The sequence below is a fragment of the Pseudomonas nunensis genome (genome assembly GCF_024296925.1).
GTDB lineage: Bacteria > Pseudomonadota > Gammaproteobacteria > Pseudomonadales > Pseudomonadaceae > Aquipseudomonas > Aquipseudomonas nunensis.
Window position 1 is genome coordinate 344,445 of sequence record NZ_CP101125.1, and the last position, 56,643, is coordinate 401,087.

54 protein-coding genes (2 of these 54 running past the window's edge) are annotated in these 56,643 nt (G+C 59.1%); 24 read left to right on the forward strand and 30 right to left on the reverse strand.

Annotated elements, in window-relative coordinates:
- Positions 1–1,025 carry the 5' portion of an ABC transporter ATP-binding protein gene (locus NK667_RS01605; RefSeq protein WP_054613666.1) on the reverse strand. 85 nt of this gene lie to the left of the window's left edge, so the window shows 1,025 of its 1,110 coding nt (coding positions 1–1,025); it begins with the start codon at positions 1,023–1,025; the stop codon falls past the left edge of the window.
- Complete coding sequence (gene argF / locus NK667_RS01610) at positions 1,022–1,942, reverse strand: ornithine carbamoyltransferase (protein ID WP_054045210.1); 921 nt, start codon at positions 1,940–1,942, stop codon at positions 1,022–1,024. The genes NK667_RS01605 and argF overlap by 4 nt, the downstream gene beginning before the upstream one ends.
- Before the next feature lie 390 nt (positions 1,943–2,332).
- Here argF and NK667_RS01615 point away from each other — a divergent pair, with 390 nt between their 5' ends.
- From NK667_RS01615 to grxD, 5 genes are all read left to right on the forward strand, one after another.
- A complete protein-coding gene (locus NK667_RS01615; protein ID WP_054613667.1) occupies positions 2,333–2,539 on the forward strand; it encodes a hypothetical protein in 207 nt (68 codons plus the stop codon).
- A complete protein-coding gene (locus tag NK667_RS01620; protein ID WP_054045206.1) occupies positions 2,529–2,852 on the forward strand; it encodes a hypothetical protein in 324 nt (107 codons plus the stop codon). Before NK667_RS01615 ends, NK667_RS01620 begins: the two co-directional genes overlap by 11 nt.
- A 105-nt stretch (positions 2,853–2,957) precedes the next feature.
- Entirely contained in the window at positions 2,958–3,248 is a 291-nt protein-coding gene (locus tag NK667_RS01625; protein ID WP_054045204.1) for a hypothetical protein, read from the forward strand.
- Between the two features lie 134 nt (positions 3,249–3,382).
- On the forward strand, positions 3,383–5,488 hold the full coding sequence (locus tag NK667_RS01630; RefSeq protein WP_054613668.1) for a molybdopterin oxidoreductase family protein: 2,106 nt from the start codon (positions 3,383–3,385) through the stop codon (positions 5,486–5,488).
- A 97-nt stretch (positions 5,489–5,585) separates the two neighbouring features.
- The gene (grxD, locus tag NK667_RS01635) at positions 5,586–5,927 is read left to right on the forward strand and encodes a Grx4 family monothiol glutaredoxin (RefSeq protein WP_054045200.1); all 342 of its coding nucleotides are present in this window, start codon (positions 5,586–5,588) and stop codon (positions 5,925–5,927) included.
- Positions 5,928–6,132: 205 nt separating this feature from the next.
- Here grxD and bfr read toward each other — a convergent pair whose 3' ends face one another.
- Together bfr and NK667_RS01645 are read right to left on the reverse strand one after the other, a co-directional pair.
- Complete coding sequence (bfr, locus tag NK667_RS01640) at positions 6,133–6,606, reverse strand: bacterioferritin (protein ID WP_017340571.1); 474 nt, start codon at positions 6,604–6,606, stop codon at positions 6,133–6,135.
- A gap of 198 nt (positions 6,607–6,804) precedes the next feature.
- Positions 6,805–7,023, reverse strand: coding sequence for a bacterioferritin-associated ferredoxin (locus NK667_RS01645; protein WP_008057530.1), 219 nt, complete (start codon positions 7,021–7,023; stop codon positions 6,805–6,807).
- 313 nt (positions 7,024–7,336) lie between these two features.
- Here NK667_RS01645 and NK667_RS01650 point away from each other — a divergent pair, with 313 nt between their 5' ends.
- Positions 7,337–7,939, forward strand: coding sequence for a peroxiredoxin (locus tag NK667_RS01650; RefSeq protein WP_054045198.1), 603 nt, complete (start codon positions 7,337–7,339; stop codon positions 7,937–7,939).
- A gap of 75 nt (positions 7,940–8,014) precedes the next feature.
- Here the strand turns inward: NK667_RS01650 and rnt are convergent, their stop codons facing one another.
- Together rnt and pyrC are read right to left on the reverse strand one after the other, a co-directional pair.
- Positions 8,015–8,692: a ribonuclease T gene (rnt, locus tag NK667_RS01655; protein ID WP_054045196.1), complete on the reverse strand. Its 678-nt coding sequence runs from the start codon at positions 8,690–8,692 to the stop codon at positions 8,015–8,017.
- Positions 8,689–9,735 (reverse strand): dihydroorotase, encoded by a 1,047-nt coding sequence (pyrC, locus tag NK667_RS01660; protein WP_054045193.1) that lies wholly within the window; start codon positions 9,733–9,735, stop codon positions 8,689–8,691. The genes rnt and pyrC overlap by 4 nt, the downstream gene beginning before the upstream one ends.
- 157 nt (positions 9,736–9,892) lie before the next feature.
- On the opposite strand from pyrC, the gene NK667_RS01665 reads away from it, so the two are divergent.
- Both NK667_RS01665 and NK667_RS01670 read left to right on the forward strand, forming a co-directional pair.
- Positions 9,893–10,801, forward strand: a complete 909-nt coding sequence (locus NK667_RS01665; RefSeq protein ID WP_054045192.1) for a flagellar protein MotY — start codon at positions 9,893–9,895, stop codon at positions 10,799–10,801.
- 128 nt (positions 10,802–10,929) lie between these two features.
- Positions 10,930–12,147, forward strand: a complete 1,218-nt coding sequence (locus tag NK667_RS01670; protein ID WP_007898502.1) for an argininosuccinate synthase — start codon at positions 10,930–10,932, stop codon at positions 12,145–12,147.
- 85 nt (positions 12,148–12,232) lie between these two features.
- Here NK667_RS01670 and NK667_RS01675 read toward each other — a convergent pair whose 3' ends face one another.
- A complete protein-coding gene (locus NK667_RS01675) occupies positions 12,233–12,892 on the reverse strand; it encodes a hypothetical protein (RefSeq protein ID WP_054613669.1) in 660 nt (219 codons plus the stop codon).
- Between the two features lie 555 nt (positions 12,893–13,447).
- Between NK667_RS01675 and NK667_RS01680 the strand changes: the two genes are divergently transcribed.
- Positions 13,448–14,074 carry a response regulator transcription factor gene (locus tag NK667_RS01680; RefSeq protein WP_054045186.1) on the forward strand — a complete coding sequence of 209 codons (627 nt, stop codon included), beginning with the start codon at positions 13,448–13,450 and terminating at the stop codon, positions 14,072–14,074.
- A 43-nt stretch (positions 14,075–14,117) separates the two neighbouring features.
- On the opposite strand, the gene NK667_RS01685 is transcribed toward NK667_RS01680, so the two are convergent.
- From NK667_RS01685 to metG, 8 genes are all read right to left on the reverse strand, one after another.
- Positions 14,118–14,297 (reverse strand): PA3496 family putative envelope integrity protein, encoded by a 180-nt coding sequence (locus NK667_RS01685; protein ID WP_007898493.1) that lies wholly within the window; start codon positions 14,295–14,297, stop codon positions 14,118–14,120.
- A 106-nt stretch (positions 14,298–14,403) separates the two neighbouring features.
- Positions 14,404–15,042 (reverse strand): endonuclease III, encoded by a 639-nt coding sequence (gene nth / locus NK667_RS01690; protein ID WP_054613670.1) that lies wholly within the window; start codon positions 15,040–15,042, stop codon positions 14,404–14,406.
- A 25-nt stretch (positions 15,043–15,067) separates the two neighbouring features.
- A complete protein-coding gene (locus tag NK667_RS01695) occupies positions 15,068–15,640 on the reverse strand; it encodes an Rnf-Nqr domain containing protein (protein ID WP_054613671.1) in 573 nt (190 codons plus the stop codon).
- Entirely contained in the window at positions 15,633–16,244 is a 612-nt protein-coding gene (locus NK667_RS01700; protein WP_054613672.1) for an RnfABCDGE type electron transport complex subunit G, read from the reverse strand. Before NK667_RS01700 ends, NK667_RS01695 begins: the two co-directional genes overlap by 8 nt.
- Positions 16,241–17,233 carry an RnfABCDGE type electron transport complex subunit D gene (locus NK667_RS01705; RefSeq protein WP_054613673.1) on the reverse strand — a complete coding sequence of 331 codons (993 nt, stop codon included), beginning with the start codon at positions 17,231–17,233 and terminating at the stop codon, positions 16,241–16,243. The genes NK667_RS01700 and NK667_RS01705 overlap by 4 nt, the downstream gene beginning before the upstream one ends.
- Complete coding sequence (gene rsxB / locus NK667_RS01710) at positions 17,220–18,431, reverse strand: electron transport complex subunit RsxB (RefSeq protein WP_054613674.1); 1,212 nt, start codon at positions 18,429–18,431, stop codon at positions 17,220–17,222. The genes NK667_RS01705 and rsxB overlap by 14 nt, the downstream gene beginning before the upstream one ends.
- Positions 18,428–18,997 carry an Rnf-Nqr domain containing protein gene (locus NK667_RS01715; RefSeq protein WP_054613675.1) on the reverse strand — a complete coding sequence of 190 codons (570 nt, stop codon included), beginning with the start codon at positions 18,995–18,997 and terminating at the stop codon, positions 18,428–18,430. The genes rsxB and NK667_RS01715 overlap by 4 nt, the downstream gene beginning before the upstream one ends.
- Positions 18,998–19,245: 248 nt before the next feature.
- Positions 19,246–21,297 carry a methionine--tRNA ligase gene (metG, locus tag NK667_RS01720; RefSeq protein WP_054613676.1) on the reverse strand — a complete coding sequence of 684 codons (2,052 nt, stop codon included), beginning with the start codon at positions 21,295–21,297 and terminating at the stop codon, positions 19,246–19,248.
- Positions 21,298–21,628: 331 nt separating this feature from the next.
- On the opposite strand from metG, the gene apbC reads away from it, so the two are divergent.
- Positions 21,629–22,723 (forward strand): iron-sulfur cluster carrier protein ApbC, encoded by a 1,095-nt coding sequence (gene apbC, locus NK667_RS01725; protein WP_054613677.1) that lies wholly within the window; start codon positions 21,629–21,631, stop codon positions 22,721–22,723.
- 129 nt (positions 22,724–22,852) lie between these two features.
- On the opposite strand, the gene NK667_RS01730 is transcribed toward apbC, so the two are convergent.
- A complete protein-coding gene (locus NK667_RS01730; protein WP_054045171.1) occupies positions 22,853–23,611 on the reverse strand; it encodes an SDR family oxidoreductase in 759 nt (252 codons plus the stop codon).
- Positions 23,612–23,777: 166 nt separating this feature from the next.
- Here NK667_RS01730 and NK667_RS01735 point away from each other — a divergent pair, with 166 nt between their 5' ends.
- From NK667_RS01735 to groL, 4 genes are all read left to right on the forward strand, one after another.
- Positions 23,778–24,509, forward strand: coding sequence for a HugZ family pyridoxamine 5'-phosphate oxidase (locus tag NK667_RS01735; protein WP_054045170.1), 732 nt, complete (start codon positions 23,778–23,780; stop codon positions 24,507–24,509).
- Between the two features lie 66 nt (positions 24,510–24,575).
- Entirely contained in the window at positions 24,576–25,055 is a 480-nt protein-coding gene (locus NK667_RS01740; protein WP_054045168.1) for an FxsA family protein, read from the forward strand.
- 247 nt (positions 25,056–25,302) lie between these two features.
- Positions 25,303–25,596: a co-chaperone GroES gene (locus tag NK667_RS01745; RefSeq protein WP_054045166.1), complete on the forward strand. Its 294-nt coding sequence runs from the start codon at positions 25,303–25,305 to the stop codon at positions 25,594–25,596.
- A gap of 49 nt (positions 25,597–25,645) precedes the next feature.
- Positions 25,646–27,289 (forward strand): chaperonin GroEL, encoded by a 1,644-nt coding sequence (gene groL, locus NK667_RS01750; protein ID WP_054613678.1) that lies wholly within the window; start codon positions 25,646–25,648, stop codon positions 27,287–27,289.
- A 164-nt stretch (positions 27,290–27,453) separates the two neighbouring features.
- Here the strand turns inward: groL and NK667_RS01755 are convergent, their stop codons facing one another.
- Positions 27,454–28,197, reverse strand: a complete 744-nt coding sequence (locus NK667_RS01755) for a phosphatase PAP2 family protein (RefSeq protein ID WP_054613679.1) — start codon at positions 28,195–28,197, stop codon at positions 27,454–27,456.
- 54 nt (positions 28,198–28,251) lie between these two features.
- Complete coding sequence (locus tag NK667_RS01760; protein ID WP_054613680.1) at positions 28,252–30,201, reverse strand: LTA synthase family protein; 1,950 nt, start codon at positions 30,199–30,201, stop codon at positions 28,252–28,254.
- A gap of 202 nt (positions 30,202–30,403) precedes the next feature.
- Between NK667_RS01760 and colR the strand changes: the two genes are divergently transcribed.
- The 5 genes from colR (at position 30,404) to NK667_RS01785 (ending at position 34,163) form a co-directional block, all read left to right on the forward strand.
- Positions 30,404–31,087, forward strand: coding sequence for a two-component system response regulator ColR (gene colR, locus NK667_RS01765; protein ID WP_054045155.1), 684 nt, complete (start codon positions 30,404–30,406; stop codon positions 31,085–31,087).
- Positions 31,077–32,357, forward strand: a complete 1,281-nt coding sequence (locus NK667_RS01770) for a sensor histidine kinase (protein ID WP_054613681.1) — start codon at positions 31,077–31,079, stop codon at positions 32,355–32,357. The genes colR and NK667_RS01770 overlap by 11 nt, the downstream gene beginning before the upstream one ends.
- A gap of 189 nt (positions 32,358–32,546) precedes the next feature.
- Entirely contained in the window at positions 32,547–33,215 is a 669-nt protein-coding gene (locus NK667_RS01775) for a class I SAM-dependent methyltransferase (RefSeq protein WP_054614066.1), read from the forward strand.
- 4 nt (positions 33,216–33,219) lie between these two features.
- Complete coding sequence (locus NK667_RS01780; RefSeq protein WP_054613682.1) at positions 33,220–33,933, forward strand: lipopolysaccharide kinase InaA family protein; 714 nt, start codon at positions 33,220–33,222, stop codon at positions 33,931–33,933.
- Positions 33,934–33,935: 2 nt separating this feature from the next.
- A complete protein-coding gene (locus NK667_RS01785; RefSeq protein ID WP_083471270.1) occupies positions 33,936–34,163 on the forward strand; it encodes a hypothetical protein in 228 nt (75 codons plus the stop codon).
- A 186-nt stretch (positions 34,164–34,349) separates the two neighbouring features.
- Here the strand turns inward: NK667_RS01785 and NK667_RS01790 are convergent, their stop codons facing one another.
- The 7 genes from NK667_RS01790 to NK667_RS01820 all read right to left on the reverse strand — a co-directional run bounded on the left by NK667_RS01790 (position 34,350) and on the right by NK667_RS01820 (position 46,578).
- Positions 34,350–37,376: a multidrug efflux RND transporter permease subunit gene (locus tag NK667_RS01790; RefSeq protein WP_054613683.1), complete on the reverse strand. Its 3,027-nt coding sequence runs from the start codon at positions 37,374–37,376 to the stop codon at positions 34,350–34,352.
- A 13-nt stretch (positions 37,377–37,389) separates the two neighbouring features.
- Positions 37,390–38,538 carry an efflux RND transporter periplasmic adaptor subunit gene (locus NK667_RS01795; protein ID WP_054045147.1) on the reverse strand — a complete coding sequence of 383 codons (1,149 nt, stop codon included), beginning with the start codon at positions 38,536–38,538 and terminating at the stop codon, positions 37,390–37,392.
- A gap of 271 nt (positions 38,539–38,809) precedes the next feature.
- Complete coding sequence (locus NK667_RS01800; RefSeq protein WP_054613684.1) at positions 38,810–39,907, reverse strand: DUF1513 domain-containing protein; 1,098 nt, start codon at positions 39,905–39,907, stop codon at positions 38,810–38,812.
- 14 nt (positions 39,908–39,921) lie between these two features.
- Positions 39,922–40,986 carry an imelysin family protein gene (locus NK667_RS01805; RefSeq protein ID WP_054613685.1) on the reverse strand — a complete coding sequence of 355 codons (1,065 nt, stop codon included), beginning with the start codon at positions 40,984–40,986 and terminating at the stop codon, positions 39,922–39,924.
- 26 nt (positions 40,987–41,012) lie between these two features.
- Positions 41,013–42,440: a di-heme oxidoreductase family protein gene (locus NK667_RS01810; RefSeq protein WP_054613686.1), complete on the reverse strand. Its 1,428-nt coding sequence runs from the start codon at positions 42,438–42,440 to the stop codon at positions 41,013–41,015.
- A gap of 437 nt (positions 42,441–42,877) precedes the next feature.
- Positions 42,878–44,230, reverse strand: a complete 1,353-nt coding sequence (locus NK667_RS01815) for an imelysin family protein (protein ID WP_054614067.1) — start codon at positions 44,228–44,230, stop codon at positions 42,878–42,880.
- 296 nt (positions 44,231–44,526) lie between these two features.
- A complete protein-coding gene (locus NK667_RS01820) occupies positions 44,527–46,578 on the reverse strand; it encodes a putative bifunctional diguanylate cyclase/phosphodiesterase (RefSeq protein ID WP_054045139.1) in 2,052 nt (683 codons plus the stop codon).
- Positions 46,579–47,710: 1,132 nt separating this feature from the next.
- On the opposite strand from NK667_RS01820, the gene NK667_RS01825 reads away from it, so the two are divergent.
- On the forward strand, positions 47,711–47,959 hold the full coding sequence (locus NK667_RS01825; protein WP_054045773.1) for a DUF6124 family protein: 249 nt from the start codon (positions 47,711–47,713) through the stop codon (positions 47,957–47,959).
- Positions 47,960–48,161: 202 nt separating this feature from the next.
- Here NK667_RS01825 and NK667_RS01830 read toward each other — a convergent pair whose 3' ends face one another.
- The 3 genes from NK667_RS01830 to NK667_RS01840 all read right to left on the reverse strand — a co-directional run bounded on the left by NK667_RS01830 (position 48,162) and on the right by NK667_RS01840 (position 49,946).
- Positions 48,162–48,758 (reverse strand): superoxide dismutase, encoded by a 597-nt coding sequence (locus tag NK667_RS01830; protein WP_008034365.1) that lies wholly within the window; start codon positions 48,756–48,758, stop codon positions 48,162–48,164.
- Between the two features lie 177 nt (positions 48,759–48,935).
- Positions 48,936–49,538 (reverse strand): LysE/ArgO family amino acid transporter, encoded by a 603-nt coding sequence (locus tag NK667_RS01835; RefSeq protein ID WP_054613687.1) that lies wholly within the window; start codon positions 49,536–49,538, stop codon positions 48,936–48,938.
- Between the two features lie 6 nt (positions 49,539–49,544).
- Positions 49,545–49,946 (reverse strand): ACT domain-containing protein, encoded by a 402-nt coding sequence (locus tag NK667_RS01840; protein ID WP_054613688.1) that lies wholly within the window; start codon positions 49,944–49,946, stop codon positions 49,545–49,547.
- 96 nt (positions 49,947–50,042) lie between these two features.
- Here NK667_RS01840 and NK667_RS01845 point away from each other — a divergent pair, with 96 nt between their 5' ends.
- The 4 genes from NK667_RS01845 (at position 50,043) to NK667_RS01860 (ending at position 54,047) form a co-directional block, all read left to right on the forward strand.
- Positions 50,043–50,936, forward strand: coding sequence for a LysR family transcriptional regulator ArgP (locus tag NK667_RS01845; protein WP_054613689.1), 894 nt, complete (start codon positions 50,043–50,045; stop codon positions 50,934–50,936).
- Positions 50,937–50,990: 54 nt separating this feature from the next.
- On the forward strand, positions 50,991–51,983 hold the full coding sequence (locus NK667_RS01850; protein WP_054045126.1) for an NAD-dependent epimerase/dehydratase family protein: 993 nt from the start codon (positions 50,991–50,993) through the stop codon (positions 51,981–51,983).
- A gap of 119 nt (positions 51,984–52,102) precedes the next feature.
- The gene (locus NK667_RS01855) at positions 52,103–52,942 is read left to right on the forward strand and encodes a hypothetical protein (RefSeq protein ID WP_054045123.1); all 840 of its coding nucleotides are present in this window, start codon (positions 52,103–52,105) and stop codon (positions 52,940–52,942) included.
- 256 nt (positions 52,943–53,198) lie between these two features.
- Positions 53,199–54,047, forward strand: coding sequence for a cache domain-containing protein (locus NK667_RS01860; RefSeq protein WP_054613690.1), 849 nt, complete (start codon positions 53,199–53,201; stop codon positions 54,045–54,047).
- A gap of 135 nt (positions 54,048–54,182) precedes the next feature.
- On the opposite strand, the gene NK667_RS01865 is transcribed toward NK667_RS01860, so the two are convergent.
- Both NK667_RS01865 and pobA read right to left on the reverse strand, forming a co-directional pair.
- Complete coding sequence (locus tag NK667_RS01865) at positions 54,183–55,700, reverse strand: MDR family MFS transporter (RefSeq protein WP_054613691.1); 1,518 nt, start codon at positions 55,698–55,700, stop codon at positions 54,183–54,185.
- 80 nt (positions 55,701–55,780) lie between these two features.
- On the reverse strand, positions 55,781–56,643 hold the 3' portion of the coding sequence (gene pobA / locus NK667_RS01870; protein ID WP_413786138.1) for a 4-hydroxybenzoate 3-monooxygenase. The gene runs 322 nt beyond the window's last position; only the last 863 of its 1,185 coding nucleotides appear in the window; its start codon lies beyond the right edge, outside the window; the stop codon is at positions 55,781–55,783.

A 56,643-nucleotide genomic window follows, 5' to 3' on the forward strand; every position in this document is an offset into this window, starting at 1 on the left:
AGATGCTCCGCTGCCACCCGAATCCCCACCTGCGCACCGACCTGATGGTCTGCATGGCTCGGGAAGATCGATTCCAGCTGCGCACCCGTTGGCATCTGCAAGCGATACAGCGTCGAGGCGCCCAGGAACGTCTTGCCGACGATCCGGGCCTTCAAAGTACTGTCCGGCGCGTAAACGATGTCATCCGGGCGCAGCAACACATCCACCGCGCCGCCAATCGGCCACGTATAGGCACGATTGCCACGCAGTTCACCCAACTCGGTCTGCACCGATTCCGGCGTGTTCAATTGGCCGCGAATGAAATAGCCCTGGCCAATGAAACTGGCCACAAACGGTGTCAGCGGTTCGTGATACAGGTTGTAGGGCGTGTCCCACTGTTCCAGGCGACCTTCCTTGAAAACCCCTACGTGATCGCTGACGGCGAAGGCTTCTTCCTGATCGTGGGTCACCAGAATCGCACTGGTGCCACGGGCCTTGAGAATGTCGCGCACTTCATGGCTGAGCTTGCGTCGCAGCTCGCCATCGAGGTTGGAGAACGGTTCGTCGAGCAGCAGCAGTTGCGGTTCCGGCGCCAGGGCGCGGGCCAGGGCGACACGTTGTTGCTGACCGCCGGACAACTCGTGCGGGAAGCGCTTGCCGAGGTTCTTCAGGTTGACCAGTTCCAACAGCTCCTCGGTGACGCGCTCCTTTTGTGGATGCTTGCGAATCCCGAAAGCGATGTTCTCGGCCACGCTCAGGTGCGGAAACAATGCGTAGTCCTGAAAGACCATGCCGATCCGGCGTTTCTCTGGCGCGAGGGTGAAGCCGGCGCTGGAAATGGTCTCGCCGGCCAACTGGATTTCACCTTCGTGCACCGGTTCGAAACCGGCAATAGCACGCAAGGTGGTGGTCTTGCCGCAGCCCGAAGAGCCCAGCAGGCAGCCGATGTCGCCGGCATTCAAATGCAGGTTGAGGTTCTGCACGACTCGCTGGTCCTGATAGCCGCAGGCAAGGTTGCGCAGGTTGAGCAGTAATGGCTGGCTCATGCGTGGTGGTACGCCGGCATGACGAGAAACTCGAGCAGGGCCTTTTGCGCATGCAGACGGTTTTCCGCTTGATCCCAGGCCACGGAGCGCGGGTCGTCCAGCAGGTCGAGGCTGATTTCTTCGCCACGGTGGGCCGGCAGGCAATGCATGAACAGCACGTCCGGCGCCGCTTGGTCGAGCAGGGCGCGATTGACCTGGAACGGCGCGAACAACTTCAGGCGCTTGGCGGTTTCTTCTTCCTGGCCCATGGAGGTCCAGACGTCGGTGCTGACCAGATGGGCGCCGCGGACGGCATCCTGAGGATCGCGGACGATGGTCACACGATCGCCGGCCTTGGCCAGGAATTCAGGGTTTGGCTCGTAGCCTTCCGGGCACGCGATGCGCAATTGGAAGTCGAACTGGATCGCCGCTTCTATATAGCTGTTGCACATGTTGTTGCCGTCGCCGATCCAGGCCACAGTCTTGCCCTGGATCGAGCCGCGGTGTTCGAGGAAGGTTTGCATGTCGGCCAGCAACTGGCACGGGTGCAGGTCATCGGACAGGCCGTTGATCAGCGGGACGCGTGAGTTTGCGGCGAATTCGGTCAGCGTGCTGTGGGAAAACGTACGGATCATCACTGCATCGAGCATGCTCGACATGACAATGGCGGCGTCACCGATCGGCTCGCCACGACCCAGTTGGGTGTCGCGCGGCGACAGGAAGATCGCCTGGCCGCCGAGCTGGATCATGCCGGCTTCGAACGAGATGCGGGTGCGGGTCGAGGACTTCTCGAAAATCATCCCAAGGACGCGGTTTTTCAAAGGCTCGAACAGTACGCCGCGGTTACGCAGGTCCTTGAGCTCAACGCCTCGACGGATCACGCTGACCAGCTCTTCGGGCGTGCAATCCATCAGGGAGAGAAAGTGCCTTGCGCTCATCATTGACTACCTTTTTGCAACAGACCGCAGATACTCAAAGCCTTGTTTAACTGAAAAACGGGCGAGACCTGCGGCGTAAGCCGCACGGGGCGACGAAATAGGGGAAGGCGCGATCTTATAATTAAATGTCGCGTCTTACCAATAGGGGGCTTATTTTTCCGGCTGTTGACATGTTTCGAAATTCACAAGCGAGCCGCATTTGTACACGGTGGCGAAGCGGATTTGCAAATCAGGCGCAACGCGGAGCCCCGGTAACTGCATGGTTTCAAAGGGGCGCGTTGCTTGCTGTTACGGTTTTACCTGCCGGTAGTGAGACCGGTGTCCCGTATCATCCGCCCATTGCGGATTTTCGAATGAATCAAGTCAACAACCAAGGAGGGCGTGCCCCAGATGCCGATCAACAAAACTGGAAACATTGGTCTGACACGCCTGCGTCGCGTGTCTCCGGCGTTTGACATGGCCGTGCTGTCTACCGTCATGGGCTTCGCGATTATCGCGAATACGATCTACCCCGGCGTTCCGAGCGCAGTGGTGGGGGCCATTGTTGGCGCATTTATCGGTGTGAAGAATTTCAAGGATGATGCGATTGCAGATTGATTCGACCCAATTTTTGGTAATTGGCGGATTGATCGCTATTGGAATCTACCTGAGTGTTTCACTACTGGCCCGATCCACGCCTGACCTCAAACATGGAGCTGCATTGGTGGTCGCGTGGTTTACCGTAGTGAGCGTTATTGATATCGCGCTGCAGGTCTACCAAGCCGAACCTCATCAATTGGGAATCCTGGCAAACCAGAAAGCGATCATTCTGATCGGGTCCGGCGTCATGCTTTGGCTGGCCATCGGCGGTATATGGACGGCGCTTACCTCGCCGTTCAAAAAGAAAGCGTTGAAGGTTTCTCAAGCTTAGTGAGGTTTTCTTCGATCTTTCTGAATAGTGTGTCTGGTCTGAAACATTTGCTAATGCAAAGTGCTGGGTTATAACTACTTCACGACGATGCAGGAAGCCTCCGGAATGGAATCGAAAGAACAGCAGTTAATGGAATTACTCGGCCTCACGGCCCGCTCCCTGACCCATCTCACCGCATCCATGACCTCGATGTCCTTCGAGTTGATGCGCAGCGACGACGAAGTGACCAAAGCTGCCGGCCGACGCATGATCGACCGCATGGCCACTATCAGTGCAGGGCTTGATGAGCACTGGCGACTGATCGGCGAGCTCACTGGCGTGCATGTCGCCCACGAGCAGATCGAAACCATTCAGGAGATCCAGCTGCAGGCGCCGCCCCGGTTGCCGCCGAACTGAATCCGCACAGCCATCGGCTGGCCTGATGGTCGCCGATTCACAAGACGAACGTCGCTGGCGCAGCGACGGTTCGCGCGCCATAGTTTTGTTCCCGTGGCAGACATTGCCCGCCCAGAACAAGACAGAGACTGGCCATGACCAAGACTCTCCATCACCGTGCCTGCCACCTGTGCGAGGCCATTTGCGGCCTGACCATCGAAACCACCGAGGCCGAAGGTCGGGTGCAGATCACGTCGATCAAAGGTGATCCGCAGGATACGTTCAGTCGCGGGCATATCTGTCCCAAGGCTGTGGCCCTGCAAGACATTCAGAACGATCCGGATCGTCTGCATCAGCCGATGCAGCGTGTGGGCAGCGAATGGCAACCAATCGCGTGGGAAGACGCCTTTAATCTCGTAGCCGAACGCCTGGCGGGGATTCAGGAGCGTCACGGGCAGAATGCGGTGGCGGTCTATCAAGGCAATCCCAGCGTGCACAATTATGGGTTGATGACCCACAGCAATTACTTTCTCGGGCTGCTGAAAACCCGCAACCGGTTTTCCGCGACCTCGGTCGATCAGTTGCCCCATCACCTGACCAGCCATTTGATGTACGGCCACGGCTTGCTGTTGCCGATCCCGGACATCGATCACACCGATTTCATGCTGATCCTCGGCGGTAATCCGCTGGCGTCCAACGGCAGCATCATGACCGTGCCGGATGTCGAGAAACGCCTGAAAGCGATTCAGGCCCGTGGCGGCAAAGTGGTGGTTGTCGATCCGCGCCGCAGCGAAACGGCAGCGATTGCCGATCAACATTTGTTCGTGCGTCCCGGCGGCGATGCAGCGCTGTTGTTCGGGCTGCTCAATACCTTGTTCGCTGAAGGTCTGACTCGCGACAGTCATCTGCCGGTGGACGGTCTGGATGAGGTGCGTGAGGCGGTCGCGAACTTCACTGCTGAGGTGATGAGCCCGTTGTGTGCGGTGCCCGCCGAACAGATCCGGCAACTGGCCCGGGACTTTGCGGCGGCGCCGACAGCGGTGTGCTACGGGCGCATGGGCGTTTCGACCCAGGCCTTCGGCACGTTGTGTCATTGGGTCGTGCAGTTGATCAACCTGGTCACCGGCAACCTCGACCGCGTTGGCGGAGCGCTGTGCACGGAGCCGGCGGTGGATCTGGTGGCGTCCACCTCGGGCGGGCATTTCAATCGGTGGCAGAGCCGGGTGTCCGGGCGGCCGGAGTACAGCGGCGAACTACCGGTGTCGGCGCTGGCCGAAGAAATGCTCACCGGCGGGGAAGGGCAGGTGCGGGCGCTGATCACTGTGGCGGGCAATCCGGTGCTGTCCACACCCAATGGCCGGCAACTCGAGCAAGCGCTGGACGGGCTGGAGTTTATGGTTAGTATCGATTTGTACATTAATGAAACCACCCGATACGCCGACCTGATCCTGCCATCTACTTCTGCTCTGGAAAACGATCACTACGACACCACGTTCAACATGTTTGCAGTGCGCAACGTCTCGCGCTTCAACCGGGCGATCCTGGCCAAGCCGGAAGGCGCGTTGCACGACTGGGAAATCTTCGTCGGTTTGGCTCAAGCGTTTGCGGCGAAGACCGGCAAGGAACTCAAACCGACCATCGCTCCGGCGCAGATGATCGACCGTGGCTTGCGCATGGGGCTGTATGGCGATGCTTCCGAGCACAAATTGTCGCTGGCGACCCTGTTCGATCATCCCCACGGTGTTGATCTGGGCGCACTCAAATCCAACCTGGCGCCACGGCTCAAGACGCCGAATCAGCGTGTCCAGGCTGCGCCGTCGGAGATCCTCGCTGACCTGGCGCGTTTTGCCGCATTGCAGGCTCCGGCCGCCGATGAGTTGTTGATGATTGGCCGCCGGCATGTGCGCAGTAACAACTCGTGGATGCACAACTATCACCGTCTGGTGAAGGGCAAGCCACGGCATCAGTTGTTGATGCATCCGGACGATCTGGCCAGCCGTGGGCTCAACGACGGGCAGCGGGTGCGGGTCAGTTCCCGGGTCGGCGTGATCGAAGTTGAAGTGCTTGGCAGCCTGGATATGATGAAAGGCGTGGTCAGTCTTCCGCACGGTTGGGGGCATTCGCGACCGGGTGTGCAGATGACGATCGCCAGCAGCCAGCCGGGGTCCAGCGCCAATGACCTGACTGATGAATGTCAGCTCGACGAGTTGTCGGGGAATGCGGCGTTGAACGGCGTACCGGTAACTGTGGCGGCGGCTTGATCGAGTCTGTCGGGGAGACCGAGCATGGCGCTCGGGTTTCCGTTACAATGCGCCACCGTGCCGACCCTTGAGTCGGAAAGTTCAGCCGAGGTGCTCCATGGATATCATCGAAACGATTAAAGAGCAGATTGCTAACAACACCATTCTGCTTTACATGAAAGGCTCGCCGAATGCCCCACAGTGTGGCTTCTCCGCGAAAGCCGCGCAGTCCGTTATGGCGTGTGGCGAGAAGTTCGCGTACGTGGACATCCTGCAGAACCCGGAAATTCGCGCCAACCTGCCAAAATACGCCAACTGGCCAACCTTCCCGCAGCTGTGGGTTGGTGGTGAGCTGGTCGGCGGTAGCGACATCATGACTGAAATGGCTGCTGACGGTTCGTTGCAGGCCACGATCAAAGCGGCTGTTGAAAAAGCAGCTGCCGCCAAGACCGAAGCCTGATCCGGCGTTCCCTAAGGGGAGCGACCCGATCTGCCTCCTGTAGGAGCGAGGCTTGCCCGCGAAGAACGATGACACGGTTTATCAGAAATACCGCGTTATCGTTCTTCGCGAGCAAGCATCGCTCCTACAGACGCAGTCATAAAAAAGCCCCGCACCTCACAAGAGGGCGGGGCTTTTTAGTGGCTCGAGTTTAGCGAACGCTACTTTACTCTTCGCCCATCTGCGATTGCAGGTAGTTCTCAAGACCGACTTTATCGATCAGGCCCAGTTGGGTTTCCAACCAGTCGATATGTTCTTCTTCGGATTCAAGGATATCTTCAAGCAGTTCACGGCTGCCGAAGTCGCCGACGGTTTCGCAATGCGCGATCGCGACCTTGAGGTCAGCGTGGCCGGTGCGTTCGATACGCAGGTCGCACTCAAGCATTTCCTGGGTGTGTTCGCCGATCTGCAGCTTGCCCAAGTCCTGGACGTTCGGCAGGCCTTCAAGGAACAGGATGCGCTTGATCAGCTTGTCCGCGTGTTTCATCTCGTCGATGGATTCGTGGTATTCGTGCTTGCCGAGCTTGTTCAGACCCCAATCTTCGTACATGCGTGCATGCAGAAAGTATTGATTGATCGCGACCAGCTCATTGGCAAGGATCTTGTTGAGATGCTGGATGACTGTAATGTCGCCTTTCATGATGGGGTCCTGCCCTGTATTAACTGACTATAAGGCAGAGTTTGAGCCGCGTAATTAAGAGTGTCAAACCTAAGTTATTGAAAGTTATATGAAAATTAATCGGAATAAGAATGTTTGTGTTCCGCGTCTAGCGCCTAAGCGGTTGATTTTCGGGCATAAAAAAACCGGACATTAGTCCGGTTCTTTGAAATACGGTAATTATGCGGCAGTAAATTCAACAGGAAATGGAATCGCGGCCTGGGCGGTTTGCAGCTTGGTCAGGGTTTCGCGCACCACTTCCTTGGCAAGGCAGGCGCATTTACCGCATTGGCTAGCTACGCCGGTGGCCTGACGGACTTCTTTATAGCTGCAGCAACCTTCATAGATTGCATCGCGGATTTGACCGTCGGTGACGCCAGTGCAGAGGCAGACATACATAAGTGAGAACCGTCGCTGGTTGTGACTCAATTGCGATGGATCTTAATGTTAACGAGAATGATTGTCAAAGTGCTTTCTGAAAGCTTCGCGTTATAAGCGCCTATGGCTGACGAACGGTTTTCGACATGGCATTACGACAGTAACCGTAACAGTCCGAATTTAGCGCGCTGCTGAAAATCCGTTAAGGACAGCTCAAAAACGCCGTGTATGATGGTCGGTCCTTGCGAAGGGGATCGTGTCACAGGGCTGTCGCCTGAGGGTGGCAGGCTGATGCGAATCCAGTTCTTCACGTTAATAGACCAGGAGATATTCAATGAGCGTACTCGTAGGCAAACAAGCTCCAGACTTCACCGTACCGGCCGTACTCGGCAACGGCGAGATCGTAGACAGCTTCACCCTGTCGTCGGCTATCAAAGGCAAATACGGCCTGGTGTTCTTCTACCCACTGGACTTCACCTTCGTTTGCCCGTCCGAGCTGATCGCTCTGGACAACCGCATGGCTGACTTCAAGGCGCGCAACGTTGAAGTGGTTGCTGTGTCGATCGACTCGCATTTCACCCACAACGCATGGCGCAACACCCCGGTGAACAATGGCGGTATTGGCCAGGTTCGCTACACCATGGCTGCTGACATCAAGCAGGAAATCATGAAAGCCTACGACGTTCAGTCCGCTGACGGCGTTGCTTTCCGTGGCGCATTCCTGATCGACGACAAAGGCGTTGTCCGTTCGCAGATCATCAACGACCTGCCACTGGGCCGTAACATGGAAGAGCTGATCCGTCTGGTCGACGCACTGCAATTCCACGAAGAGCACGGCGAAGTTTGCCCTGCCAACTGGAAAAAAGGCGACAAAGGCATGACCGCTTCCACCGAAGGTGTTGCGGCTTACCTGACCGAGCACGCTGCGGCGCTGTAAGCCCAAGCGTCAGGCATAAAAAAACCGGCCGCGAGGCCGGTTTTTTTGTGGGCGGGATAAAACCCTTCGACCGGATCAGTCGTTGAAGTCTTCCCAGCCGCCCATTTGCTTCCAGCGATTGACGATGCCGCAGAACAGCTCGGCCGTCTTCTCGGTGTCGTAGCGAGCCGAGTGAGCCTCGCGACCGTCAAAGTCGATATCGGCTGCCTGGCAGGCCTTGGCCAGCACGGTTTGACCGTAAGCCAGGCCAGCGAGGGTTGCAGTGTCGAAGCTGGAGAACGGATGAAACGGGTTGCGTTTCATGTCCAGGCGCGCGACAGCGGCGTTGAGGAAGCCCAGGTCGAAGCTGCTGTTGTGCCCGACCAGGATCGCCCGCTTGCAACCGTTGGCTTTCAGGGCCTTGCGGATGCCGCGGAAGATATCGGTCAGGGCGGTTTCTTCACTCACGGCCATGCGCAGCGGGTGATCGAGCTTGATCCCGGTGAATTCCAGGGCGGCCGCTTCGATGTTCGCGCCTTCAAACGGTTCTACGCGAAAGAAGTAGGTGTGATCGGGGTAAACAAACCCTTTTTCATCCATGGCGATGGTGGTCGCGGCAATTTCCAGCAGGGCGTCGGTGGCCGAGTTGAAACCACCGGTTTCTACGTCGACGACAACCGGCAGGTAGCCACGGAATCTGGCAGCCATTGGATGACGAGGACCGCCTCCACCGCCTTGACCGTCCTGTTCGTCGTCGAAATGGTCTTCACTCACGCGTGTTCCTCCAGCAGGCGCCAGCGCAGTTTTTCACCGGCGCGCAGCGGGATTACGGTCAGCTCGCCAAATGGCAGGCTGGTTGGGGCGGTCCACTCTTCGCGGACCAGGGTAATGCGATCGGTGTTCACCGGCAGGCCATAGAAGCGCGGGCCATTGAGACTGGCGAAGGCTTCGAGCTTGTCCAGCGCATTGCGCTGTTCGAAGGCCTCGGCGTACATCTCGATCGCAGCATAAGCGGTGTAGCAACCGGCACAGCCGCAAGCGGCTTCTTTGGCATGCTGGGCATGCGGCGCCGAGTCGGTGCCGAGGAAGAACTTCTCGCTGCCGCTGGTGGCGGCGTCGAGCAGGGCTTCCTGGTGCGTGTTGCGCTTGAGAATCGGCAGGCAGTAGAAGTGCGGCCGAATCCCGCCAACCAGCATGTGGTTGCGGTTGTACAACAGGTGATGAGCAGTGATGGTTGCGCCGACGTTGGCCGGAGCCGCGTTGACGAACTGAACGGCATCGGCGGTGGTGATGTGTTCGAACACCACTTTGAGCGTCGGGAAACGCTCGACCACACGGCGCATGTGCTCATCGATGAAGATTTTTTCGCGATCGAACACGTCGACATCGCCACGGGTGACTTCACCGTGGATCAACAACGGCATCCCGACTTCGGCCATGGCCTCGATCGCCGGGAAAATCTTGTCGATGCTGGTGACGCCAGAATCCGAGTTGGTGGTGGCGCCGGCCGGGTACAGCTTGGCGGCGTGAACGAAACCGCTGGCCTTGGCTTCACGAATTTCTTCGGGCTGGGTGCGGTCGGTCAGGTACAGCACCATCAGCGGTTCGAAACGACTGCCGGCCGGGCGTGCAGCGAGAATCCGCTGGCGATAGCCGTCGGCTTCAGCGGCGTTGCGCACCGGAGGTACCAGGTTGGGCATGATGATGGCGCGACCAAAGGTGCGCGCGACATCCGCAACGGTATTGGACAAAACAGCACCATCGCGAAGATGAATATGCCAGTCGTCGGGACGCAGCAGGGTCAGGCGGTCGGACATGAGGGGATTCCAGGCGGGTCAAACTGAGGGGAATGCTACCGGAAAAGACTCTCTCAGGCACTCGCTATCAAGTTTTGCAGCAAGCTTCCGATATCCAATAGGTATGCCGTAAACGTATGTGTCGGTCTTTTTGTTGTAGAAGCCAGTGGAGCCTCCCGTGCGCCAGCGTTATTTAGCCTTGCTCAGTGTGTTTGCCAGCCTTCCCGCGATGGCGCTCACTTTCCAGACCCGTCTGGAGAGCATTGAGTGGACGGTCGAAGGGGATAAGTTCGAATGCCGACTGGCCCAGCCGATTACCGATTTCGGTTCCGGCGAGTTCGTGCGTCGTGCGGGTGAGCAGGCGATTTTTCGTCTCAAAGCCTACAACTCGGTGATTGGCGGTGGCTCCGCGACCTTGCTGGCGGCCGCTGCGCCATGGCAACCGGGACGTGGCGACATCAACCTGGGGTCGGTGAACATCGGCAGCGGCAACGTGCTGTTCAACAGTTCGCAAGTGCAGGCCGGGCGCCTGATCAGTGGCTTGATGGACGGTCGCAGCCCGGTGATCCGGCGCGCGTCCGGCGATGGCCGGGTGTCTGAAGTTCGCCTGCTGCCGGTCAAGTTCAGCAAGGCTTTCAATGATTATCAGGGTTGTGTGGCCAAGCTGTTGCCGCAGAATTTCGAGCAGGTGAAGCAATCCGAAGTCGGTTTCCCCGGCGAAGGTGTCGATCTGGATCCGCAGGCCAAGGCCAAGCTGCAGGTCATGCTGGAGTTCATGAAGGCCGATCCGACGGTTAATCACATCGAACTCGACGGTCACTCCGACAACAGCGGCAATCGCCTGACCAACCGCGAATTGTCACGCCGCCGCGCATTGGCGGTGATGGATTTCTTCAAGGCCAATGGCATCCAGGAATCGCAGATCACCATGCGTTTCCACGGCGAACGCTACCCGCTGGCGCCGAACACCAATGCGACCAACCGGGCCAAGAATCGCCGGGTCGCGGTGCGTCTTGAGCGGGTTGCTCCGACCGAGAAACCGACGGCGCCGGCCACTGCTTCGGCAGGCGCGGCGGCTACATCCTGACTCGGCGGTCATCGTCGCGCTCTCGTAAGAATCTGTCGCTTCGTCGTCATAAGCTGTCGCGGTACTGTAAATTATTCCGTATGAGCGGTAGACTTCACGGCTTTCCGTAAACCCCGTGGAGTGATGGCATGGCGGACGTAAACAAGGTCGTTCTGGCGTATTCCGGCGGCCTGGACACTTCGGTGATCCTCAAGTGGCTGCAGGATACTTATAACTGTGAAGTAGTGACCTTCACCGCTGACCTGGGTCAGGGCGAAGAGGTCGAACCGGCCCGCGCCAAGGCTCAGGCCATGGGCGTAAAAGAAATCTACATCGACGATCTGCGCGAAGAATTCGTGCGTGATTTCGTGTTCCCGATGTTCCGTGCCAACACCGTTTACGAAGGCGAGTACCTGCTGGGTACTTCCATCGCTCGTCCGTTGATTGCCAAACGCCTGATCGAAATCGCGAACGAAACCGGCGCTGACGCCATTTCCCACGGCGCGACCGGCAAGGGCAACGACCAGGTGCGTTTCGAACTGGGTGCCTACGCACTCAAGCCAGGCGTGAAAGTGATCGCCCCTTGGCGCGAGTGGGACCTGCTCTCCCGTGAAAAGCTGATGGATTACGCTGAAAAGCACAACATCCCGATCGAGCGCCACGGCAAGAAAAAATCCCCGTACTCGATGGATGCCAACCTGCTGCACATCTCCTATGAAGGCGGCGTGCTGGAAGACACCTGGACCGAGCACGAAGAAGACATGTGGAAATGGACCGTCTCCCCGGAGAAGGCTCCAGACAAGGCTCAGTACCTCGAACTGACCTACCGCAACGGCGACATCGTCGCGCTGGACGGCGTCGAAATGACTCCGGCCACCGTGCTGGCGACCCTGAACCGTATCGGTGGCGAACACGGCATCGGCCGTCTCGACATCGTCGAGAACCGTTACGTGGGCATGAAGTCCCGTGGCTGCTACGAAACCCCTGGCGGCACCATCATGCTGCGCGCTCACCGTGCGATCGAATCGATCACCCTGGACCGCGAAGTGGCTCACCTCAAAGACGAGCTGATGCCGAAATACGCCAGCCTGATCTACACCGGTTACTGGTGGAGCCCTGAGCGTCTGATGCTGCAACAGATGATCGACGCTTCCCAGGCTCACGTGAACGGTGTGGTTCGCCTGAAGCTGTACAAAGGCAACGTGATCGTCACCGGCCGCAAGTCCGACGAATCGTTGTTCGACGCCAACATCGCTACCTTCGAAGAAGACGGCGGCGCCTACAACCAGGCCGATGCGGCGGGCTTCATCAAGCTCAACGCCTTGCGCATGCGTATTGCTGCCAACAAAGGCCGCAAGCTGTTCTGAGACCTTTGCCGTAGTAAATGAAGCTGTGGCCCTGTCATTGACAGGGCCACAACTCTTTGCGATCTATTCAGCAATACTCTCCTGATCACTCATCAAGCATCTGATCCAGCACCGTCACGCCCTGTGAGCTCAAGTTGTAAACAATGCAGAAGGGTTCGCGTGTGCCTGTTCTTTTCAGCTTTGAACGCTTGAGTGCGCCTTCCTTCAGTAACTTCTCAGACTCGCTGCAAGCAAGAAACACGATCACCTTTATGGGGTGACTGTGTGGTTTGCGGATTTTCTGCATCAAGGTGGTGTAGCCCGCCTGAGTATCCATCCCGCGAGTATCGACGATGCTCAATCCTTTCAATCGCCCTGGCAGATAGACGCTGTGCTGCTCCCGGATGCCTGTGTGCAGATGGATCGGGGTCGGTGGGTCCTGGGCACTCCAGAACCAGTGACGAAACCTCTTTGCCCTGGTTGAAAAGCCGGGAGTGGCCGGGCGCCCGGCGTTATCACTGGCTTTTATAAAGGACTTGTCTTTATCAAAGTCAGAGGGGGCGTAAAGCGATCGATAGTTGAAGTTGAGCGTGAGGAAAAAAAGAAAGAGTAAGTAAAATGGAAAGCTGATTAAAAACCAGACATAGATTTCCCGTTCGTCGTTATCGAGAAACGGCAGGGAGACAGCGGCGGAGGTTTCAGAAATTGCTGCAAATATCGCAATAATGGTCATCGGATTCGAGATCCTTCTTTTGAGTCTTTTCATGTTTTACACTCGTGGAATAATGGCTTTTTCTCGTATGGATAAAGTAACTGGTAGTCGTCGGTTTCAGAGGGCTGGTTGTTGTAGGAGATTCGTCCAGCCTGATAAGAATGACTATATAGAGTAAATGTGGTTCTCATTGTTGTTATATGTTGGGTGTTCTTGTTTCAAAAGTTTATGTCATGAATTACACAAGGTCTTCTGCTGATAAGTCGGTATTTAACAGCTTGTGTTATGTGGCGGATTTTGAAGGTGACAATATCCGTTGCCTTTCAGCATTGGCCTGTAGGCAAAGAACGCTGGAGGTGTTACGGGGTTGTCGGTTCTGTACGGTGTGGTTGTAAGCCGATACAAAAAAATGAACCTGATGTCAGGGATTCTTAAGAGTTCACAGTTTCGGCCTCAATACATTCAAGGTTTTTTTGTAGGAATCATCCTTGTTGCTTGTAGGGAATGTCTCTCGGTGTGGATGCTCGGGGGGTACGCCATGCCACGGGTGAAACGACTAGGCTATTGTGCGGGCTCTAAAAATTCGAACAGCGAAAATTGGACTTGCCCATGAATAAAGTGCTGATCGTGGATGATCACCCTGTCATTCGTCTTGCGGTGCGTTTGCTAATGGAACGTCATGGCTACGAAGTCATCGCAGAAACAGACAATGGTGTGGATGCATTACAACTAGCCCGCGAACATATGCCGGATATTGTCATTCTGGATATTGGTATACCGAAACTGGACGGGCTGGAAGTCATCGCGCGTCTGACATCGGTGGCGCTGCCGTTGAAAGTGCTAGTGCTGACTTCCCAGGCGCCGGGACACTTTTCAATGCGTTGTATGCAATCGGGGGCCGCCGGTTATGTTTGCAAACAACAGGACCTGACTGAATTGCTGAGCGCTATCAAGGCGGTATTGTCGGGCTACAGTTACTTTCCCAATCAAGCCTTGCATACCGTTCGCTCCAGTCTTGGCAACGCCAGTGAAGCCGATATGGTGGATCGTTTGTCGGGGCGGGAAATGATGGTGTTGCAACAACTGGCCCGTGGAAAGACAAACAAGGAAATTGCCGATGGAATGTTCCTCAGCAACAAGACGGTCAGTACCTACAAGACTCGTTTGTTGTTGAAGCTCAATGCTCGCTCGCTGGTGGACTTGATCGAACTGGCCCAGCGCAATGGCCTGGTATGACGGCACACAGTAAAAAGCCTCCGTTTCGGGAGGCTTTCAGGTGTCATAGATCAAAATCGTAATCGGCCAATTGCTTCTGCAGTCGGCGCTCCTCCAGCAGATTGTCGATGGTGCGGCGCTTGCTCAGGTTGGTTTTTGCCACTTCAACCACCGGTTCAGCGTCATCGGCTTCAACGGGGGTGAAGTCGTCTTCTACGTCCAATTGCTCTTTGCCAGTGCTCATTTTGTTACTCCAGGCTAAGACTGCCTTTGGCGCTCCTTATATCGACATTCTCCCGGCGGGTAAAAAAGATTTTTTCAATCGGTGAATCAATAATTTTAATAGCGCCTCAATCGTCGGAGGTCTTTTGCTTGTATTCGCACAAGTCCTCGATTCGGCAACTGCCGCAGCGGGGCTTGCGGGCCAGGCAAACGTAGCGCCCGTGGAGGATCAGCCAGTGATGTGAATCGAGCAGAAACTCCTTGGGCACGAATTTCATCAGCTTGTTTTCCACCTCGACCACATTCTTGCCGGGAGCAATCCCGGTACGGTTGCTGACCCGGAAGATATGGGTGTCCACGGCCATGGTCAGTTGACGGAATGCCGTATTGAGCACCACGTTGGCGGTCTTGCGGCCGACGCCGGGCAAGGCCTCCAGCTCCTCACGGGTCTGAGGCACTTCGCCGCCGTGTTTTTCCACCAGCAGGCGACAGGTCTCGATCACGTTCTTGGCCTTGCTGTTGAACAGGCCAATAGTCTTGATGTACTCCGTCAGCCCTTCGACCCCCAAGGCATAAATCGCGGCGGGGGTGTTGGCCACCGGATACAGCTTCGCCGTGGCCTTGTTGACGCCGACATCGGTGGACTGCGCTGAAAGAATCACCGCGATCAGCAATTCAAACGCAGAGGAGTAGGCCAGTTCGGTCTTCGGTTCCGGGTTGTCTTCGTGCAGCCGGCGGAAGATTTCGTAACGTTTTGCGGCATTCATGGGTGATGCGTTTCCTCGAAAGCGGTCAATTTGAGAGGCGAAGCCAAGCCTGTTTCGCAGCGATCAGCAGCCCCAGCAGAATAAATCCGCCGGGGACCAGTGTGGCCAGGCGCAAGCCACCGTCAGCGGTCAGTATCCAGCCGGGCCAATCCAGCCCGCCGACCAGCCAGGACAGATGCGCGCCCACAGTGCCGTTGCCGACGAGTTCGCGCAGCAACCCCATGCTCATCATCAGCGCCCCGAACAGGCCACACAGGCGCAAGCGATCGCGCCAGGGGCTCTGGAAAAATTCATTGCTGTCCAACACGACGCATTGCAAGGCAATCAGTCCGGCATACAACCCCAGATGTTGCTGCCATTGCAGCGACCAGGCTTGCCCGACGAGTTCAGCGCAACTGGTCAGCGCGGCTGCCAGCAGAACGCCGGCCGGCACGCGTGTCCACGGGACAAGTCGGACGCGTAAGGGGGCCATTCCTGTGCCGTACGCAGCAATCACCACCACGAACATCAACCACACGCCCAGGGCGGTCATCAGGGAATTAGTGGCGCCGATCAGTGGCGCCAGCATCAACGAGTTCTGCACAGAGGCTTTATTCATGGACGACGCTCCCGACCAGCTGTTGCCGATGCTCATCAAAGTAGCGCAACGCATCATGAATAGCGTTGATCACCGCTCGCGAGGTGGTGGTCGCTCCGGCCATTTGATCGAATTGTCCCTGATCCTTTTTCAGCGCCCAGCCGTTGTCAGCGGGATCTGTGCGCGACTTGCCGGTGAAGAGGTGCAGCCAGGCGTTCGGCCAATCGGCGAGACGTCCGCCCAGGCCCGGGGTTTCCGCCTGCTTGAGGGTTTTGACGCCGAGCAGTTTGCCGTTGGCGTCGATGACAATCAGCAACTCGATGGTGCTGGTGTAGCCCACAGTCTGGCTACGCAACAATACGGCACTGGGTTGGCTAGCCTTGGTTGCCAAGTAACCCGTCAGCAATGTGCTGTTGCTCAGCGAGGTATTGTCGAGGACCAGTGGCTTTTCCAGCGGCTGATTGTCGTAACTCTCAGGCGGCAACATATCCAGCAGCGTGCGACTGTCGATCAGCCGTTGTTCGGTGGCAATGCGCTCGGCACTGGTGTGTTGCACAAGGTAGGTCGCGCCAATTCCCAGGCCGGCCAACAACACCAATGTCACAACGCTGGTCGCCCGGCTCATGGTGCGCCTCGCTCCTGGCGGCCGGCGACAAACCGCTCCAGCGCCGGTACACAGAGGTTCATCAGCAACACGGCAAAGGCCACGCCGTCCGGGTAACCGCCCCAGGTGCGAATCAGGTAAGTCAACAGTCCCACACCCGCGCCGAACATCATCCGGGCGCCAGGGCTTTTGGCGCCAGACACCGGCTCCGTGACGATAAAGAAAGCACCGAGCATGCTCGCGCCAGTCAGCAGGTGAAACAGCGGCGAACCGTGTGAGTCCGAGCCCGAGCCGTTCCAGCACAGCAGGCTGATGACGAACAGACTGGCGAGCATGCCCACCGGTGCATGCCAACTGAACACCCGCTGTTGCAGCAGGAAGGCACCGCCTGCCAGAAACGCCAGGTTGACCCATTCCACGCCGCGCCCGCCAAAGTGGCCGAACGCCGAATTGCCGGCGAACAGCTCATCCATGGTGAGGCTTTTGTTGATGCGCAGGCTGTCCAGTGCCGTGGCCTGGACCCAGGCATCCGGCGTCTGGCTGAAACTGAAGCCGAAGATCTGTTGCAGACCACCGAGCAGGTCCATGGCATGGGATGTCGGCCAATGGGTCATCGGCTGCGGAAAACTCACCAGCACCAGGGCGAAACCGAGCATGGCCGGGTTGAACGGGTTCTTGCCGACGCCGCCATACAGATGTTTCCCGAACAGCATCGCGGCGGCCGCCGCACTGACCGTCAGCCACCACGGGCAATAGGGCGGCAACGCCAACGCCAGCAACGTCGCGGTGACCAAGGCACTGCCGTCGCTCAAGGTCGGCTGGATGGCACGTTGGCGTAGCTTCAGCACGGCGGCTTCCACCGCCAGCGCCGGTATCGCGGTCAGAATCAGGTTGATCAATACGCCCCAGCCGTACAGCCAAAACAACGCCAGCGTCCCCGGCACGGTGGCCAGCAATACCAGCTTCATGGCCTGCTGAAGGCGTTCGTCTACCGACTCAAGGGGCGACATAAGCCTCCACTAGACGTTCGGCTTCCAGCAGTCGGGCGCGGGCCTTGTCCATCAACTCGGCAGGCGTATCAGGTTGTCGCTCCAGTTTGCTGACGTCGGCGCGGGCGTAGGCCAATTCGGTTTTGAGCTGTCGGAGCTGCTTGTCGATAGGACGTTTTTCGACACGCTGCAAATCAGGTAACGGTTGATCGCTGACGGCTTCCGCATCGTGCAAGGCCTGTTCGGCGTCTTTCAACGCTTGCTCCAATGCCTCGATCTGCTGCGCCGGAGCTTCGTTGGTTTGCGCTTTTTTCAATTCGGCGCGGCGCATGGCCAACTGGATTTTTGCGCGTTTCAGCTCTGCATCTTTTGCCGGGGCAACCGGTGCCGGAGCTGGCGGTGCGCTGCTTTCCAATTGCGCCAGTGCTCGTTCGGCCGCTTCGAATTGCTGTTGCAGCACGATCAATTGCGACTGCTGCTCGAAGGTCGGCGGATGCCCGAACGCCTTCAGTGATTTGTTCAATTGTGCGCGACTCATCGCCACGTCGATCTTGGCTTTTTTCAGCGCTGCATCAGCGGTCGCGGCTTTCTGCGCACGGACTCGATCAAGGGCGGCCTGCACCGGATTGAGCGTCACTTCGCTGGGTTGCGCTGCACGTTGGGCGCGGGCTTCGCGCTCGGCGACTTTCTGTTGTTCTTCACGTTGCAGTCGGGCGTTTCGTTGTTCGAACCGACGCCGTGCACGGTTGCGCTTGGTGGCCCGGGCTCGTTGTTCTTCAAGGCTGAACGCCAGGCCGCCGACAATCGGCAGCACCGTGGCCAGCGGCAACGGGTGCATTTCGATGCAGTCCACCGGGCACGGCGCCACGCACAGGTCGCAACCGGTGCATTCATCGACGATCACGGTGTGCATCAGTTTCGCCGCGCCAACGATGGCGTCCACCGGGCAAGCCTGGATGCACTTGGTGCAGCCAATGCATTCAGCTTCGCGAATATAGGCAATCTGCGCCGGTGCCGAACCGCGACTGATGTCCAGTTCCAGCACCGGCACTTTCAACAGTTCAGCGAGGGCGGCGATGGTTTCGCTACCGCCCGGCGGGCACTTGTTGATCGACTCGCCGCTGGCAATGCCTTCGGCGTAGGGCTTGCATCCGGGATGGCCGCACTTGCCGCATTGGGTCTGGGGCAGGAGGGCGTCGATGCGTTGAGTCAGACTCATGTTTTGATCAGTCCACTGAATCCGAGAAAGGCCACTGCGATCAGTCCGGCGCCGATCAATTGGATCGGCAAGCCACGAAAGGGCAGGGGAACATCGTTGTCACGTGTGCGCTGGTGCAGGTCATTAAACAGGCTCAATACCAGCCAGAAACCCAACCCCGCGCCAAGGCTCAAGGCCGTGGCGTGGAAAAATCCCTGGTCGTCCCCGGCGTTGAGCAAGGTCAGCCCGAGCACACCGGCGTTACCCAGCAGCAACGGCCAGAGGCCTTCGAACGGAAGTTTTGGCAGTAATCGCGACAGCAGCTGCAGCAGCGGGGCGATCAGCAAAACGCTCAATGGCAGGAACACGAACAGGCGCAGGCTCGTCAGCTCCAGTGGCACCAGTAACCAATGGTAGAGCGCGTAACCGAGCATACCGACGATCAGCATCAGGCTCGCCGTGGCAATGCCCAGTGCGTGGACCTGCCTTTGCTCCGAACCCAACAACGGATCGACGCCCAGCGGCCACTGCAACACGAGGTTGTTGATCAGGGCGGCGCTGATAAGCGTAAGGAGCAGTTCGGTCATGATCTGTCTACCTGAGCGTCCGTATCCACAAATCGTTGGGCTGATGTTGAACCTGTAGGAGCTGTCGAGTGAAACGAGGCTGCGATCTTTTGATCTTGATCTTTTTAAAAGCAAGATCAAAAGATCGCAGCCTCGTTTCACTCGACAGCTCCTGCAGGGAGGAGCCCAAGCTCAGAGATAGTATGGGCCAGACATGAAAATCCCACAGTCACGCCAGGCACGACTGTGGGATTTGTTCAGCAAAGTACTTACTTGATGCGCTGACCCGGCTTGGCGCCGCTGTCGGGGCTCAGCAGGTAGATTTCTTCACCGCCAGGACCGGCCGCCATCACCATGCCTTCGGAAATCCCGAACTTCATTTTGCGCGGCTTGAGGTTGGCGATCATCATCGTCAGGCGACCTTCGAGCTTGGACGGATCCGGGTAAGCGCTCTTGATCCCGGAAAGCACGTTGCGTTGCTCGTCACCGATGTCCAGGGTCAGGCGCAGCAGTTTATCCGCACCTTCCACGGCTTCGGCCTTGAGGATCAGCGCAACCCGCAGGTCAACAGCGGCAAACGCATCGAACTCGATTTCCGGCGACAGCGGTTCCTTGATTAGTTCACCGTTGCCGGCCGGTGCAGTTTCACCGGTGTCGGTAGCGCTGGCGGTCAGGTCTTCTTTCGAGGCGTCGGTCATGGCTTGGACTTTTACCGGGTCGATGCGGGTCATCAACGGTTTGAACTCGTTCAACTGATGATTGCTCAGCAGCGTGGCGTGGTCGTTCCAGGTCAGCGGCGCGACATTCAGGAATGCCTCGGCGTCGGCGGCCAGCAGCGGCAGTACCGGCTTGAGGAAGATCACCAGTTGGCGGAACAGGTTGATGCCCAGGGCGCAGATGGCCTGGACTTCGTCGTGCTTGCCTTCCTGTTTGTTCAGCGACCACGGCGCCTTGTCGGCGATCCAGGCGTTGGCGCGGTCGGCCAGGCCCATGATTTCGCGCATGGCGCGAGCGAAGTCGCGAGCCTCGTAGGCGTCGGCGATGCTTGGCGCAGCCGCGAGGAACGCGTCGGTCAGTTCCGGCGCGGCATTACCTGCCACCAGCACACCGGCGTTGCCTTTCTGGATGAAACCGGCGCAACGGCTGGCGATGTTGACGACTTTGCCCACCAGGTCGGAGTTGACCTTCTGCACGAAGTCTTCGAGGTTCAAGTCGAGGTCGTCGACACCACGGCCCAGCTTGGCCGCGTAGTAGTAACGCAGGTATTCCGGCGACAGATGATCAAGGTAAGTCCGCGCCTTGACGAAGGTGCCGCGGGACTTGGACATTTTCTGACCGTTGACGGTCAGGTAGCCGTGCACGTTGATGCCGGTCGGCTTGCGCAAACCCGCGCCTTCAAGCATTGCCGGCCAGAACAGCGCGTGGAAGTTGACGATGTCCTTGCCGATGAAGTGGTACAGCTCGGCGGTCGAATCCTTGGCCCAGAACGCGTCGAAATCCAGGTCCGGACGACGGGCGCAGAGGTTCTTGAAACTGGCCATGTAGCCAATCGGCGCGTCCAGCCACACGTAGAAATACTTGCCTGGCTCGCCTGGGATCTCGAAACCGAAGTACGGCGCATCGCGGGAGATGTCCCACTGTTGCAGGCCGGCGTCCAGCCACTCGGCGATCTTGTTCGCCACGGCGTCTTGCAGGGTGCCGCTGCGGGTCCAGGCCTGGAGCATTTCCTGGAAGTCCGGCAGTTTGAAGAAGAAGTGCTGGGAATCCTTGAGCACCGGGGTGGCGCCAGAGATTGCCGACTTCGGATCCTTCAGGTCGGTTGGGGCGTAGGTCGCACCGCATTTTTCGCAGTTGTCGCCGTACTGGTCTTCCGTGCCGCATTTCGGGCAGGTGCCCTTGATGAAGCGGTCGGCCAGGAACATTTTCTTTTCCGGGTCGAAGTACTGCGTGATCGAGCGCTGGGCAATGTGCCCGGCGTCGCGCAGCTTCAGGTAGATCTGGCTCGACAGCTCACGGTTTTCTTCGGCGTGAGTGGAGTGGAAATTGTCGAAGTCCACCAAGAAGTCGGCAAAGTCGGCGCTGTGTTCAGCCTGGACGTTGGCGATCAGTTGTTCCGGGGTGATGCCTTCCTTTTCCGCGCGCAGCATGATGGCCGAGCCGTGAGCGTCGTCGGCGCAGACATAAATGCATTGATTGCCGCGGTGCTTCTGGAAGCGCACCCACATGTCGGTCTGGATGTATTCCAGCATGTGGCCAAGATGGATCGAACCATTGGCATAGGGCAGGGCGCTGGTGACGAGGATCTTGCGTGGCTCGGACATGGGGCTCGGCTACTTGATGAAACGGAGGTCGGCCACTATAAAGCGCTGGCGCATATTTTTCACCCCCGGCACAGGCCATCACGGTCCCTTGTAGCAGCTGGCGAAGCCTGCGTTCGGCTGCGCAGCAGTCGTAAAATCGGACACGGAGGTGTTTCAGGCAGTGCGCGGTGTCCGGTTTGGCGACTGCTGCGCAGCCGAACGCAGGCTTCGCCAGCTGCTACAGAATGCGTGTGGTCACCGGATAATTGTCACATCCTGAAAGCATGCCGTCCGGCCTGTAGAACAGGTACGATACCCGCCTGATTTTCCAGTCTTGTTATCGGAGTTGCCCATGAGCGCCGTCAATCGCGCAGCGGTGGAAGCCGTCCTTCGCCAATACACCGACCCTTACCTGAACCAGGACCCGGTCAGCGCCGGGTGCGTGCGCAATATCGACATCCAGGGTGATCGCGTCAGCGTCCAGCTGGAACTCGGTTACGCCGCCGGCCTGTTCAAAAGTGGCTGGGCTCAGATGTTGGAAATGGCCATCCAGAACCTCGACGGCGTGAGCAGTGCTCGTGTCGACATCACCAGCGTCATCGCCGCGCACAAGGCCCAGGCACAGATTCCGGGCCTGGCCAACGTCAAGAACGTTGTCGCCGTGGCGTCCGGCAAGGGCGGCGTAGGCAAGTCCACCACCGCCGCCAACCTGGCGCTGGCGCTGGCCCGTGAAGGCGCCAAGGTCGGGATTCTCGACGCCGACATCTACGGTCCGAGCCAGGGCATCATGTTTGGCATTCCCGAAGGCACCCGACCGAAGGTCAAGGATCAGAAGTGGTTCGTGCCGATTGAGTCCCATGGCGTTGAAGTGATGTCCATGGCGTTCCTGACCGACGACAACACGCCGATGGTCTGGCGCGGCCCGATGGTCTCCGGTGCGCTGTTGCAACTGGTGACACAAACCGCGTGGGGCGATCTCGATTACCTGGTCATCGACATGCCGCCAGGCACCGGCGACATCCAGCTGACCCTGGCCCAGAAAGTCCCGGTGGCGGGTGCAGTGATCGTCACCACGCCGCAGGACCTGGCCCTGCTCGACGCACGCAAAGGCGTCGAAATGTTCCGTAAGGTCAACATTCCGGTGCTGGGCGTGGTGGAAAACATGGCCGTGCACATCTGCTCCAACTGCGGGCATGCCGAGCATCTGTTCGGTGAGGGCGGCGGCGTGAAACTGGCCACTCAATATGGCGTTGAATTGCTGGCGTCGCTGCCGCTGGCGATGGCCATTCGCGAACAGGCTGATGGCGGCAAGCCAACCGTGATCGCCGAACCGGACAGCCCGATTGCGCTGGTTTACCAGGAACTGGCCCGCCATGTCGGCGCGCGGATTGTGTTGCAAGAAGCGGCAACCCCGGCGATGCCGAATATCACCATTAGCGACGATTAATCACAGAAGAAACACAATCCCCTGTGGGAGCGGGCTTGCTCGCGAATGCGGTAGATCAGTCAACTTATCTGTTGAATGACACGCCGCATTCGCGAGCAAGCCCGCTCTCACATTGGTTATGCGGTGGACTTAAATCCGCAACCCGCCATCCATCTCCAGAATCCGGCCGGTGTAGTAGTCGTTCTCGAAAATGTAGGCTGCCGAATGGGCGATCTCATCCGGTTTGCCCATGCGCTTGAGCGGAATCCCGGCGGTCATTTTCTCCAGCGCTTCCGGCTTCATGCCCAGCGTCATCTCGGTTTCGATAAAGCCCGGCGCAATCCCCGCCACGCGAATACCGTAGCGCGCCAGTTCCTTGGCCCAGGTCACGGTGGCTGCTGCCACGCCGGCCTTGGCGGCGGAGTAGTTAGTCTGGCCGACGTTGCCAGCGCGCGAGATCGACGAGATATTGATGATCGCGCCGCTGTTTTTCAGCTCGACCATTTTCGCCGCGACTTCACGGGTGCACAGGAATACGCCGGTCAGGTTGACGTCGATCACCGCCTGCCACTGGGCCAGGCTCATCTTGGTCATTTCGCCGTCCTTGACCTTCAGCAACAGCCCGTCGCGCAAGATCCCGGCATTGTTAATCAAGCCATGGATCGCGCCGAAATCTTCGGCGACCTGGGCAACCATGTGCGTCACTTGCTCTTCATTGGCGACGTTGCACAGGTAGGCGCGGGCTTCGACGCCCTTGGCCTTGCACGCGGCGACGGTGTCATCGAGCTTTTCCTGGTTCAGATCGACCAGCGCCAGTTTCGCGCCCTTGCCGGCGAAATACTCGGCCATCGAACGGCCTAAACCCTGGCAACCGCCAGTGATAATGATTACTTTGTCAGTGAGTTGCATTCGCATGCCCCAATAGCAGGTCGCAGTGGTGATCCTTGTAGAGAGCCTCTCGATCTGCACCTGATGTGGCCTGGTTGCACATGAGAACTGCCCCGATGGCGTGCTGGATACTTATCTCCAGGCGCCTGTCCGTTTTTTCGACGGATTCTATATAAGGAGTCATAAATTGAGCGTTGAAGCGGCCAAGAATGCCCGAGAATTGCTTCTCAAGGAATACCGCGGAGTGCTTTCGACGCACTCCAAGGCGATGCCCGGTTTCCCTTTCGGTTCGGTGGTTCCGTATTGCCTGGACGAGCAGGGCCGGCCGCTGATCCTGATCAGCCGCATCGCCCAGCACACCCACAATCTGCAAAAAGATCCTAAGTGCTCACTGTTCGTGGGCGAGCGCGGTGCCGAAGACGTGCAAGCCGTCGGTCGCCTGACCTACCTGGCCGAAGCTGAAAAGATTGAAGACGCCGCCGCTGTCGATGCGGCCGCCGAGCGTTACTACCGCTACTTCCCGGATTCGCAGAACTACCACAAGGCGCATGATTTCGATTTCTGGGTGCTCAAGCCCGTGCGTCACCGCTACATCGGCGGTTTCGGTGCGATTCACTGGGTCGATCAACTGACCCTCGCCAACCCGTTTGCCGGCAAGGCCGAAGTGAGCATGGTTGAGCACATGAATGCCGACCACACCAAAGCCATCGCCCACTACGTCGAACTGGCCGGTCTGCCGAAAACCGAACCGGCGCAACTGGCCGGCATCGACACCGAAGGCATGCACCTGCGCATTGGCCAGACGCTGTACTGGCTGCCGTTTCAAGCCCCATGTAATACGCCGACACAAGTGCGCGAAGCCTTGGTTTTCCTGGCTCACGCCGAGCATTGGCCAAAAAATGAAGTGGCCGACGCTTGAATTCACGATATGGCGACGTCATCTAAAGAACACTGGCAAGGCATTCTTGCGTTGAGGAACCATTTGATGCGCCCTTTTTTATTGCTCTTTGTACTGTTTCCGGTGTTGGAGCTGTTCGTATTCGTCAAGGTCAGCGGGGCCATCGGGTTTTTCCCGGCCCTGCTGCTGATCATTCTCGGCTCGATGCTCGGCGTGTTCGTGCTGCGCATCGCCGGTCTGGCTACTGCACTGCGGGCCCGTGAAAGCCTGAACCGCGGCGAGCTGCCGGCCCAGACCATGCTCGAAGGCTTGATGCTGGCATTGGCGGGCGGTCTGTTGATTCTGCCGGGCTTCGTCACTGACGTGCTGGGCCTGATCATGCTGATGCCGATCTCTCGCCGTCTGCTGGCGAACAAAATGCGCCAGCGCGCCGAAGAACAGGCGATTCGTCAGCGTGCATTCGCCGACGACCTGCAATCGCGCGGCGGTCCTGCCCCACGCCAACAACCGTTGGGCCGCGAGCCCAACGTGATCGAAGGCGAGTTTGAACACCACGATCCCAAGTAAAGCGTTTCAGCTGCACGGCACCTTCGGGTGCCGTGTTCGTTTGCGGGCAGCAACATGAAAAAATTTGCTTGCTCGCCCTTGTAATAAGCTTATGCGCCCTTATGTAACGGTCACCGCAAGGTTTCTGGCGATCATGCCAGACAGACTTCCGCGGTTCGCTTGACGAACCGCACCCGGCACCGCCGGATTTGTTAAACCCGCCGGGAATACACCGGCCGATGAAAACCACAATTAGGAGAGATCGACAATGAAGCTTCGTCCTCTGCATGACCGCGTCGTCATCCGTCGCAGCGAAGAAGAAAAGAAAACCGCTGGCGGTATCGTCCTGCCAGGTTCGGCTGCTGAAAAAGCCAACAGCGGCGAGATCCTCGCTGTCGGTACCGGCCGTGTGCTGGAAAACGGTGAAGTGCGTGCACTGGCCGTAAAAGTGGGTGACAAGGTTGTGTTCGGCCCGTACTCCGGCAGCAACACTGTGAAAGTTGACGGCGAAGACCTGCTGGTAATGGCTGAGAACGAGATTCTCGCTGTTATCGAAGGCTGATTCCCCGCTCATTTTCCCGCTACTACAAAGTATTTAAGGAATATCGATCATGGCTGCTAAAGAAGTTAAATTCGGCGACTCCGCCCGCAAGAAAATGCTCGCCGGTGTAAACGTCCTGGCTGACGCAGTAAAAGCGACCCTGGGCCCTAAAGGCCGTAACGTGATCATCGAGAAGAGCTTCGGCGCTCCGACCATCACCAAGGACGGCGTTTCCGTAGCCAAAGAAATCGAACTGAAAGACCGTTTCGAAAACATGGGCGCGCAGCTGGTCAAAGACGTTGCCTCCCGTGCCAACGATGACGCAGGCGATGGCACCACCACCGCTACCGTTCTGGCTCAATCGATCGTCAACGAAGGCCTGAAAGCCGTCGCTGCCGGCATGAACCCGATGGACCTGAAGCGCGGCATCGACAAAGCGACCATCGCTATCGTCAAAGAGCTGAAATCCCTGTCCAAGCCTTGCGCTGACACCAAGGCAATCGCTCAGGTCGGCACCATCTCGGCCAACTCCGACAACTCCATCGGCGACATCATTGCCGAAGCCATGGAAAAAGTCGGTAAAGAAGGCGTGATCACCGTTGAAGAAGGCTCGGGCCTGGAAAACGAACTGTCGGTTGTTGAAGGCATGCAGTTCGACCGTGGCTACCTGTCCCCGTACTTCGTCAACAAGCCAGAGACCATGACTGCCGAGCTCGACGGTCCGCTGATCCTGCTGGTCGACAAAAAGATCTCGAACATCCGCGAAATGTTGCCAGTACTGGAAGCCGTTGCCAAAGCCGGCCGTCCACTGCTGATCGTGGCCGAAGACGTTGAAGGCGAAGCCCTGGCGACTCTGGTTGTGAACAACATGCGTGGCATCGTTAAAGTCGCAGCCGTCAAGGCTCCAGGCTTCGGCGACCGTCGCAAGGCCATGCTGCAGGACATCGCCGTCCTGACTGGCGGTACCGTTATCTCCGAAGAGATCGGTCTGAGCCTGGAAAGCACTACCCTGGAACACCTGGGTAATGCCAAGCGCGTGATCCTGTCCAAAGAAAACACCACCGTGATCGACGGCGCCGGCGTTGAGACTGATATCCAGGCTCGCGTTCTGCAAATCCGTCAGCAAGTGGCTGACACTTCGTCCGACTACGACCGTGAAAAACTGCAAGAGCGTCTGGCCAAGCTGTCCGGCGGCGTTGCAGTGATCAAGGTTGGCGCTGGTTCCGAAGTTGAAATGAAAGAGAAGAAAGCCCGCGTTGAAGACGCCCTGCACGCTACCCGTGCAGCCGTTGAAGAAGGCGTGGTACCTGGCGGCGGCGTGGCACTGGTTCGCGCTCTGCAGGCTATCTCCGAACTGAAAGGCGACAACGCCGATCAAGACGTTGGTATCCAGTTGCTGCGTCGCGCTGTTGAAGCGCCACTGCGCCAGATCGTTGCCAACTCCGGCGACGAGCCAAGCGTAGTTGTCGACAAGGTCAAGCAGGGTTCGGGTAACTACGGTTACAACGCTGCTACCGGCGAATACGGCGACATGATCGAAATGGGTATCCTGGACCCGGCTAAAGTGACTCGTTCGGCTCTGCAGGCAGCGGCTTCCATCGCCAGCCTGATGATCACGACCGAAGCCATGATCGCCGAGATCAAGGAAGAGGGCGGCGCTGGCGGCGGTATGCCAGACATGGGCGGTATGGGTGGCATGGGCGGCATGATGTAAGCCAGCCTTACCCCTGTATTAAAAAACCCCGCCTGCGAAAGCAGGCGGGGTTTTTTATTGCCTTCTATAAAGGGCAAAGTCAAAAGATCGCAGCCTTCGGCAGCTCCTACATAAGGGCGGCGTACACCCTGTAGGAGCTGCCGAAGGCTGCGATCTTTTGATCTTCAGGCGTTGACCGGTTCTGCCTTGCCAACCCGCTCAGCCTTGGAAGCCGGTCGATACAGGATGTAGTAATACGACCCCAGGCAAATCAGCCAGCAGAAAATCGCCGTCCACACGTTGTGCGAGAAGAAGTGCGCGCCCTGCATCATCCGGCTGATCGAAAACACCGTGCCGAGCGCCGCCGCGAAGATAAACGCCTTGCGCGCCAGCCGAGGGCGACGATCACGCAGCACGAAGAACAGCGCAAACAACGTGAAACCCGTCGCCGCATGCCCACCCGGCCAGCAACGACCAGGTTTGTCGGTGTGCGGACGTGGGCTCAGCAGTTCGCTGTAGGTTTCGTGGCCGCCGAACTGTTCCAGGCTCCACGGGCATTGCACCGCCGTCACCACTTTCACCGGGGTAACAAAAGAAGTCGCCAGGCCGAGTGACAGCACCAGGCAACCCAGCTCCCGTTTGAACGGCTTGAGTTTCTCGACGAAAAACGAACAGATAAAACCGATCACCGCAAACACCGAGAACGCAATGACCACTTGCTTGGCCTTGTCGTGCAGGATGTTTTCCAGGAAGTAACTGTGCCGGCCGATGAAGTCACCGGCCGCCGGGTCATAAAAATGCCTGGCCAGGTCCATGTCCAGGTCGGTCAGTTCGAGCAGCACCAGAACGATCGCCGCAATGGCGGGAACCCCGAGGCACACCCAGAAATTGAGTGGCCGGGAAACGGGGCGAACAGCGGTTGATGACATGGTGGATCCTGAGCATGGGAAAAAGCCCCGGGGCATCAGCCCGGGGTCATTCGGTTAACGTTCGCTGACCTGGGGTGTGCCCTCCTTGGGCGCTTTCCAGCCAAGCAGCTGTTGCTTGAAGCCATAACTGGCGGTTTGGTAATAAGTGATGGCGCGGGTGATCAACGGATCGTTGGCCTGGGCCTTCGATTCGCGGCTCTCGGTCAACGCGTCGTCATGCCTGCGCAGACCTTGGCGCGGACTCAGGATTGCCAGGTCCTTGCCGTCGAACAGCCCCAAATGCTGGTAGTTGCCAACCACGACTCGCGGTGGCAATGGATTGTCCTGCAAAAGATTGCGGCCAAAGAATGTCGATTGATAGTCCATGTTCAGCAAACCCAGCAGGGTCGGCGCCAGATCAATCTGGCTGGCCAGTTGCGCGGTTTCCCGGGCCTCGATCAGCTTCGGTGCATAGATGAACAACGGAATCTGATAGTTGCTGATCGGCAAGTCTTCCTTGCCGGCGCTGCCTGCGGTGTGGTCGGCGACGAACACGAAAATCGTATTGTCGAACCAGGGTTTCTGGCGCGCCTGCTCAAGGAACTGGCCAATCGCATAGTCGGTGTACTTCACCGCACCGTCGCGACCGTTGCCGGACTTGATGTCGATCCGGTTGTCCGGGTAGGTATAAGGGCGATGGTTGGACGTGGTCATCAGTTGCAGCAAGAAGGGTTGCTGCTTGGCGTAGTCGGCGTCGGCCAGTTTCAGGGTCTGGTTATAAAGGTCTTCATCCGCCATGCCCCAGGCGTTCTTGAAGTGAATCTCCGATTCGTCGACGCTGCTCTGATCGACCACGCGATAACCGTTGCCACTGAAGAACGCGTTCATGTTGTCGAAGTAACCGCGCCCGCCATACACGAACACACTGTCGTAACCCACGGCGCCGAGCTGCTGGCCGAGGCTGGCGAAACCGCTTTCACGGCCCACGCGCTTGACGATCGAACGGCCCGGCGTCGGTGGAATGGCCAGGGTGATGGCTTCCAGACCACGATCGGTGCGGGTGCCGGTGGCGTAGAAGTTATTGAAATACAGGCTCTGTTTGCGCAGGGCATCGAGGTTTGGCGTCAGTTTGCGCTCGTCGCCGTTGCTGCCCATGTACTTGGCGCTGAAACTTTCGATGGTCACCAGCACAATGTTCGGTGTGCGCGGGGTGCCGGGATTATCGATCATGCGGCGTATGTCTTGCGGGTCTTCGCCGATGAAACGCGCGTTGGGCTCGCTGAGTTCGGCGCGGATCTGCCCCGCAACGGTGGCCGGCGGCAGGCTTTTATAGAACTGCGGGTAATCCAGTTCGTTATTACGGAACGCCGCGAAGAATTGATACGGGCCATTGCTCGCCAGTTCGTTCTGGTAGGCATTGCCGCCCTGAGCACGCGGGGCGTCCTGGCTGAGCAGTTGCAGGCTCAGGCCCGCCACGATCAACAGGCCCATGGCGTTGAGCAAACGTCGGCGCAGCGGTGGCAGCGGGGCGTCCAGCGCCGCATTCAACGACTTGCGCAGCACCAGGCTCAGAAGTACCGCCAGCACGGCGAGCACGCTGAGCAACGTGCCGATCGGGTACGACTCCAGCAGGTTGTTCAAGACTTCGTCGGAGTACACCAGGTAATCAACGGCGATGAAGTTGAAGCGCACACCGAACTCGTCCCAGAACAACCATTCGGCGACGGACGTGAACAGCATGGCAAAAAGACTGACGGTCAGCAGCCCCTGAAGAAACCAGCGATGGCCCCGACGACGCCACAAGCCGGGTGGGCAGAGCAGCAAGTAGAGGCCCATCGGCAGCGCCGCATAGGCAATGAAACCCAGGTCGTAAAGAAAACCGATGGCAAAAACCGACACAAAACCGCTACCGGCCTCATCCAGGTGAGTGAGCAGCAAAACTGTCCGGGTCAGAAAGAAAATCACCAGCCAGACGCTGGTGACAAGCAGCAGAAAGCGCATAGGCGCAGTCTTGAAGAAGTCCATTGGCTACATTCCTTATATCAATGGCGCGGGATTTTGAGCCGACCACTGTAGTCAGGTTGTGAACCGATAGTGAAAAACTTGTTAACTCGGTCAATTGGTTGAACGAATGGATGGATGCGCTCTTCAGGCCTAGCCGTGCGCTCAGCTTGGCCGTAAGCTGCGCGAGCCGAAGATGGCCGTTACTGTGTACGGAGGAGTGCCCATGCGAATTTTATTGGTTGAAGACAACCGCGATATCCTCGCCAATCTGGCGGATTACCTGGGGCTTAAGGGTTACACCGTGGATTGCGCGCAGGACGGCTTGTCGGGATTGCACCTGGCGGCCACCGAGCATTACGACCTGATTGTGCTCGACATCATGCTGCCCGGCATCGACGGCTACACCCTGTGCAAACGCCTGCGTGAAGACGCCCGCCGTGATACGCCGGTGATCATGCTGACGGCCCGGGATCAACTGGATGACCGGCTTCAGGGCTTCAAGTCCGGCGCCGATGATTACCTGATCAAGCCGTTTGCGTTGTCCGAACTGGCCGCGCGTATCGAAGCGGTGATGCGTCGTGCCCAGGGCGGCGGTCGGCGTGCGCTGCAGGTCGGCGACTTGAGTTACGACCTCGATACCCTGGAAGTGACTCGCGAAGGCCGTTTGCTCAAGCTCAACCCGGTCGGCCTGAAATTGCTGGCGGTGCTGATGCAGAAAAGCCCCCACGTGCTGCGCCGCGAGATCCTCGAAGAAGCCTTGTGGGGCGATGATTGCCCGGACAGCGACAGCCTGCGCAGCCACGTTCACCAACTGCGCCAGGTGATCGACAAGCCTTTCGCCAAGCCTTTGCTGCAAACCGTGCACGGTGTGGGTTATCGCTTGGCCGAGGGCCGAGATGGAGTTTAAGCAGAGCCTCGCTCAACGGATCATCATCGCCTTTGCGCTGATGAGCGCACTGGTGGCAGGGGCCTTCGCCATGGGTATCGTGGCGACCGTGCACCTGGTGGAAGAGAAGCTGATTTCGGCAGGCCTGGGCGGTGACTTGCAACGCCTGCTGCTGATGGACAGCGTCACGGACTGGAGCCATCGCCCGGAACCGGATCAGCTGTTTTATTTCAGCGGCGGGCCCGGGGACTTCGAGTTGCCCAAGGATCTGCGTCATCTGGATTCCGGTTTCCACGAAGTGTTTCGCGAAAATCTGTCCTACCACGCGATGGTCGAAATCGTCGATGGTCGGCGCTACGTGCTGTTGCAGGATCAGAGCGATTTCGAAGAGCGTGAGCGCGTGCTGTTTGCCGTGGTGCTGGTGGGCTTCGTGCTGAGCCTGGCATTGGCAGTATTTCTCGGCTGGATCCTGGCGCGCAAAGTCATGGCGCCTGTGGTGCGACTGGCCCGTCAGGTGCGGCATCGCGATCAGTTATTGGGTTTGGCGCCGCCACTGGCGCCGGATTATGCGGCTGACGAAGTGGGCGAACTGGCGGTGGCCTTCGACGCCACCCTTGGCCGTTTGCGCCAGGCGTTGACCCGTGAACGTCTGTTCACCAGTGACGTCAGCCATGAATTGCGCACGCCGCTGATGGTGCTGGCCAGCTCCTGCGAGTTGCTGCTGGAAAACCCTGGCATCGACCAGCGCGGTCGGGCCCAGGTCGAGCGTATCGCCCGGGCCTGTGAGGAAATGCGCGAACTGGTACAGACCTTCCTGATGCTCGCCCGCGCCCAGCGTGAAGACGCCAGCATGTCGCCACAGCAGACCATCAGCCAAGTCGCCGACGGGCTGCTCAGTCTTTGGCGCGAGCCGATCGAGTACAAGGGCCTGGCGCTGAATTTCGAGCCGGGCATTCCATCGAACAACCGCTACAACGCAACCCTGCTGCATGCGGTGATGGGCAACTTGCTGCGCAATGCGCTGCACTACACTGAAATCGGCTTTATCCGCCTGACACTGACCGACACCGGGTTTATGGTCGAGGACAGCGGTGTCGGCATCCCCGAGGAGAAACGCGAGGCGATGTTCGAGCCTTTCGTGCGGGGCAGCGAGAAGCGCGGCGAAGGTCTGGGGCTGGGGCTGTCACTGGTGCAGCGGATCTGCGAGAACCAGGGCTGGACCGTCAGCCTCACTACCATGGAGCCCAATGGCTGCCGCTTTGAGGTGGAGTTGGGTAAGCCTCGGGTCTGACAACGTAAAAAGATCGCAGCCTTCGATTCCTGCGATCTTTTCGTGGTGGCCCTGCGCTATTATCTGATCCCTGTAAAACGTTGAAATACTTCACTGTTTTACTCAACGAAGTTTTCACAAAGTCATGACCTGACGCTGACACGGCGCTACCTAACGTAGGTGTCATCAGCAATTCAGGAGACTTTGATGATGGCAGGCCCGATCAAACTGGATTTTTCCGAGAAGTACGACGATCAACATGCGCAAAGATATTTGCGCAAGCATCAGGATGGTCTCGGCCGTCGATTGTCCCATTGGCGTGACGAACAGCTGGCCCGCAAGGCTCTGACCTTGGCGGGTGACCCTGGGCTGGTCCTCGATTTGCCATGCGGCGCGGGGCGTTTCTGGCCGTTACTGGCGCAAAAGCACAACCGTGTGATCATCGGAGCCGACAACTCCGAGTCGATGCTGAAGATCGCCACTCAGGCCCAACCCGCCGAAGTGGTGAAACGGGTACAACCCTTGCACACTTCTGCATTCGACATTGCTTTACCTGATAACGCCGTCGACAGCATTTTCTGCATGCGTTTGCTCCATCACATCGGTGAAGCCGAGCATCGACTGGCAATTTTGCGTGAGTTTGAGCGGGTCACCCGTGACAGCGTGATTCTTTCGCTGTGGGTGGACGGCAACTTCAAGGCCTGGAAACGCAAGCGCGCCGAGAAAAAACGCGGGCAGGAAGGTTACCAAAATCGATTTGTGTTACCGGCTGTTACGGTTGAAAAGGAATTCGAACAAGCGGGTTTCCGCATTCAGGAACAACTGGACTTCATACCGCTCTATGCCATGTGGCGGGTTTACGTATTACGCAAGAGGTAACAGGATGGCAGTGCAATATGCAGCAGAAACGGAAGTCGCTCCTCAGGACCGCTTCGACTATTTCTGGAATCAGCGCGGTGAATGGGTAGAAGAACCCAACGTTCGTCGCGGTGGTGAAAGTGGCGTGCAGCGCGTCAGGAGCACCGACGGACAGCTGCTGTATGCAAAGCGTCAGACCGGGCATATCTATCGCAGCTGGCTGCACCCCTTCGGCCGGCCGACGGTGTTGCGCGAGCGTGATGCGCTGATCGGTTTGACGGCGCTGGGTGTGCGGGTACCGGAAATGGTGTTCTGCGGCGCCCAACGTGACCCTGTCCATAAATGGCGTGCCTTGCTGGTCACCAAGTCCCTGGACGGTTTCGAAGAAATCGAACACTGGTACGCGGGCGGCGGTCGCGAACGTCACGGCGAAGCGGTTCACGAGCGTGTCCTCAAGGAACTGGCCGAGAATCTGGCCCGCATGCACAAGGGCCGCTGGCAGCACAGCTGTATCTACATCAAGCACGTTTTCGTGCGGGTCGCCGGCGAAGGTGAGGCCGCCACGGTGGAAGTGGCGTTGATCGATCTGGAGAAATGCCGCCAGCGTTTGACTGCCCAGCGCGCTGCCGCCCATGACATGAAGCAATTGCGTCGCCACTCGTCGTTCAGCGATACAGACTGGAAGAATCTGGTCTATTTTTATGAGACGGCGTTTGGCAGCGCTATCAAGGGTTTATAGCGATGAAACTCGAAATTGCACGAGGTGTGTTTCTAATAGGAGCCTTGGCAGTTGCTTCATTGGCGGTGGCGGCTTGGGAGCAGCCCCGCACGCAAGTCCTCAGTGCAGTGAACGGTGACGCTCACTGCCCGTTGCCACGGGTTGCCAAAGCAACCGTGGCGACACAACCTGATCATGACTTGTTGCTGTTCATGTTCGGACTATCACAAGGATTGAGGCCGCAAAGTTGAACAGATTGAAGCCAAAATAAAAGGCCTCGCAGATGCGGGGTCTTTTTTTTGCCTGATGTTCAGCAACAACACCAAACCCCTGTGGGAGCGGGCTTGCTCGCGAAGGGGCCCTGTCAGTCAGCATCTTCGCTGAATGACACACCGCTTTCGCGAGCAGGCTCGCTCCCACAAGGAGATTAGCGTGCATCAGGGTTTATCGGGTTTGGCCAGTAGCGTGTAGATGCACGGCAACACGAACAAGGTAAACAACGTCCCGATCGACATCCCAGTGGCGATCACCGTGCCGATGTCGAACCGGCTGACCGCACCCGCACCCGTCGCCAGAATCAGCGGCACCATGCCAAACACCATGGCTGCGGTGGTCATCAATACCGGCCGCAAGCGGATGGCCGCCGCTTCTTCCACGGCTTCCCGGGGCGTCAAACCCTTTTCCTTGCGCAGTTTATTGGCGAACTCGACGATCAGGATCCCGTGTTTGCTGATCAGCCCGATCAGCGTCACTAGCCCGACCTGGGTGTAGATATTCATGCTCGACCAACCGAGGAACAGCGGAATCAATGCGCCACAGATCGACAGCGGCACGGTGACCAGGATCACCAGCGGGTCGCGGAAGCTTTCGAATTGCGCCGCCAGTACCAGGAAAATGATCGCCAACGCCAAGGCAAACGTGACCCACAGCGCGCTGCCTTCCTGAACGAATTGTCGCGATGTGCCACCGTAGTCAAAGGCAAAACCCGCCGGAGCTTCTTCCTGGGCGATCTGGCGCACGACTTCGATGGCCTCGCCCATGCTCACCAGCGGGAACCCGGTCACAGCCGCCGCGTTGAGTTGCTGGAACTGGTTCAACTGCCGTGGTCGTGCCCGGTCGGTGACGGTGATCAGGGTCGACAGGGGCAGCAGTTCGCCAGCGGTGTTCTTGACGTAGTAGTTGTTCAGCCAGTCGGGGTTATCCCGGTACGCCCGCTCAACCTGGGCGATGACCTTATAGCTGCGCCCTTCAATGGTGAACCGGTTGATCTCCGCCTCACCCAGCAGCGTCGCCAGCGTGCCGCCGAGGTCCTGCATCGACACACCCATCTGCGCCGCTTTGGCGCGGTCGATATCCACCACGACTTCCGGTTTGTCGAACGCCAGGTCGATATCGACGAAGGCGAATTTGCCGGACTCCAGCGCGCGCTTTTTCACCCGGTCCGCGACGTCCAGCAGCGATGCGTAATCGTTGGCGGTATTGATGATGAACTGGAACGGCAAGCCTTCACCGGTGCCCGGCAAGGACGGCAGGTTGAAGCCGAAGATCTGCAAACCGGGAATGTTCCCCAGCCTGGCCTGGACCTCGGGCAGGATCTGCATTTGCGTGCGGCTGCGCTCGTTCCACGGTTTGAGCAGGAAACCGCCGATACCCGATTGCACGCCGTTGAAACCGTTGATCTGGAACGAGGAGTAGTACTCGGGAAACTCCTTGAAGATCTGGATGAACTCGTCGGTGTAGGCATTCAGGTAATCGAGGTTGGTCGGCTGCGGCGCGTTGGCCATCATGAAAATGATGCCCTGGTCTTCGTCAGGCGCCAGTTCCGACTTGGCGAACTTGAGAAACACCGGGATCAGGCACAGCACGATCACCGCGAACACCAGCACCACCGGCCGGGTATTGAGCGTGCCGTGGAGCATGCTCTGGTAGCGGCGCTTGAGGCTTTCGAAAATCAGGTCCAGGCGATGGGCGAGGCCACTGGGGTTTTGATCGTGGCGCAGCAAAAAGGCGCACATCATCGGCGACAGGGTCAGGGCGACAATGCCCGAGATCACCACCGCCCCGGCCAGCGTCAGGGCAAACTCCTTGAACAACGCCCCGGTGAGCCCGGTGAGGAAACCAATCGGCGCATACACCGCCGCCAGGGTGATGGTCATGGACACCACCGGCATGGCGATTTCCCGGGCGCCTTCAAGGGCCGCGTCCAGCGGTGTCTTGCCTTCCTCGATGTGCCGGTGAATGTTTTCCACCACCACGATCGCATCGTCCACCACCAGCCCGATGGCCAGCACCATCGCCAGCAGGGTCAGCAGGTTGATCGAATAGCCCATCATCTGCATGAAGAACATCACGCCGATCATCGACAGCGGGATGGTCACCACCGGGATCACCACCGAGCGCAGGGCGCCGAGGAACAGGAACACCACGACAATCACGATCAGCACCGCTTCGAACAGGGTCTTGATCACCTCGTTGATCGAGGCCTGGATAAACAGCGTGGCGTCGTAGGCGATTTCGCTTTTCAGGTTGGGCGGCAACTGGGCTTCCAGCTCCGGCATGATCTTGCGCACTTCCCTGATCACGTCCAGCGGGTTGGCGCCGGGTGTTGCCTTGATGCCGATGTACACCGATGGCGTGCCACCGAAGGAACTGATGGCGTTGTAGTTTTCAGCGCCCATCTCGACTCGCGCCACATCGCTGAGCAATACGCGGCTGTCACCCGACACCTTGAGCGGAATCGCGGCGAAAGCTTCGGCAGATTTGAGTTCGGTGTTGGCATTGATGCTGGTGACCACGTACTCGCCTTTCACTTCGCCGGCCGCGGACAGGAAGTTGTACTGGCGCACCGCGTTGGTCACGTCACTGGCGCTCAAGCCAAAACCGGCGAGTTTCACCGGGTCGAGCCACAGGCGCATGGCAAACACCTGGTTGCCGAGAATCTCGGCTTCGGCCATGCCCGGCAATGTCGCCAGTTTTGGCTGGATGACCCGGGACAGGTAGTCGGTGATCTGCGGGTTGTTCAGCTCCTTGCTGAAGAAGCTGATGTACATCAGCGCCGAGGCGTCGGCGGCTTCCTTGCTCAGCACCGGGTCTTCGGCGTCCTGGGGCAGCTTGTTCTTGACCTCGTTGGCCTTGGCCAGCAGCTCGGTGAACAAGCGGTCGCTGTTGGAGCCGATGCGCGCGTAGATCGAGATTACCGAGAAGTTCTGGCGACTGACCGAGGTCATGTAGTCGATGCCCTCGGCACTCGCCAGGCTCTGCTGCATCGGTTGGGTGATGTAGCCCTGAATGGTTTCGGCGTTGGCCCCGGGGTAGGCGGTGGTCACCGTGATCAGGGCGTTTTCCATTTGCGGGTATTGGCGCAGGGGCAGCTTGCTCCAGGCCTGGAAGCCCAGCAGCACAATCAACAGGCTGACCACGGTGGCGAGCACCGGGCGGCGGATGAACGGATCGGTAAAAGCCATGAGGATTCCTTGATCAGTCAGTACGTGGCTGACTGTTCTTATCGGTCAGGGTCTTGTCGTCGCTGATGGCAATGTGTGCGCCGTTGTCCAGTTTGATCTGGCCGGCCGTGACCACTTGTTCGCCGCTCTGCACGCCTTTGTTGATCATCACCAGGCCATCACGGCGTTCGCCGGTTTCGATGAAGCGTCGTTCGGCGATCAGGATCGGTTGGCCCTTGTCGTCTTTTTCGACACTGCCGTCCTCGGCTTTCTTCTGCCCGACCACGTACAGCGAGTTGCCGTAGAGGGTGTAGGTGATCGCGCTTTCCGGTACGACGATATGCTGTTGCGGGTCCGGCAGCATGACTTGCAGGCTGGCGAACATGCCCGGCAACAACTTGCCATCCGGATTCGCCAGCGTGGCGCGGACCAGGATGTTGCGGGTGCTGTTCTCGACCTTCGGGTTGATCGCGCTGATGGTGCCGGGGAATTTCTGCGTCGGGTAGGCCGAGACGATGACCTGCACGGGTTGGCCGAGAGCGATCTTGGGCACCGATTGCTCGGGCAGGAAGAAGTCGACATAGAGGCTGCTGAGGTCTTGCAGGGTCGCGATCATCGTGCCGCTGGCGAGGTAGTCGCCGACGTCCACCTGACGAATGCCGATGGTGCCGCTGAAGGGCGCGAGGATGCGTTTCTTCGCCAGGGACGCCTTGAGCTGATTGACCGTAGCCTTGTTCTTTTGCAGTTGCGCCGAAAGCCGGTCGTACTCGCCTTTGGAGATCGCCCGACTGTCGACCAATTGACTGCCGCGACCGAAATCCAGCTGCGCCAGACCAAGGTCAGCCTGGGCGGTTTCGAGCAGGGCGCTTTCGACGGCGCTGTCCAGTTGCAGCAGCGGTTGTCCGGCCTTGACCTTCTGCCCCGACTCGAACATCAGGTCCTTGACCGTGCCCGAAATCTCCAGGCTCAGGTTCACCCCTTGCAACGCCTTGAGCGTGCCAACGGTGGGCAAGCGCATTTGCCACGGCTGTTCGGAAGCCGTGGCCACGGCCACGCTGATGGGCGGTTTCGGCTTGGAAAAACCCTGGATCATCGTGTAAATCGAAAAGGCCTTGTAACCGCCCAGGGCCAGCACGATCAGCAACACAACACCCAACATGATCAGCATGCGGCGACGCAGCATATTTCCACTTCCTTGGAGAAAATCAGGCGAGACAGGCGGGAACATTACTCCGAGTGGGAAGGGGAATCCAACTGCCACTTATTACAGATAGTAATACGGCGTACACAAAACCTGTGGCGAGGGGGCTTGCCCCCGTTCGGCTGCGAAGCAGTCGTCAAACCATTGCACGCGGTGTGCCTGTGACACCGCAATCGCAAGTTTTGGGGACGCTTCGCGGCCCAACGGGGGCAAGCCCCCTCGCCACAGGTTGAGTCCAACACTTAGGGGGGAATCAAATGAGGTGCAGGTGGTTATCCCAAAGCCCCGCCGGCAGCTCCAGCGGTTTTGCAACCAGATCTGTCTGACGGCAATCGTAGTACCGGCAACGACCCTGGCCCGAGGTCACGACGAACCCGTCCGCCACCGCACCGACCCCGGCGCAATCCGGCAACGGCGCATCCAGGCGCACTTCGCCGCTGTCCAGGTCCCAGATGAAAAAGCGATTACCGCGTGGCGCGGTCAACGCGACCAGCCGCAGCTCGCTGTGCACCGCGACACTGGCGGTGTAATGCCCCATGGCCTGCAACTGATGTTCCGGCACCGGGAACGCCACGAACGGCTGGCCCGGGCGTTTGATCGCCAGCAACTCCGACGACTCATGGGACGGCCCCATGAATTGCTGGCTGGCGAGGATAGTGCCGTCGCTGGCAACCCCCAGATGACGCACGCTGTTCATCTGTTGGCCGAGGGTTTCCTTGCTCAACAAGGTGCCGTCGCGCTGCATCAGCACCAGGCTCGGCTCCATCGCGTTCAGGTTCATCTCGACCCGGCTTTCGGCCTCGGTACGAATCCCGCCGTTGGCCACCACCAGAGTTTCGCCGTCGGGCATCCACGACACCTGATGCGGGCCGACGCCGTGGGTAGGAATTTCGCCGCTGTGGATAAGTCGCTCACCTTCGAACTTATACACACCCAGCAAGCCGCGACCCGGATCGCTGGTGTCATTCTCGGTGGCGTACAAGAACTCACCGTTCTTGTGAATCACCGCGTGCCCATAGAAATGCCGGTTCGGCTGCGACGTCACGGTTTGCAGCAGCGTGCCGTCGCGCAGGTCGATCAGGTAACTTTCGGTGCCCGGACGCCGCGCGACAAACAGCGCAATCGCCAGCGTCGGGTGATTGATGATGTCGTGGCAACGCTGGCCTACCTGGGTGGCGAACACCCGGGTGCCGTCCAGCCGATAACCGACAGCGTAATGCTTGCCGTCGGTATCGTCCCGCGCCGACAGCAGCAGCGGGCTCTGATCCTTGCGCTTGAACAGCGTCCAGCCGCCCAGTGTCACTGCTCCCAGCAGCAAACTACCTAAAGTCAGAGCCTGACGTCGCAGCATGGCACTCGCCCTCATCAGTCACCGTCGTTGGCGTTGAAGCCCAGTTGGATGCCCAGCGCCTTGGCCAGTTCGCCTTCGTGCAGGCGATGGACGACGTTGAGGCTGTCGTAGATATCGTTGAGTTGCTGGCGACCGGCATCGTCGTTGAGCATTTCGGTCAGCGAGCGCTGGTTGCTGGCGAACAGTTTGAGCGAGGCGGCGTAGGCAGCGTCGATCTTGTCGGCCAACGGTTTCTGATCGCTCGGCAACAGACCGCGCAGGCCTTTGTTGTCGACCCCGACCCAGACGGTTTTCGCCGCGGCCAGGCTGGCTTCCAGACCTTGTAGCGACGACTGGCTGCGCCACGCATCAGCCTGGAACGGCTGTGGAATACCCTTGGTCTGGCGACCCATCGGCGTGCCGAGTTTTTTCTTCAGGGTGTCCAGCGCCGTAACCTGAACCCGCAGCAGATCGGCGATCGCTTCGTGGGAATCGGCGTAGCGCTGGTTCGGGAATTTGCTCATCTGCGCGAGCATGCCGTCGTTGGTGTTCCAGCGCGACAGGATCTCTTCGGCCAGTTGCTTCTGACGTTCGCCGATGGCGGTCAGCAGCGGGCAGTACTTAGCTTTCTGGGTGGCATCGGCCATGTCGATCTTGCTGTCGAACAGGATGTATTCGTAGGCCGACAGGCCCTGAACCACCACGCTTGATTTGGCCAGCGCTGCGGCATCGATCTGCGGCTGGGCGGTGACCAGTTGCTCGACCTGACGGCCGACGAGGTTTTTCTTGTCCGGCCAGAACTGCACCTGCCACGCACGGTTGCCCTCGGCCAGCGGCCCGATCAGCAACGGTTGCAGCTCGGCCCAGGCTTTCTGCGCGTGCAGGAAGTCGGCGCGGGCGGTGTCCAGGTCTTCTTTGCCCTGGCAATAGGCGAGGGCGCTGACGGCCAGTTGGCGGTCGGCTTCGACCCAGCGGCTGTAGGTCGGCAGGATCACTTGCTTGGCGATGGCCGCCGAGGTGACGGCTTGCGGATCCTGCGGCGAACAGGCGCCGAGGGCGAGCGCTGCAAGGCTGGTGAACAACAATTTGGGACGGAACATGTCGGGCTCCCGATTCTTTTAAGTGCTTAGAGAGAATTCAAAAACGCCAGCAACGCACTGCGCTGCTCGGCATTGAAAGACAAAACCTGTTGCTGCGCCGCGCTCGCTTCGCCGCCATGCCAGAGCACGGCTTCAAGCAGGTTGCGGGCGCGGCCATCGTGCAAAAACTGGGTGTGGCCACTGACCGCTTGCGTCAGACCGATGCCCCACAACGGCGGAGTGCGCCAGTCGCGGCCACTGGCCTGGAATTCGCTGCGGTTATCCGCCAGGCCGTCGCCCATGTCATGTAGCAGCAGATCGCTGTAGGGGCGAATCACTTGATTGGCCAGTTCAGGCTCGGCGGCGTTAGCGGCGGTGGTGTATTTCGGCGTGTGACAGGACTGACATCCCGCCTGGAAAAACAGATTCTTGCCCGCCAGCACTTGCGGCGTGCCGACATCGCGGCGGGCCGGGACGGCGAGGTTACGGCTGTAAAACAGCACCAGTCGCAGAATGTTGTCGCTGACTTCCTGCTCGCCGTTCGGGCCATTGCCGTTGGGCGCTTGCTTGCAGGCTGTTTGCGCGTCGGTGCAGTCATCGAAAGGTCGCAGGCTGGTGGTCAGGCCCATGTCACCCGAGAACGCGTGAACATTCTGTTGATTGAGGTTGGGCTGCCCGGCCTTCCAGCCGAAGCGGCCGAGGACGGTTTTTTGCTGGGCGTCATCCCAGACCTTGTTCGGGCGTCCGGCGATGCCGTTCTTTTCTTTGGCCTGGGCCTCGGCATTGGCCAGGATCGCTTCGTCGGGGATCGCTTCGAGCAGGCCCAGGCCGATCATCGGCGGTGCAACCCGTGCCGAGAAACGGGTGTCGGGGTGCATCGGGCCGTAGCCCAGTTGCGTGATTTGCAAGGTCGGTTTGCGCAGCTCGACTTCGGTGCCGTCCTTGAAACGAATCGGCACGGGCGTGTAGTCGACCCGGACCTTGCCTTCCGGCGCGACGCCGGGCACCGACATGTCCTGCAACTGGCCGCCGTAGACCGGCTCGGGGACCACGCCCAGCTGCTCGATGACCTTTGCGTAGGCCGGTGCGTCGGGAATCGACAGGCGCACCAGCATCGACACCGCGTTATTGGCATCCGGCGTCGGCGGATGACCGCGACCGTCCTTGATGTGGCAGTTCTGGCAAGCGTTGGTGTTGAATAATGGGCCGAGGCCATCCCGGGCGGTGGTGGTCGACGGGGCGATCACCCAGGGGCTGCGGAAAAAGCTGTTGCCGACGCTGAAGTCCACCCGACGTGACGGCGGCAGATTGGCCGAGGGCAGGGAAAACGCGTTCTGATCGGTCTTGCGCACCGTCGCGCTGCCACCGGACCGCGCTTCACCGGGTTCGGCCTGGGTAAAACGCGGGGCGTCATCGCAGGCACTCAGGCCCAGGGCCATGAACAGGGTGCACCAACGAAGAGGCAACGACGGCATCAGGTTTCCTGAAAGACGAGCAAAACAAGGGCGCAAAGTCTAACAGGGCGGGGGAAATTGAATAAGAGGAATTATCGTTTGGTTGATGTGGGACATAATTTTCCTGCCCACCACAATTCACCTGTGGGAATGCAATCCAATGTGGGAGCGAGCTTGCTCGCGATGGGGTCATCACAGTCGACATTGATGTTGAATGTGCGACCGCTATCGCGAGCAAGCTCGCTCCCACATTTTGTCTCGTGTGAAGCCCGGATTTGTGGCCGCCATCAATACCCTGTGGGAGCGGGCTTGCTCGCGAAGACGGCATCACATCCAACATTTTTGGTGACTGATACACCGCTTTCGCGAGCAAGCCCGCTCCTACAGGGGACCGTGTTCAGGCGGGTATGAAAAAGGCGACCCGAAGGTCGCCTTTTTTGTCACTCAGCCAGCGTTGATCAGAATTCGTGATCAGCGTTGTCCGGGTTCAGGTCGCTGATGCCCAGTTTGCCAGCGGCCGCTTCGATCGAACCGGTCTGCTTGACCAGGGACGCGATGGCGTCACGTACGATCTGGTTGCCCGCGGTGTTGCCGGCGGCGATCAGTTGGTCGTAGTGCTCACCCTTGTTGGCGTGATCGACCATGACCTGGATCTTGGCTTCGGTCGCGGCCAGATCAGCTTTCAGGGCGGTGTCGGCAGCCGGGTCGGCCTTGGCCACCAGGGACGACAGGCTCGCGCCGGTCATTTTGGTGCCGTCGACGCGGGTGTATTCGCCCAGGTACACGTTACGCACGCCTTTGGCATCGTAGAAGTGCGAGTTGTGGGTGTTGTCGCTGAAGCAATCCTGTTCGTCTTCCGGGGAGTTGGCCTCCAGGGAAACCTTCATGCGCTCGCCCGCCAGTTCGCCCAGGGACAGGCTGCCCATGCCGAACAGCATTTTGCGCAGGCCGGTTTCACCAGGCTCGGCTTCCAGGGTGGCGCGGTAGTTGTCGGCCACGTTCGGCTTCCAGTTACCGACCATTTCTTCCAGGTCGCTGACCAGCAGTTGGGTCACGGACTTCAGGTAGGCACGGCGACGATCGTTGTGACCGCCCGTTGCGCCTTTGCCTTCCAGGTAGTCGGAAGCAGGACGGTTGCCGGCGCCTGGGCCGGTGCCGTTCAGGTCCTGGCCCCACAGCAGGAATTCGATGGCGTGGTAGCCGGTGGCGACGTTGGCTTCAGCACCGCCCAGCTCGTTCAGGCTGGCGAGTTTTTCCGGGGTGATTTCTTTGACATCGACCTTGTCTTCGCCGACCTGGACTTCGGTGTTGGCGATGATGTTGGCGGTAGCGCCCGGGTTACCCAGTGCGTGTTCGTAGGATTTGTCGACGTAGTCGATCAGGCCTTCGTCCAGTGGCCAGGCGTTCACCTGACCTTCCCAGTCGTCGATGATGGTGTTGCCGAAGCGGAACACTTCGCTCTGCAGGTAAGGAACGCGAGCAGCGACCCAGGCAGCCTTGGCGGCTTTCAGGGTGTCGGCGTTCGGCTTGGCGAGGAAGGCGTCGACGGCGGTTTGCAGGGTTTTCGCAGTAGATTCGGCATCGCTGTAAACGGCGAAGACCATGTCGGCGTAATGCGCGACCACGGCTTTGGCGGCGGCTTCGTCGACTTTACCGGCGGCGGCTGGCGCAGCAGCCGGGGCCGCAGCGGTGGTGCTGGCGGCCGGCGCAGGCGTTGGCGCAGCGGCGGTCTTGTCTTTGCCTTCACCGCAACCGGCGAGGGAAATAGCGATGGCCAACAGACTGGCGGTAGCCAGAGGCATACGAATCATGGCGAACATCCTGCTTCGATAGGGGGTGGAATGGCGCCAGGGGCGCGCAAAACTGCGACATAATGCAAATCTTTCGCATTATGTGTAAAGGGTTGTGCTTGGAAATATTTCGTATTTAGCGGGTGAGGGTGCTGTGGATCAAAAGATCGCAGCCCTGTAGCAGCTGGCGCAGCCTGCGTTCGGCGGCGCAGCCGTCGTAAATTTAGACGCTGCGGTCTGCCTGATGCACCGAGGCGCCTGATTTTACGACGGCTTCGCCGCCGAACGCAGGCTGCGCCAGCTGCTACAAAGGGCCGTTAGAGGATGGCCGCGTTACTGCGCTGGGCCTGCTTTAGATAAGCGCTCAACTCACGCGCTGGCAGCGGTTTGCTGTAGTGGTAACCCTGACCTTCGTGGCAGCCTTCGGAAATGATGTAGGCCTCTTGCTCGGCGGTTTCTACGCCTTCGGCAATTACCTGCATGCCCAGGCTCTTGCCCAACTGGATGATCGCGCGAACGATGGTCGCATCGTCGTCGTCATCCAGCAGGTCCTGGACGAAGCTCTTGTCGATCTTGATCTTGTCCAGCGGCAGGCTTTTCAGATAACTCAGCGACGAATAACCGGTGCCGAAGTCGTCGATGGCGATCAGCGCGCCGGAGCGACGCAGGCTCAGCAAATGCTGGGCGGCGGTGCTGATGTCTTCCATCAGGCCGGTTTCGGTGACTTCCAGCTCCAGGCTGCGCGGCGGCAGGCGGTAGATCTGTAACAGGTTGTTGACCACTCGCGGCAACTCGGCGTGGTGCAGTTGCACAGTCGACAGGTTCACCGCCATGCGCAGGTCGGCAAAACCCTGGTCATGCCAGTCGCGCAATTGCTTGCAGGCCTGATCCAGCACCCACTCGCCAATGGCAATGATGGTGCCGTTCTGCTCGGCCAGCGGAATAAACAGGTCCGGCGGCACCAATCCGTGTTCGGGGTGCTGCCAGCGAATCAACGCCTCGACGCCCACCACCCGATGATCGCGGTAGCTGATCTGTGGTTGGTAGACGAGGTAGAACTGGTCGCGGATCAGCGCATCACGCAGGTCTTTTTCCAGTTCGCGGCGGCGGCGCATTTCGCTGTCGACGCTGGCAATATAAAACTGATACCGGTTGCGCGAGCGAGTCTTGGCCAGGGTCATGGTCTGCTCGGCTTTTTGCAGCAACTTCTCGGTGCTGTCACCGTCCTCGGGGAACAGGGTGATGCCGATGGTGGCGCGCAGGCGGATTTCCTGATGATCGAGGGCAAACGCCGCTTCCAGGTCATCGAGAATGCTTTGGGCCAGTTCAGCCGCTTCGTAGGGTTGTTCGATGTCGGCCTGGACCAGCGCGAACTGGTCGCCACCGAGGCGGGCGAGGGCGCCGAGGCGACCACTGTGGGCCCGCAGGCGATCGGCCAGGGCCAGCAGCAATTGGTCGCCGGTCTGGTAGCTGAATTGTTCGTTGATGCCCTTGAAGTCATCGAGGCCCACGACCAGCACCGCGACCCGGCGCTGCAATTTGCCAGCGTCCACCAGGATCTTGTCCAGTTGCTGCTGCAATTGCTGGCGGTTCGGCAGGCCAGTGAGGAAGTCGTACTGGGCCATGCGCAGCAGGCTGTTTTCCGCTTCGTGGCGCAGATGCGTGTTGCGCTCGATGGACTCGAGCAACTGGTTGGCGGTGTTGATCCAGATCCCCAGTTCGTTCTTTTCGTGGCCCTTGAGCTGCGGAATCTTGTGTTCGCTGGGGCGGTCGGGGTTGATTTCGGTCAGGTGCTCGATGATCCGCGACAGCGGCTTGGTCAGCAGCCAGTGGTAAACCAGGTACAGCACCAGGCCCATGGCGAGGGCGCGCAGCACCCCGGAAATAAAGATGATTACCGAGCTGACGATGAAACCCTGGCCATAAGTGGCGGTGTCGAGGGTGATGCTCAGGTCTCCATAATATTCGCTGTAGGGCCCGCGACCCACCAGTTGGGTGGTGAAGGTGCGTTCCTGACCCAGAATCAGGTCGGTCAGCCAGCGGCTGTTGGAATGCTGCAGCTCGCGGGATTTCTGCGCGAGCATGGCTTCATTGGGGTGGCCAATGGAGGCCTGGCGCACGGCGTCATCCTGGAACAGGCCTTCGATCACTTGCATGCCCATCTCCCGGTCCAGGCTGTAGACGGCCTGGGTCGAGGGGTCGCGGAACATGTCGAGGATGCGCTGGGCATCACCGGCCACGGCCTGGCGTGTTTTATAGGCATCGAAAACGATCTGCGCGCAGCTCAAGACCACGCCGACGATCAATGCCGACAGGAGCACGACCCGGAGCAACTTCACCGACAAGCTGTTCTTGAGTTCCAGCTTCAAAGGGTTATTCCTTGTTCCGTGCGGGTAGCATCAAGTTGCCATGAGTATTGGCAATCCCGTGATGGCAGTCAAAGGGACAATTCAGCTCAGGGGATTTTGCCTGTAGCTTGGCCAATATGCTGGGATTTTGAGTGTTTGTCCTATTTGTACTGTGTCGGTAGTTTTGGCCTTCAACTTGAGGAGGTTCGGGAGTATTTTTCCTTTAGGTTGATGTTAGTCCGCTGTGGCTTGGGGGCAAGGCGCTCTTGTCTTGTTTCATTGTAGGAAATTGCGATTGGTCGCTTGGGGCTTGGCGGCCTCTGGGCCGACCATGTTTTGGGTGGTTTGGGGGGTATATCCGTTGCTGCGGTTATGGCGGCTGGCGGTTTCGCCCTTACGGCGAGTCCCTTTGGCAAACGCCCCAAAGGAACCAAAGGTCTTGCCCCTGGCGTCCGGCCCCTCGCTTAGGCTCGGCGTGCCTTCGTTCCGGTATTCATCTGGGGGCATCGCCTACGGTCGGCTTCGCTTCGACCTCCTCTCGATGTGTTCGACTTCGTCGAACGGCGCTGCGCGCCTGCCCCCCAGATGAACACCTCCACTCAGCCTCCCGAAAGGGGCGGGTAGGGCAAGATCAAGAGCTACAGGCGAGCTAACGCTCGGCCTTGAGTGGTGAGGAGCGGGGCGGTGCATGCCGCTCTGCTTTTGCTTCTGTAGGAGCATGGCTTGCCCGCGAAGGCGTCCTGACAGACGACCAACCTCTCCCGAATGCCCTCGATCAATTTGTGGGAGCGAGCCTGCTCGCGAAGGCGTCCGCGCAGGCAACGAATAGGTCTGTTTAAACATGTGTGAAAAAACCGGACCTTTCCCACGAGGTTTTCAGGTTGCCCGTAGGAAGCGGGATGAATAACCTTTTGGGTGTCGCTGAAAACTCAGCGATCGGGTGTGAGAACCCGGCAAGTCATAGTCATCCAGTGCCAGTATCCGCATAATTGCCGCCAGTTTATCGGCTGCATATGCGTTATGGCGGCTGTGTGCGGGCAGACTTCGGTCTGGCCGGGTGTCTATGACCGGTTTCTCACCTCGCACATAGCTGCCACCTCTTTGTCGCGTGAGAAACGGCAAGGGATTGGTACTCAACGTCATAGGCATTCCCTTGGATAAATTAATCCCAGACCCACCCTACAAACCCGACTCCATGTTCAATGTCTCCCTGGATAAGAACATCGAATCCCTCCTGGCCCACGCCTGTGAATCGTTAGCCTCGGCGAATGTCCTGGCCAGTGATTTTGCCACCTACCTGAGCGGCTCCCAGCGCAGTACGGCAATGGCGATTGCGCAGGTGGTCATGCTGGCGCAACTGGCCGTTAACCGGGCGTTGGATATTGTCGATCCGCAGGATTAGGTGTTCCCCCTGTGGGAGCGAGCTTGCTCGCGATGGCGGCCTCACATTCAACATCTCTGCAACAGACAAACCGCTATCGCGAGCAAGCTCGCTCCCACAGGTACAGCGGTGTCGTTGATTGCGACGGCGATCTGATAGGAGAAACTTTTCCAACGCCCATAAAAAAACCCGACATAAGCCGGGTTTTTCTTGGGCATCGATCTTAAGCGGTGAAGGTTTTGCCTTCGAACTGCTCAGCCACGAATTTCCAGTTGACCAGGTTCCAGAACGCTTCGACATACTTCGGGCGAACGTTGCGGTAGTCGATGTAGTAAGCGTGTTCCCAGACGTCGCAGGTCAGCAGCGGGGTGTCGCCGTTGGTCAGCGGGTTGCCGGCGCCGATGGTGCTGGCCAGGGCCAGGGAACCGTCAGCCTTTTTCACCAGCCAGCCCCAGCCGGAACCGAAGGTGCCGATCGAGGTTTTGCTGAATTCTTCTTTGAACTTGTCGAACGAACCGAACGAAGCGTTGATGGCTTCAGCCAGGGCGCCGGTAGGTTGACCGCCGGCGTTTGGTGCCAGGCAGTTCCAGTAGAAGGTGTGGTTCCAGACCTGAGCGGCGTTGTTGAAGATACCGCCCGAAGAAGATTTGACGATCTCTTCCAGGGTCTTGCCTTCGAACTCGGTGCCTGGCACCAGGTTGTTCAGGTTCACGACGTAGGTGTTGTGGTGCTTGTCGTGGTGGTATTCCAGTGTTTCCTTGGAAATGTGCGGCTGCAGGGCATCGTGTGCGTAGGGCAGCGGCGGCAATTCGAAAGCCATGATGATTCTCCTAATCAGGTCAGTTGCGGTGAGCGCAAGGCCGATCACGGGCGGCCAGACAAGCGCCGGGGAGTTTGTACTCTTTGCGGCGCATCGAACCGGATCATAGCACCGGGGGTGCGGCATAACCACGCAACAACTGTGTGGAATAGAGGTTCCAGAGCCTTTTGGAATAAATCACGCACTGGTGATCAGTTGGGCTGCTACGGTGAACATCATTACGGCCACCAACAAGTCGAGAATCCGCCAGGTGCTTGGCCGTGCGAGCCACGGGGCCAGCCATGCGGCGCCGAGGGCCAGGGTGAAAAACCATAATAATGAAGCACTCGCCGCGCCGACCACATAGGCGCCCGGTTCGGTCTGTTGTGCACCGAGGGAGCCGATCAGCAACACCGTATCCAGATAAACATGCGGGTTCAGCAGCGTTACCGCCAAGGCACTGAGCAGCACCGCCCGCAGCGAACGCACGGTCTGGTTTTCGCCCTGATCAAGGCTTTGTTTCGAGCAGGCCCGACGCAGCGCCTGGCTGCCGTACCAAATCAGGAATACCGCGCCGCCCCAACGCGCCACTGCCAGCAGCGTGGGGTTATGCGCCAGCACCGTCGCCAGACCGAACACGCCTGCGGCTACCAGCAGCGCATCGCAAACGACGCACAGTGCCGCCACCGGCAAGTGATGTTCGCGGCGCAGACTTTGCGCCAGCACAAATGCGTTCTGGGTGCCGATCGCCATGATCAGCCCCGCCGCGACCAACAGGCCGTTTACATAGCTTTGCCACATAAGGTTCTACTCCGCGTTGGCTGCCAGGTCCCGCAGCACTTGCATGGCGCGTTCGGCGTCGACCTGACCGACGAACAAATGGTCGTGGTAGTAGCCGGCAATCACGTTGCAACTGATCCCGGCTTTTCCGAGCGCCGAGGCGAACGCGGCGGTCAGGCCCACGGCTTCGAGGGCGGAGTGCACGTTCAAGGTGATCCACGCGGCGACGTAGTCGAAGCTGAAACCGGCTCTTTCGGCGTGGGATTTTTCCAGAATGACCGTCAGGCCCTCCTGCTCGCGAAAGCTGCCGATGATTTCCAGACCTGCCGGCAGTGCGCCATCGGGCAGGGTGCAAAACACGAATTCGCCGGCGTTGAGTTGCGGGCTCATGCTGCGCAGCAGGGTCGCCAATGAAGTTTCGCCAGCCATGTTGGTATTCCTTGTTCAAGAGTTCTTGCTGGCCATTCTCCGGCGCGAAGCTGTATAAGAAAAACCAATAGTGCTGATCGCTCATTAGGAAAACTGATGTTCGACTATAAATTGCTTTCTGCCTTGGCCGCCGTGGTCGAGCAGACCGGATTCGAACGTGCCGCCCAGGTGCTGGGTTTGTCGCAATCGGCGATCTCCCAGCGCATCAAATTGCTGGAAGCGCGGATTGGCCAACCGGTGTTGGTGCGGGCGACGCCGCCAGCGCCGACTGAGATCGGTCGGCGATTGCTCAACCATGTGCAGCAGGTGCGCCTGCTCGAGCGGGATTTGCTGACCCTGGTGCCGGCGCTGGATGAAGAGGGCCTGCCGGAGCGCCTGCGCATTGCCCTCAACGCCGACAGCCTCGCCACTTGGTGGGCCGATGCGGTGGGGGATTTTTGCGCCGAGCAACATTTGCTGATGGACTTGGTCGTTGAGGACCAGACCGTGGGCCTCAAACGCATGCGCGCCGGGGAAGTAGCGGCGTGTCTGTGTGCCAGCGAACGCCCGGTGGCCGGTGCCCGCAGCGTGTTGTTGGGCGCCATGCGTTATCGGGCGCTGGCCAGTCCGGCATTCGTTGCCCGGCATTTCCCCCAAGGCGTGCGTGCCGAATTGTTGCCGCGCACCCCGGCGCTGGTGTTTGGCCCGGACGATTTCCTGCAGCATCGCTACCTCGCGTCCTTGGGCGTGGACGGCGGTTTCGAGCACCATTTGTGCCCATCGTCCGAAGGCTTTATCCGCCTCACGGAAGCCGGGCTCGGCTGGGGACTGGTGCCGGAGTTGCAGGTGCGCGAGCAACTGCAACGCGGTGTTTTAGTGGAGCTTTTGCCAGATAAGCCAATCGATGTGCCGCTGTACTGGCATCATTGGCGCAATGGCGGTCAGCTTTTGGGTTTACTCACTGACCAATTGGTACGTTCGTCGAAGCAATGGCTGGTGCCGTTGGACTGACGGGCAGCGTCAAGACTCACGCATTACGCAAAACGAAAGACATCGGAGCTCTAAATGAAAATTCTGGTCACCGGCGCAAGCGGCTTCATTGGCGGGCGCTTTGCGCGTTTCGCCCTGGAGCAGGGCCTGGACGTACGGGTCAACGGTCGCCGGGCCGAAAGTGTCGAGCACCTGGTGCGCCGAGGCGCCGAATTTATCCAGGGTGACTTGAGCGACCCGGAATTGGTACGCGGCCTGTGCTCGGACGTTGACGCTGTGGTGCATTGCGCCGGCGCCGTCGGTTTGTGGGGGCGTTATCAGGACTTTCACCTGGGCAACGTCCAGGTCACCGAAAACGTGGTCGAGGCCTGTTTAAAGCAGCGGGTTCGGCGTCTGGTGCATTTGTCGTCGCCGTCGATCTACTTCGATGGCCGCGATCATTTGGGCCTGACCGAAGAGCAGGTGCCCAAGCGCTTCAAGCATCACTACGCGGCGACCAAATACCTCGCCGAGCAGAAGGTCTTCGGCGCCCAAGAGTTCGGTCTCGAAACCATTGCCCTGCGTCCGCGTTTCGTCACTGGCGCCGGCGACATGAGCATCTTCCCGCGCCTGTTGAAGATGCAGCGCAAGGGACGTCTGGCGATTGTCGGCAACGGCCTGAACAAGGTCGATTTCACCAGCATGCAAAACCTCAACGAAGCGTTGCTCAGCAGTTTGCTGGCCAGCGGTTCGGCGCTGGGCAAGGCCTACAACATCAGCAACGGCGCGCCGGTGCCGTTGTGGGATGTGGTCAATTACGTGATGCGCAAAATGGACGTCCCACAGGTCACGCGCTACCGTTCCTACGGCTTGGCCTACAGCGTTGCGGCGCTCAATGAAGGTGTGTGCAAACTCTGGCCGGGGCGTCCCGAGCCGACGCTGTCGCGCCTGGGCATGCAAGTGATGAACAAAAATTTCACGTTGGACATCAGCCGCGCCCGGCATTATCTGGACTACGATCCGAAAGTCAGTCTGTGGACCGCCCTTGATGAGTTCTGCGGCTGGTGGAAGGCGCAGGACATTCGTTAAGTGGCGCCGGAGCTGTCCCGACACTGAACCGAGTGCAGGGTTGAGGGTCAACCCATGCGGCTGTGGGGGGTATACTTCGCCGCATCAAGCCATTACCGAGTTTCACAAAGGTTGCCTCAATGTCCATGCGTAATGATGCCAACGACGACTTCGACGATGTACCGAGCCTGCGTGCCGACCCCCTCGATGACGATGATTTCCCGCCGACCGTGCGCACCACCGTGCATTCGCGGCCTGTGCCCGTGGTTAAAGTCAAAAGCGCCAGCACCGGCCCGTTGTGGGCATTGGTCGGCGCCTTGTTCTTCGCGTTCGCGGGCCTGGCCTGGTGGAGCTTCCAGCAGATTTCGCTGATGGAGCAGCAACTGGTGGCGACCCAGGAAAGTTTCGCGCGGATCAGTGAGGAAGCAGCGGGGCGCTTGCAGGACATTTCGGGCAAGGTAGTCGCCAGTCAGTCCAACGTCAGCAGCGACAGCGAAGCGCTGAAACTGCAGATCAAGCAACTGGAAAGCAAACTTCAGGATCAGAGCCAGGCCCAGCTGGGCGTGGTCGGTCAGACCAGCGAACTGGACAAGCGCCTGGCCCAGATGACTGCGCAAACCACCGCGCAAACTGCGGCCAATACGCAGTTGCAGACTCAGGTCAAAACCCTGAGTGATGAGCTGACGGCCCTGAAAAGCGCGCCGGCTGACACCAGCAAAGTCGACGCCGAGCTGAAAAACCTCAACGCTGATATCGCGGCGCTGAAGAAACAGGGCAATCCGACAGCGGCGATTGATCGCCTGGAACAGGAAATCGTTGTGCTCAAAAGCGAGCAGGACAACCGCCCGGCCGCCGTCGCCCCAAGCGCCGCCAACACCGCCGAGTTCGACGCCTTCCGCGCCCAGACCACGCGCAACCTCAACACCCTGCAAGCGCAGATCCAGAACCTGCAACAACAGATCAACGCCCGGGCGAAATAGCCCGGCATACCACTCTTATGGCGGGCGGGCTTCTGTGGCGAGGGAGCTTGCTCCCGCTCGGCTGCGCAGCAGTCGCAAAACCTGAGAGCGCGGTGTGTCTGGTCCACTGCTGGGGAGCGCTTCGCACTCCAGCGGGAGCAAGCTCCCTCGCCACAAGAGCCCGATGCATTGTCTCTAACCTGTGATTCCTGAATACCCATACATATCCCCAACCCGTCTACGCTCTTGAAACATCAACAAGAACGAGGGATGCGCTATGGGGTTTGTGCACAAGATGGCCTGGCTGGTGGGGATGCTGTTGCTGAGCCTGGGCCAGGTTCAGGCGGCCACGGCGCCTAAGGATGACAGTCAGGCCGCCCGGGCCTTGCTGGAGAAAGCCCTGGCGTACTACCACGACAACGGCGACAAGGCCTTCGCGGCGTTCAGCCGTCAGGGCGAATTTGTCGACAAGGACCGTTACGTGTTTGTGGTCGATACCAAAGGCGTAATGCTCGCCAGCGGTGGGCCGTCCTCGGCGTTGATCGGGCGGGATGTGTCCGAGATGCTGCCGCCGGATATGCAGAAAGCCTTCAAGGACGCCTTGAAGGTGCCGGAAGGCAACGGCATCCAACAGGCCGAATACCGTTGGCAGAACTGGGCCGACGGCAAGGTCGAACGCAAGCATGTGTTCTATCAGCGCATCGGCCAGCGGATTCTGGCGGTCGGTTACTACGTGCCCCGGGCCTCGGCGGAACAGGCAATGGCCTTGCTGAATAAAGCGGCTATCGACTTGGGCAAGGACGAGAAGGGCACGCTGACGGCGATCAACTCCCTCAAGGGCGGGTACTTGCAGGACGATCTGTATGTGTTCGTGGTGGACCTGGATAACCAGCGCTACGTTGCCCATGGCACCAATCTGCGGCTGATCAATACCGACTTCAGCAAGATCAACGACCCGGAAGGCAAGCCCGTGGGCGAACCGATTTTGGCGTTGATCGCCAAGCAGGATCAGGGTGAATACGCCTATCGCTGGAAGAATCCGGTGACCGGGAAGGTTGAGGATAAGCATGCGTACCTGAAAAAGGTCGGGCATTTTCTGGTGGCTGTCGGGTATTACAGCCCTTGAATCGTAGGGCCTGATAGACCGCTTTCGCGAGCAAGCCCGCTCCCACAGTGGATCTCCGTCTAACACAAAATTTGTGATCACTGGAGATCCCATGTGGGAGCGAGCTTGCTCGCGATTGCAGGCGACTCGGTCCCTCTATCGAACCTTATCCTCGCGCCCGCGCAACACCTTGTTCGGCATCGCAATCGCCGCCGCCAACCCCAGCAACGACACCGCCGCGCTGACCATCAGCAAATGCCGGAACGTCAGCAGCAACTCTGCACGCAAGGCATTCTGCGCATCCCCCGGTGCGGCGTTCAAACCATCCAGCAACACATTCCCTGAATGCCCCTCGCCAATCAGCGTCGAGCCGCTCAGGTGGGCGAAGCTCGAATCCTGCAACAGCGCGAGCAACAGCGCCGACATCAATGCCACCCCCACCGCGCCGCCCAACGAGCGGAACAGGTTGGTGGTGCTGGTGGCGACGCCGATGTCCCGTTGCTCCACCGAATTCTGCGTCCCCACCAACGAAGTCGGGAACTGCATGCCGCTGGCGATCCCGCTGAGCAACATAAACAGGCTGCTCATCAATAACGCCTGGGGCGCACTGAACGCCATGCCGAGAATCGAGAGCGGCATCAACAACGCGCCGGTCAGGATCATCGGCTTGTAGCGCCCGGTCACCGAGGTACGACGACCGGCAAAATAGGCGCCGATCGGCAAACCAATCGCCAGTGGCAAGAGGTGCAACGCGGCGCTGTCAGCCCCGGCGCCGGTGACGCTCTGGAAGCGCAGCGGCATCAGCACGATCAGGGAAATCGCCTGGAAACTGGTGAAGAAAATCGTGCACCAGCAAAAGATCGCATTGCGGTTGGCGAACAAATGCATTGGCAGCAACGGCTCCCGCGCTCGCCGCTCATGCCAGACGAACACCGCCAATACCAACACCGCGCAAGCGAGCAACCCGAGCACTTCGGCACTGCGCCATGAATGGCCTTGGCCGACTTGGGTGATGCCGAGCAACAACGCGGTCAAGCCGATGATCATCAGCACCGTGCCGAGGTAATCAATGATCGGCTTGCGCTGCGGCACCGGCAGCCCGACCAGCGTGCGATTGGCCACCAGCCACGCACCCAGGCCCAGCGGCAAGTTGATCAGGAATACCCAACGCCACGACAGGTACTCGGTCATGTAACCGCCCAACACCGGTCCGGCAACGCTGGCCACCGCGTACATGCTGCTGAAGTAACCCTGATAACGACCGCGCTCCCGGGGCGGGACGATGTCGCCGATGATCGCCTGGCTGACCGAAATCATCCCGCCAGCGCCAATGCCTTGAATGATCCGCGCCAGCACCAGTTGCTCCATGCTCTGGGCCATGCCGCAAAAGAACGAAGCGATGGTGAACAGCCCCATGCCGAACAGCATCAACTTGCGCCGACCGTACAGATCGCCGAGCTTGCCGTAGATCGGCACTGCCACGGTCATCGCCACCATGTAGCCGGAAATCACCCAGGCCAACAGGCTGACGTCCTTGAACTGCGCGGAAATCGCCGGCATCGACACGGCGACGATGGTTTGGTCCAGCGCACCGAGAAAGATCGCCAGCATCAGGGCGATCAGCACGCTGCGAATGGCCGGTTTGGGCGTGTCAGGCTGGTTCAGATTGGTCACGGTAAAACCTGCGGGCAGTGATTGTCCCGCAAGAGGCAAGGCGAGCGGGATAGTGCTCGCCAGTGTAAGTCGGTAGCAGGCTATTCGATAGCCTCGTATGGAAGTCCGACGTAATTTTCTGCAATGGTTTTTCGGCCGGCTTCGGAGTTGACGAAGTAGTCCAGCTCGGAGGCGCTGATGCGCTGGGTGAAAGCATCGTGCTCGTCGAAGCGGTGCAGCATCGAAGTCATCCACCAGGAAAACCGCTCGGCTTTCCAGACCCGGCGCAGACAGATTTCAGAGTATTTCTCCAGCAGGTCCACGCGCCCATCGCGGTAAACCTTCAGCAGAATATTGAACAGCGTGCTGACGTCGCTGGCGGCCAGGTTCAAGCCTTTGGCGCCGGTGGGCGGGACGATGTGCGCGGCGTCGCCGACCAAAAACATGCGTCCGTATTGCATTGGCTCGACCACAAAGCTGCGCAGCGGCGCGATGCTTTTTTCGATGGACGGCCCGGTGACCAGTTTGTCCGCCAAGGCCTGGGGCAGGCGGGATTTGAGTTCATTCCAGAAACGCTGATCGGACCAATCCTCGACCTGCTCCTCGGACGGCACCTGCAGGTAATAGCGGGTGCGGGTCGCCGAACGCATGCTGCACAGGGCAAAGCCCCGTTCGTGGCGGGCGTAGACCAGTTCTTCGTGGACCGGCGGGGTGTCGGCCAGAATCCCCAGCCAACCGAACGGATACACCCGCTCGAACACCTTCAGGCTCTCGGCGGGAATCGACTGGCGCGCCACGCCGTGGAAACCATCACAGCCGGCGATGTAGTCGCAATCGAGGCGATACGTCTCGCCGTCCTTGTCGAAGGTGACAAAGGTTTCATCGGTTTTCATGCCGTGGGGGACGACGTTGCTCGCTTGATAAATTGTCTGTGCGCCAGCGTCCCGACGGGCGGCCATCAGGT

What these genes read in the sequence shown, in the direction of transcription:
- argF (WP_054045210.1), bottom strand. Translation starts at nt 1,942, where the DNA reads ATGAGCGCAAGGCACTTTCTCTCCCTGATGGATTGCACGCCCGAAGAG.
- NK667_RS01615 (WP_054613667.1), top strand. Translation starts at nt 2,333, where the DNA reads ATGCCGATCAACAAAACTGGAAACATTGGTCTGACACGCCTGCGTCGC.
- NK667_RS01625 (WP_054045204.1), top strand. Translation starts at nt 2,958, where the DNA reads ATGGAATCGAAAGAACAGCAGTTAATGGAATTACTCGGCCTCACGGCC.
- NK667_RS01630 (WP_054613668.1), top strand. Translation starts at nt 3,383, where the DNA reads ATGACCAAGACTCTCCATCACCGTGCCTGCCACCTGTGCGAGGCCATT.
- grxD (WP_054045200.1), top strand. Translation starts at nt 5,586, where the DNA reads ATGGATATCATCGAAACGATTAAAGAGCAGATTGCTAACAACACCATT.
- bfr (WP_017340571.1), bottom strand. Translation starts at nt 6,606, where the DNA reads ATGAAAGGCGACATTACAGTCATCCAGCATCTCAACAAGATCCTTGCC.
- NK667_RS01645 (WP_008057530.1), bottom strand. Translation starts at nt 7,023, where the DNA reads ATGTATGTCTGCCTCTGCACTGGCGTCACCGACGGTCAAATCCGCGAT.
- NK667_RS01650 (WP_054045198.1), top strand. Translation starts at nt 7,337, where the DNA reads ATGAGCGTACTCGTAGGCAAACAAGCTCCAGACTTCACCGTACCGGCC.
- pyrC (WP_054045193.1), bottom strand. Translation starts at nt 9,735, where the DNA reads ATGTCCGACCGCCTGACCCTGCTGCGTCCCGACGACTGGCATATTCAT.
- NK667_RS01670 (WP_007898502.1), top strand. Translation starts at nt 10,930, where the DNA reads ATGGCGGACGTAAACAAGGTCGTTCTGGCGTATTCCGGCGGCCTGGAC.
- NK667_RS01675 (WP_054613669.1), bottom strand. Translation starts at nt 12,892, where the DNA reads ATGAAAAGACTCAAAAGAAGGATCTCGAATCCGATGACCATTATTGCG.
- NK667_RS01680 (WP_054045186.1), top strand. Translation starts at nt 13,448, where the DNA reads ATGAATAAAGTGCTGATCGTGGATGATCACCCTGTCATTCGTCTTGCG.
- NK667_RS01685 (WP_007898493.1), bottom strand. Translation starts at nt 14,297, where the DNA reads ATGAGCACTGGCAAAGAGCAATTGGACGTAGAAGACGACTTCACCCCC.
- nth (WP_054613670.1), bottom strand. Translation starts at nt 15,042, where the DNA reads ATGAATGCCGCAAAACGTTACGAAATCTTCCGCCGGCTGCACGAAGAC.
- NK667_RS01695 (WP_054613671.1), bottom strand. Translation starts at nt 15,640, where the DNA reads ATGAATAAAGCCTCTGTGCAGAACTCGTTGATGCTGGCGCCACTGATC.
- NK667_RS01700 (WP_054613672.1), bottom strand. Translation starts at nt 16,244, where the DNA reads ATGAGCCGGGCGACCAGCGTTGTGACATTGGTGTTGTTGGCCGGCCTG.
- NK667_RS01705 (WP_054613673.1), bottom strand. Translation starts at nt 17,233, where the DNA reads ATGTCGCCCCTTGAGTCGGTAGACGAACGCCTTCAGCAGGCCATGAAG.
- rsxB (WP_054613674.1), bottom strand. Translation starts at nt 18,431, where the DNA reads ATGAGTCTGACTCAACGCATCGACGCCCTCCTGCCCCAGACCCAATGC.
- NK667_RS01715 (WP_054613675.1), bottom strand. Translation starts at nt 18,997, where the DNA reads ATGACCGAACTGCTCCTTACGCTTATCAGCGCCGCCCTGATCAACAAC.
- metG (WP_054613676.1), bottom strand. Translation starts at nt 21,297, where the DNA reads ATGTCCGAGCCACGCAAGATCCTCGTCACCAGCGCCCTGCCCTATGCC.
- apbC (WP_054613677.1), top strand. Translation starts at nt 21,629, where the DNA reads ATGAGCGCCGTCAATCGCGCAGCGGTGGAAGCCGTCCTTCGCCAATAC.
- NK667_RS01730 (WP_054045171.1), bottom strand. Translation starts at nt 23,611, where the DNA reads ATGCAACTCACTGACAAAGTAATCATTATCACTGGCGGTTGCCAGGGT.
- NK667_RS01740 (WP_054045168.1), top strand. Translation starts at nt 24,576, where the DNA reads ATGCGCCCTTTTTTATTGCTCTTTGTACTGTTTCCGGTGTTGGAGCTG.
- NK667_RS01745 (WP_054045166.1), top strand. Translation starts at nt 25,303, where the DNA reads ATGAAGCTTCGTCCTCTGCATGACCGCGTCGTCATCCGTCGCAGCGAA.
- groL (WP_054613678.1), top strand. Translation starts at nt 25,646, where the DNA reads ATGGCTGCTAAAGAAGTTAAATTCGGCGACTCCGCCCGCAAGAAAATG.
- NK667_RS01755 (WP_054613679.1), bottom strand. Translation starts at nt 28,197, where the DNA reads ATGTCATCAACCGCTGTTCGCCCCGTTTCCCGGCCACTCAATTTCTGG.
- NK667_RS01760 (WP_054613680.1), bottom strand. Translation starts at nt 30,201, where the DNA reads ATGGACTTCTTCAAGACTGCGCCTATGCGCTTTCTGCTGCTTGTCACC.
- colR (WP_054045155.1), top strand. Translation starts at nt 30,404, where the DNA reads ATGCGAATTTTATTGGTTGAAGACAACCGCGATATCCTCGCCAATCTG.
- NK667_RS01770 (WP_054613681.1), top strand. Translation starts at nt 31,077, where the DNA reads ATGGAGTTTAAGCAGAGCCTCGCTCAACGGATCATCATCGCCTTTGCG.
- NK667_RS01775 (WP_054614066.1), top strand. Translation starts at nt 32,547, where the DNA reads ATGGCAGGCCCGATCAAACTGGATTTTTCCGAGAAGTACGACGATCAA.
- NK667_RS01780 (WP_054613682.1), top strand. Translation starts at nt 33,220, where the DNA reads ATGGCAGTGCAATATGCAGCAGAAACGGAAGTCGCTCCTCAGGACCGC.
- NK667_RS01785 (WP_083471270.1), top strand. Translation starts at nt 33,936, where the DNA reads ATGAAACTCGAAATTGCACGAGGTGTGTTTCTAATAGGAGCCTTGGCA.
- NK667_RS01790 (WP_054613683.1), bottom strand. Translation starts at nt 37,376, where the DNA reads ATGGCTTTTACCGATCCGTTCATCCGCCGCCCGGTGCTCGCCACCGTG.
- NK667_RS01795 (WP_054045147.1), bottom strand. Translation starts at nt 38,538, where the DNA reads ATGCTGCGTCGCCGCATGCTGATCATGTTGGGTGTTGTGTTGCTGATC.
- NK667_RS01800 (WP_054613684.1), bottom strand. Translation starts at nt 39,907, where the DNA reads ATGCTGCGACGTCAGGCTCTGACTTTAGGTAGTTTGCTGCTGGGAGCA.
- NK667_RS01805 (WP_054613685.1), bottom strand. Translation starts at nt 40,986, where the DNA reads ATGTTCCGTCCCAAATTGTTGTTCACCAGCCTTGCAGCGCTCGCCCTC.
- NK667_RS01810 (WP_054613686.1), bottom strand. Translation starts at nt 42,440, where the DNA reads ATGCCGTCGTTGCCTCTTCGTTGGTGCACCCTGTTCATGGCCCTGGGC.
- NK667_RS01815 (WP_054614067.1), bottom strand. Translation starts at nt 44,230, where the DNA reads ATGATTCGTATGCCTCTGGCTACCGCCAGTCTGTTGGCCATCGCTATT.
- NK667_RS01830 (WP_008034365.1), bottom strand. Translation starts at nt 48,758, where the DNA reads ATGGCTTTCGAATTGCCGCCGCTGCCCTACGCACACGATGCCCTGCAG.
- NK667_RS01835 (WP_054613687.1), bottom strand. Translation starts at nt 49,538, where the DNA reads ATGTGGCAAAGCTATGTAAACGGCCTGTTGGTCGCGGCGGGGCTGATC.
- NK667_RS01840 (WP_054613688.1), bottom strand. Translation starts at nt 49,946, where the DNA reads ATGGCTGGCGAAACTTCATTGGCGACCCTGCTGCGCAGCATGAGCCCG.
- NK667_RS01845 (WP_054613689.1), top strand. Translation starts at nt 50,043, where the DNA reads ATGTTCGACTATAAATTGCTTTCTGCCTTGGCCGCCGTGGTCGAGCAG.
- NK667_RS01850 (WP_054045126.1), top strand. Translation starts at nt 50,991, where the DNA reads ATGAAAATTCTGGTCACCGGCGCAAGCGGCTTCATTGGCGGGCGCTTT.
- NK667_RS01855 (WP_054045123.1), top strand. Translation starts at nt 52,103, where the DNA reads ATGTCCATGCGTAATGATGCCAACGACGACTTCGACGATGTACCGAGC.
- NK667_RS01860 (WP_054613690.1), top strand. Translation starts at nt 53,199, where the DNA reads ATGGGGTTTGTGCACAAGATGGCCTGGCTGGTGGGGATGCTGTTGCTG.